Below are 40636 nucleotides of genomic sequence, written 5' to 3'. Positions count from 1 at the left end.
GTTACCCTTGCGCAGGTAAAAACGATCAAGGGTTTGGTTTCTGATGCTAAAGGTATGCCTTTACCTTCAGCAAATGTTACAGTGAAAGGAGAGTCAAAAAAAGGTACTACCACAGATTTTGATGGTAGCTTTACTATTGAGACTAAAACTGGTGCTATTTTGGAAATTTCATATTTAGGATATGAAACTAAGACTATAACAGTAGGAGAGTCTGATACTGTTAAGGTTCAATTAACCGAGTCTGGCAGTACAGCTTTGACAGAAGTGGTTGTAACTTCTTTAGGTATCAAAAAATCTAAAAAATCTTTGACTTATTCAGCCCAAGAATTAAAAGGAGAAGAATTAGTTAGAGCAAAAGATCCAAATCTTATTAATACAATTGCGGGTAAAATTGCCGGAGTTGCTGTTACTAAAAGTGCTGGAGGTTCAGGAGGTTCTACAAAAGTTACTATTCGTGGAAACTCATCAACAACTAACAATAACCCCCTATATGTTGTGGATGGTGTTCCAATGTTGAACATATCATCTATTCAGCCAAACGATACATTTGGTTCTACACAAGGTGGTAACCGTGATGGTGGCGATGTTATCGGATTATTAAATCCAGACGATTATGATGGAATGACAGTGCTTAAAGGTGCTTCTGCAGCGGCTTTGTACGGTAGCCAAGGTGCTAGAGGTGTAATTTTATTAACATCAAAAAAAGCAAAAGAAGGAGTTTCAACCTTTAAAGTATCTTCAAATACTACTGTAGAAACGGCAGCTTATTTGCCTAAATTCCAAACATCTTACATCGCAAAACCAGGTGCAGATGAATCATGGGGAGCAGCGCAAAGTAGTCCAGATCATACAAGAGACTTTTTTGATACAGGTGTAACTCAAATATCTTCCTTTGGTTTTTCAACTGCTTCTTCAAATTCTTCTACAAATGTATCTTATGCTAATACATCTGCTAATGGAGTTTTACCAACTAATAAGTTGAGCAAAAATAACTTTAGCCTTAGACAAACAGGTAAATTCTTCGGAGATAAATTAACTGTTAATGCTAATGCAAACTACACATCACAATATGTGACAAACAGACCAACTAGTGGTTTGTATTTTAATCCACTTACAGGTCTTTATTTAATGCCTAGAGGAAAAGATTTTGAATATTATAAAAATAATTTTGAAGTTTTTGATCCTACTAGAAATTTAATGGCTCAAAATTGGATGACAGATAGAGATATTGAGCAAAATCCATATTGGGGATTGAAACGTAATGAATCTAAAGATGGCAATCAATATTTTAATGGTGCTGTAGGATTGAATTACAAAGTGAATGATTGGCTTTCTATTGGATCTAGATATAATTACGATAGAGTTAATTCTCAATTTGAAAAAGAAATTTATGCTACTACTCAAGGTACTTTATCTCATGCTAACGGTAGATATATTGATATTAGCGATGTGAGTTCTCAAAATTATGGTGATTTAATTGCTACGATTAATACAAAAATAACTGAAGATCTTACTTTTTTTGCAAACGTAGGGACAAGTTTTACAAAGACTTCACTTAATGATGAAACAGTTTTGGATTCTGATCCAAAAGGTTTAGGAATTACAAACTGGTTCACGCTTCATAATTTTAATTCTAACTCTGGTAATTTTCAAAATTATGGTTTCCGCAGAGAGCAACAATCTGTTTTTGCTGCAGCAACTTTTGGTTACAAAAACATGTTATATTTAGATGTTACAGGTCGTAACGACTGGTCTTCTACATTGGCTAATACTGGGAATGTTTCATTCTTTTATCCATCTGTAGGTGTAACTGCACTTTTGAGCGAAATGTTTAAAATGCCAGAATCTATTTCGTTTGCTAAAGTTCGTGCTTCTTATGCACAAGTAGGTAATGATATTCCTCCGTTTTATACTTCACCAACTTATGGTTATAATGCTGTAAATCCACAGAACATTAATCCAACTGTTGGTCCAAGACCAGGTACAACATTAAAACCTGAAAATCAATCTTCATACGAATTAGGTACTGAATGGAGATTTGTAGATAATAGATTTGGAATAGAGTTGACATATTACAATAATGAGACAAAAGACCAATTGCTTACTATTCCTGCTCCAGCAACCAATCCTTATGGTTACCAAAATTATGCTTACAACGGCGGTGTAATTAAAAACCGTGGTATCGAAGTAGTTGCTTCTGCTAAAATTATTGATAACGATCAATTTAAATGGGATGCTAGTGTAAACTATTCTAAAAATACTAATGAGGTTTCTGGATTACCTGAAGAATTAGGTGGTACCGTTATTTTGACTCAACCAGGTGTGAATAGCTACAGATATTCATTAATCAATGGCCGTCCGTTTGGAGTTATTGAAGGAATTAATTTGAAGAGAGATGATCAAGGAAGAGTATTATTGAATGAAGATGGTTCAATTCAAAAAACTGATTTTGAAGAAGTAGGAAATGCAAATCCTGATTATATGTTAGGTTTTTCAAACTCTTTCAAATTTGGTAAAATATTCTTAAACTTTACAATTGACGGACGTTTTGGAGGAGATGTAATGAGTATGACAGAAGCTTTAAATGACAAATTTGGTGTTTCTCAAACAACTGGTGATGCTAGAGATGCTGGTGGAGTTGCAATCAATGCAGTTTATGCTCCTGGAACTACAAAAGCTGGACAAGCTTATGCAGGAAAATACCCAGCTGAAAGTTATTATAGCCAAGTTGGTGGTAGAGAAGGTGCAACAGGTGAGTATGTTTATAATGCTACAAATGTTAGTTTAAGAGAATTATCTTTAGGATATACTTTTGATTTTAAAAACAGTAAAATTTTCAAAGCAGCTAATTTATCTGTAGTGGGTAGAAACTTATTCTTTTTCTACAAAGATGCACCATTTGATCCAAATATTTCTTTGAGTACTGGTAATGGGCTTCAGGGGATTGATGTTTATGCAGCTCCATCTACAAGAAGTATCGGTCTTAATTTAAATGTAACTTTTTAATCATATATCATCATGATACTAAATAAAATAAAAACAACTGCTATTTGTGCAACATTACTTGCCGCAGTAAGTTGTACAAGTGATTTCAATGAAATTAATACGAACCCAACCGGAATCACTGCTGAAAATCTTGAACAAGATTTTAACCACGTAAAGGTTCCTTTTACTACTATGTTTACAGGTATTTTTAATACATTACATTGGAAATATCAATTGCAACAGAACTTAAGCGCTGACATATGGTCAGGTTATATGGCAACGCCAACGCCTTTTAAAGGAGCAGCAGGAGATAATTCAAATTATAACTTGGTTGATGGTTGGAACGGTTTCATATGGAGTTTACCATACACTGATGTAATGGCAAATGCGCTTAAAATTGAGCAAAGCACTAAAGGAAAATATGATCAGTTTTATGCAATTTCTTTGATTCTAAAGGTAGAAGGAATGCACAGAGTTACTGATGTATTTGGACCAATCGTATATTCTCAATTTGGAACTACTAATGCAACAATTCCTTATGATTCACAGGAAGAAGTGTATACTAAAATGTTTTCTGAACTAGATTTTGCGGTTGCAGAATTGACTAAACGAGTAAATGCTGGTGAAGCTACGTCTTTTGCAAAAATTGATATGACTGCTTATGCCGGTGATTACAAACAATGGATTAAATATGCAAATTCATTGCGTCTACGTTTAGCAATGAGAATTGTGAAAATTAAACCAGCATTGGCAAAAACTGAAGCTGAAAAAGCAATTAGCAACTCATTCGGAGTATTAACAACTAATGCTGATATTGCTAAAGTTATTATTCCAGATTATATTGATCCGATATTAACTATTTCTTCAGCTTGGGGAGATATTAGAATGTCTGCAGATATGGAATCTATTATGGTTGGGTATTCAGACCCAAGACTTAGTAAATTTTTTAAAGCTTCAGCTGATTTTCCTGGTCAATACAGAGGTATTCGCACTGGTATTAATATGATTGCTAAATCTGATCGTACTGGTATGTCTGAAATTGGTTCTGTTGTTGAGTCAAATCAAAAAGTGTTAATGACTACAGCCGAAGTATATTTCTTAAGAGCTGAAGGTGCATTAAGAGGATGGAATATGGGAGGATCGGCTCAATCTTTATACGAAGCGGGTGTTACGGCATCATTTACACAACATGGTGTTTCAGGAGCATCTTCTTATATAGCTGATAATGTTAAGACTGCAGTGAATTTTGTCGATGTTAAAGATGCTGCTAATAATGCTGTTGCCGTAAATAATGTAACAGTTGCATGGGATGATGCTGCCGGAAATGAAGTAAAATTGCAAAAAATTATTACTCAAAAATGGATTGCGAACTTCCCAGAAGGACAAGAAGCTTGGTCTGAATACAGAAGAACTGGCTATCCTAAATTATTTAGAGTAGTGCATAATACGAGCGGTGGATTAATCACTACTCAATATGGTGTACGTAGAGTAAATTTTGTTCAGTCTGAAAAAGACGGAAACCCTGGTGGTGTTGAAACAGGACTAGCAAAATTAGGAGGTCCAGACAATGGAGGAACCAGACTTTGGTGGGATACTACAGGATCAAATTTCTAAAAAAAGAATATAATAACTTATAATTTTTATTCCAGACAGGTGTTGTGCCTGTCTGGATATAAAAAAAGAATGAATTAAAAGATGCTGCAAGATTTTTTTAATTGAATAACAGTAAAGGCTATTTAGCCAATCGCTCTGATTCCTAAAGTGTTTTACTTTGTTTAAGAGCTTATTACTATCAAAATTTCTTTTATGTTTCAATAATAATAGTATCATTTTGTTAGTAAAACCACATTGTTGATTGAAAGATGTCGTTGGTTTAAAAAAAAAGTGTGTTGGTTTAATTTATTTTTTTGAAGAACATAGACCTCATAGCTTTGTATGAAAATCGACTAGAATTTAAAAGGTTATAAAACCAATCGCTCCGATTTGTAAGGTGTTTCACTTTGTTTTAAGAGCTTATTACTATCGAAATTTCTTTTTATTTTAATAGAATAAAATTTACATATACAAAACACACAATACAGTTTGTGTTAAATAGAAATTAAAGGATTAATTAAAAAATAGAAGTATGTGTACCTTTATCAAAATCAGTCGATTTTTTTAATAAAGTAATATAAACTTCTTATAGCAATGGAAAATATAATAGATAATAACATGAGAACTACAGTAAACTTAGGTAATGATATAAGCTTCAAAAAAGCAGGTCAGTTTGAAGACACCCGTTTTGAAAAAATCCATAACGTAATTTTTAAAAATGCTGCCGATGCTTCAATAATTGTTGCCCAAGAGATAGCAGATTTAATTCGTACCAAACAAGAAAAAGGCAAAAAATGTGTACTGGGCTTGGCAACTGGTTCATCTCCTATAAAAGTGTACCAAGAATTGGTTCGTATGCATAAAGAGGAAGGGTTGAGTTTTGATAATGTTATTACTTTCAACTTAGATGAGTATTATCCGATGCCAAAGGAAAGTAACCAAAGTTATCATTACTTCATGCATCAGCATCTTTTTAATCATGTTGATATTAGACCAGAAAATATAAATATTCCTGATGGAACTGTAGCTTTAGAAGACTTAAATCAGTTTTGTGTTGATTATGAAATGAATATTAAAAATGCTGGCGGACTAGATTTTCAATTGCTGGGAATTGGACGTACGGGTCACGTAGGTTTCAATGAGCCAGGATCACATATCAACTCAGGAACAAGAATTATTACTTTGGATCATATTACCAAAGTAGATGCTTCGGGAGATTTTAATGGAATTGGAAATGTACCGAAAAAAGCAATCACAATGGGAGTTTCAACAATTCTTAGATCCAAAAGAATTGTTTTGATGGCTTGGGGACAAAACAAAGCTTCAATAATAAAAAGGACTATTCAAGGTGATATTAGTTCAGAAGTTCCAGCGACATTTTTGCAAAATCATAACAATACCACATTTGTTTTAGATGAAGGAGCAGCTTCAGAGTTGACTCGTCTGGAAACTCCTTGGTTGGTAGGTGAGTGTATTTGGACTCCAGAACTAAAAAGTAAAGCAATTGTTTGGCTTTGTCAACATACGAATCAGTCGATTTTGAAATTAACTGACAGAGATTACAACAACAATGGTATGTCTGATTTATTGGCAGCAGGAAGTTCTGCTTATGATTTGAATATCAATATGTTTAATGTGCTTCAGCATACCATTACAGGATGGCCAGGCGGGAAACCAAATACCGATGATTCTTTCCGTCCGGAGAGAGCCACTCCTGCTCAGAAAAGAGTGATCCTTTTCAGTCCACATCCAGATGATGATGTGATCTCAATGGGTGGAACTTTTGCAAAATTAATTAAACAAGGTCATGATGTGCATGTGGTTTATCAAACTTCAGGTAACATTGCTGTAACTGATGATGAGGCTTTAAAATTTGCCGAAGTATGTAATGATTTTGTAGAAGGTGACAAATCTGGAATTAATTTTCAAGCAGTAATTGATTCAATCAACTCTAAAACAATTGGCCAAAGCGATACAGAGGAAGTTCGAAAATTAAAAGGCTTGATTAGACGTCGCGAATCTTATGCGGCGACTAGATATATTGGCTTGAAAGATGAAAATACACACTTTTTAGATATGCCATTTTATGAAACAGGAGTAATTCAAAAGAAACCTTTAGGACCTGAAGATATTGCTATTGTAAAAGATATTATCGAAAAAATCAAACCTCACCAAATATTTGCTGCTGGAGATCTTGCTGATCCACATGGTACGCATGAAGTGTGTCTGAACGCCATATTTGCTGCCTTAAAAGATTTAAAATCAAAACCATTTATGAACGACTGTTGGTTATGGTTATACAGAGGTGCTTGGCACGAATGGGATATTCATGAAATTGATATGGCAGTTCCATTGAGTCCAGACGAAGTGTTGTCGAAACGTCAGGCTATTTTATACCACCAATCGCAAAAAGACAGAGTAATGTTCCAAGGAAATGATTCCAGAGAATTTTGGGTTAGAGCTGAGGATCGAAATAAAAATACAGCTAGATTATATGATCAATTAGGTCTTGCCGAATATGAGGCTATCGAAGCTTTTAAACGTTTTGACTACTAAAATACCGCATGTTTGTTTTGTGTTAATTAAGTGCTGGATTTTACGTTTTAACTAACTGTAAATCAAAATTCAGCACTAATTTTTTTAATTTATTTCTTTATAAAATGAAATACATCTTTTTTTTCCTTTTTGCCTCAATTATTTCTTCCGCTCAAGTAACAAAAGAACAACTCAATCTTATGCCTTGGCCTCAAAATGTTTCTGTTAGTCAAGGTTCATTTGTATTGACAAAGAATTTCAAAGTAAATATTACAGGAGCTCCAAATTCTAGAATTTTTACGGGTGCAACTAACTTTTTGAGACGATTGGATGGAAGGACAGGAATGTTTTTTAACCAGGGATTTGTAACGGGACTAAATGAAGTTCCCAACGCTCAATTGCAAATTAATTGTGTTCGGGCAGCAGAAATTGAATTGTACGAGGACGAAAGTTATTTATTAGATGTAACTCCAAATAAAATTACCATTAGTGCAACTACAGACGTTGGTGCTTTACATGCGCTTGAAACTTTATTGCAATTATTGCAAAATAATAGTAATTCATTTTATTTTCCTGTTTCAAAAATTTCAGATTTTCCAAGGTTTACCTGGCGTGGTTTGATGATTGATGGTGCCAGACATTTTATGCCAGTTGATGTTATAAAACGTAATTTGGATGCAATGGCAGCTGTTAAAATGAATGTTTTTCACTGGCATTTGGTAGACGATCAAGGTTGGAGAATTGAAATGAAAAAAAATAAAAAACTAATCGAAAAAGCTTCGGATGGTTTGTATTATACACAAGAAGAAATTAAGAATATTGTAAAATATGCGGCGGATAGAGGAATTTTGGTTGTACCAGAAATAGATGTTCCAGGCCATGGCTCAGCTATTTTGACAGCTTATCCAGAAATTGGTAGCAAAGTAGTGAATTTAAATGTTGGTTCTACTGAAAAAGGACAGCAATTAAAACAAGAACAAACTTATACTGTTGAGAGAAATGCAGGGATTTTTTCGCCTACGCTCGATCCTTCAAATCCAAAAACCTATGAGATATTAAGCAGTATTTTTGATGAGGTTTGTCCGTTGTTTCCAGGTAAATTTTTCCATATTGGAGGGGACGAAAATGAAGGTAAAGATTGGGATGCTAATCCAAAAATTCAAGAATTCAAAAAGAAACATAATTTGGCTAATAACCATGAATTGCAAACATATTTCACTATGCAATTAGTTCCAATGCTTAAAAAACACAATAAGGAATTAATGGGGTGGGAAGAAATTATGACCAAGAATATGTCTAAAGACGCGATAATTCATTCCTGGAAAGGTGCTAATGAAGGACTAGCGGCAGGAAAATCATTAGTTGAAGCTGTAAAAGGTGGTTATAAAACCGTTTTGTCTAATGGATATTATATTGATTTAATGTATCCAATCGAAAGCCATTATTCAGTTGATCCAATGCCGAAAAATGTGGTTTTAACTGATGAGGAAAAAGCAAGAATATTGGGAGGTGAAGCAACTATGTGGAGCGAATTGGCGACTCCAGCTACAATTGATTCTAGAATTTGGCCACGAGCAGCTGCTATTGCTGAACGTTTTTGGTCTGATGAAAAGGTTACCGATATTAATAATTTGCGCAAAAGATTGAAAACAGTTTCGTTTAGATTAGAAGAATTAGGACTGTTGCATTTAAAAAGTAAAGAAGGTTTATTGCGAAACATTAGCAATAATCAAAAAAGTGATGCATTACTCGATCTATCGAATGTTTGTGAACCTTTAAAAGGATATACCAGAAACAATGAAGGGACTGAATATAAAATGTATTCTCCATTGACCTTATTTGCGGATGTCTGTACTCCTGATGCTTCAGATGCATTAGAATTTAATCAAGCCGTTTCTAATTTTTTAAATAATAAATCGACTGATAATCAGATAATAGTTATCTCTTTTTTAAACAAATGGATCAAAATGGATACTGATTTAAAAACGTTAAGTACTAATGCACCGCTTGTACAGCCAGTTTTGCCTTTGTCTAAAAATTTGAGTGATATTTCACAACAACTTTTACTAAAAATAGAAAAGAAACAAAATGTAGATGTTTCTCTGTTAAATGATTTACTTGAAAAATGTAATTCTAAAGAACATGCCGATGTAGAATTGGCAGTATATAATAGCTTGAAAAAATTAGTTCAAGCCTAAATTGAAATTCAAAAATTGAAGTTTGTAATTGCTAAGATTGAGTTTGGTTATTTGTATTTTGCATTGAAATCTTTATTTTGAATTGCTATTGTTTTTTCAATAAAACAATATAAGAACCTGGTAATTTGTTACCAGGTTTTTTTTGAAATATTTTGTTTTTTATAAGAATAAGCGTGTTATAATATTTAATCTGCTAATGATACATATCAAAAAAATAATTGCATTTAGCTTCATTTTACTAACCCAAATATCTTTTTCACAAGGAGATTGTGCTAGTGCTCTCACTATATGTGGTAATACAACTTTTAACGGTGTAATAAAAACGTATCCAGATGATTCACAGTTTGTAGGACATGTAAGTTGTGGAAATTATGTTCATTCTCCAATGATATGGTTAAAGGTGACTATTGTAACAGGAGGAAGTTTTGGTTTTGTTCTAACTCCAAAAAGTAATGATCCAAAAGCTGATTTGAATTTTTTTGTTTTTGGTCCAAACGTTAATTGTGGCAATATAGGACAATCTATTCGTTGTTCATATACCTCGCCAACCGAAATACATTCAGCGAAAAATGTAACAGGATTAATTCCAATTGCTTCCGGAGTTAGTAGAGAGTCTAATGAAGGGAATGGCTTTTTAGAAATGTTGGATGTAAAAGCTGGTGAAAGTTATTATATAGTTGTTATGGATGCAGGCGCGCCTTATGATAAGTTTTCAATTGATTTTAATGGAACAGCCACAATAGACGCTCCGCCTGAAATAAAAACCCCTAAAACATTCGGTAGTTATATTGCTAAAACCTGCGAATCGGATGGTGTAAATGATTTCATCACAAATTTTGATTTAAATGAAATTGCTGAAATTGCTGTTGGGAATCAAAACAATGTTGAAGCTTCTTTTTACCTGAGTAATTCGGATGCCATAAAGGATCTTCGAAGATTGCCGAATGGATTTCGAAACACAGAGAGTCCCCAAAAAGGTTACATTAGATTAACCAATACTGTTTCAAAATGTTTTGTTGTTGATGAAATCTTTTTCACGGTTGAGCAACTACAAACTCCGTATCCATTGAATATTGCGGGTTGTGATATAAATCAAACAGGTTTTGTTCATTTTAATTTGGGTAAAAATGATTTGTTGCTACAAGATAATAATCCAAATAGAGTTGTAACCTATCATCCGCAACCGAATGATATTGTTACCTTGCCTAAAGATTATATCAACAAAATCGCCTATCAGGAAGAAACAATTTATGCCAAAATAGTAGATACTAAATCGCTTTGTAGTGTTTATAAACCTTTCAAATTAATTATAAATAAAACACTGCCAAATGTAAAACCTGTGCAATTAACACAGTGCGATATTGATACACCACCTAGTGATTTTAGGATATTTAACCTTATGGAGGCATCTGATGCATTGACATTAAAAGATCCTTCATTTGCTGTGGAATTTTACGCTAACAATCCAGATGCTCAAAATGGTGTAAATCCTTTAAATGTTTTCTATACTAATACTTCAAATCCACAAACAATATTCGCTAAGGTGACAAATAAAACTACTGCTTGTTATGCTTTTACAACTGTAGATTTGAAAGTAAAAAAAGGTGTAACTTTAACGGAAACATTAGAAAAATGTGATAATGATGGAATAGCTGACGGAACCGTAAAGTTTAATCTGGCTGATGCGGGTTTCGAAACTAATGGTAACAGAGTTACTTATTATCAAACATTGGATAATGCATTATTATCTCAAAGCCCAATATCTTCAAGTTTTACAAATACACAAGCTTATCAGCAAAAGGTATATGCTAGAGTAGAAAATGAAAATGATTGTATAGGTATTAATACTATTGAGTTAAAAGTTAATCCTTTACCTAATCTTGGCGAAAATGAAACGCTGTTTTTATGTTTAAATAAAACAGACGATACAATAAAATTAAAAACGGGAATTCCACAAGCCGAATTAATTAATTACCAATACAAATGGTTTCCTAATGGAGAAACTACTTCTGAGATCGATGTTCATGAGTCTGGAATTTATAAAGTGGTGGTTAAAAATCAAAGCGAATGTACTAAAGAGCGCGTTTTTACAGTTAATAGTTCTGAGATTGCCAAAGTTTCAGAAGTTATAATAGACGATTTTGACGAAATAAAAAATGTTACTATTTCTGTACAAGGACTAGGAACTTATGAATATTCTCTGGACAATATTTCAGGAAATTATCAAACGTCTCCAGTTTTTGATGATGTTTCGACAGGGATACATGAGTTGTACATAAAAGACCTAAATGGCTGTGGCATTTTGCAGAAAACAATTTCTGTTTTGGGAGCACCAAAATATTTTACTCCAAACGGAGATGGATTTCATGATTATTGGAATATTTGGGATTTAAACACTTCGGCTAATTCAAATGCAATCATATCTATATTTGACCGGTTTGGTAAGCTTCTAAAACAACTTTCACCGAAAGAAGTAGGGTGGGATGGTACATTCAACAGACTTCCTTTGCCAGCTGATGATTATTGGTACACTTTACGGTTATTGGACGGAAGATTTACAAAAGGTCATTTTTCACTCCTACGATAATTATATTTAGATATTAATATTTTAAAAATTATAAAATGAAAAACTTTAAATTATATTTTTTACTACTTCTAATCCCTTTATTTGTTTCGGGGCAAAATAAAAATGAGTTGTCTGTTATTGCTTATTATATGGGTGATGATAAGCAAATAGATGAATATGATGCTTCAAAACTAACGCATATTATTTTTAGTTTTTGTCATCTAAAAGACGCAAAATTAAGTGTTGATAATGCCAAAGATTCAATAACGATTAAACATTTGGTTACGTTGAAAGATAAAAATCCTAAATTAAAAATCATGTTGTCTCTAGGCGGTTGGGGCGGATGTGAACCTTGCTCTGAGGTTTTTGCTTCTGCTGAAAAAAGATTGATTTTTGCAAAATCTGTAAAAGAGATCAACAATTATTTTAAATGTGATGGCTTGGATTTGGACTGGGAGTATCCAACAATAGAGGGACATCCTGGACATTTGTATCAAAAAGCCGACAAAGAGAATTTTACTGATCTTATTGTTTTGCTTAGAAAAGAATTAGGAACCAATAACGAGTTGAGTTTCGCAGCTGGCGGTTTCCAAAAATATTTAGATGAATCTGTTGAATGGAAAAAAATAATGCTATTGGTAGATCGTGTAAATATTATGAGTTATGATTTGGTAAATGGATATTCAAAAGTTACCGGTCATCATACACCTTTATTTAGTACCAGTGCTTTGGAAGAATCGACAAATCGCGCAGTAGAATTTTTACTAAACTTAGGAATCCCAGCAAATAAACTAGTAATCGGAGCAGCATTTTATACCAGAGTTTGGAAAGATGTCGCCAATGTTAACAATGGATTATATCAATCTGGTGTAGCTACTAATGGAGTTAATTTCAAGGATTATGAAACCACTTTTACCAAAGAAAATGGTTGGAATCATTACTGGGATGCAAAGGCGAAAGCTCCGTATTGGTACAATGAAAAAGAAAAATCATTTGCTACAGGAGATGATATTACTTCTGTAAAAGAAAAAACTAACTACGCTATAAAAAAGAAATTAGGCGGAATTATGTTTTGGGAACTTACTTTAGATAAAAGCCAAAACGGAATGGTTGATGCGATTGATAGCGTGAAAAAATCTAAATAAAATTAAAAGCCAAATGGATGATTTATGATTTGTAATTCATATATCTCATATCTTAGTTCGTAATTTTTTCATACTTTTGCGCAAAATTTTAATCAAGAAACATTCATGTTAACAGTCAATAATTTATCAGTACAGTTTGGTAAGCGAATTTTGTTCGACGAAGTAAATACAACTTTTACACACGGAAATATTTACGGAGTAATTGGAGCCAATGGTGCTGGAAAATCTACTTTTCTTAAAATAATTTCAGGAGATATCGATCCAACTTCGGGAAATGTTTTTTTAGAACCAGGAAAACGTATGTCGGTTTTAAATCAAAATCACAATATGTTTGATGAACATACGGTATTAGAAACTGTAATGATGGGGAATAAAGTTCTATATGCTGTCAAAACAGAGATGGATGCACTTTATCTTGATTACAATGATGCTAATGCTGATAGAATTGGAGAATTACAAGTTCAGTTTGAAGAAATGAACGGATGGAATGCGGATTCTGATGCAGCTGCGATGTTATCTAACTTGGGTATCACCGAAGAAAACCATTATACTTTGATGGGTGATATGGAAGGAAAAATGAAAGTTCGTGTGCTTTTGGCACAGGCGCTTTTTGGAAATCCTGATTTATTGATTATGGATGAGCCTACCAACGACTTGGATTTTGAAACAATTGGTTGGTTAGAAAACTTCTTGGCAAACTATGAAAATACGGTAATTGTGGTTTCTCACGACCGTCACTTTTTGGATGCGGTTTGTACACATATTTCGGATATTGATTTTGGTAAAATAAACCACTATTCCGGAAATTATACTTTTTGGTATGAGTCTAGCCAATTAGCGGCTAAACAACGAGCACAACAAAACAAAAAAGCTGAAGAAAAGAAACAAGAACTAGAGGAATTTATTCGTCGTTTTTCTGCGAACGTTGCCAAATCTAAACAGGCTACGTCCCGTAAAAAAATGATTTCTAAATTGAATATTGCCGAAATTAAGCCTTCTAGCCGTCGTTATCCAGCTATCATTTTTGATCAGGATCGAGAAGCTGGAGATCAAATCTTGAATGTGCAAAACCTTTCAGCTTCTGTAGATGGTGAGGTTTTATTTAAAGATGTGGATTTGAATATGGCTAAAGGTGATAAAATCGTTCTTTTCTCGAAAGATTCACGTGCTACAACTGCATTCTATGAAATTTTGAACGGAAATCAACCAGCAGATTCTGGAACTTTTGATTGGGGAATTACAACGAATCAAGCTTATTTACCGGCTGAAAATCATTCTTATTTTGAAAATGATTTGACATTGGTAGATTGGTTACGCCAATGGGCAAAAACAGAGGAAGAACGCGACGAAGTTTACATTAGAGGTTTTCTTGGGAAAATGATTTTTTCTGGTGAAGAAGCTTTAAAAACTAGTAGGGTTTTATCCGGAGGAGAAAAAGTCCGTTGTATGTTGTCAAGAATGATGATGGAACGCGCTAATATCTTAATGTTAGACGAACCTACCAATCACTTAGATTTGGAGTCTATCACTGCTTTCAATAATTCATTGAAAAACTATAAAGGTTCAGTGATTTTTACAACACATGATCACGAATTTGCACAAACTGTTGGTAACAGGGTTGTAGAGTTAACACCAAATGGAGTTATCGATCGTTATATGACATTTGATGAGTACTTGGATGATGAAAAAATTCAGGAACAAAGGAAAAAAATGTATAATTTGTAATTCAAATACTTAAACCCGTTATTAAAATACCGGGTTTTTTTATATTTTGTTAGAAATATTTTTTAAGATTTCCTTTGTAGTTTTTTTTGTATAATTGCAAAAAAAACATTATTATGAAAAAATCCCCCAATTTATTATTTTCAATTTTATTTGCTTTAATAATAATAAGTTGCTCCAGTGACCCTGAAGTTGAGCAAAAAAAAGTTGTAGAAACTCCTCCTCCTACTGTTCCAATTCCAGATCCAATACCCGAGATTGAAGCAAAAATAACAGCTTATAGTAGTAATTATGGAAAACCTTCTGAGCAAATAACTATTACAGGAGAAAATTTTTCAGATAAAATAGAAAACACTAAATTGTATTTTGATGGTATCGAAGCAACCATTATTTCCGCAACACCAACAGCAATAAAATTTACTTTGCCAGCAACTACTAATATGATCCCTCAGCTCAGATTAGTTATTACAAATACCAAAATAACTAATACGGTAAAAAATGCTTATAAAGGAAATATTGCTATTTTAAATGCAAATCCTGCCAGTTCATGGATTGTATCGAATAGTCCTACTACGAATTCGCGTATTATTAAAATTCAAATTTTAGATAATGGTTCGATATATTATAATTATGAAGTAACTACTGCTTTGTCAGGAGGATCTACAATTTCATTTAATTATGTAAAAAGATCATTAGATGGTGGGAAAACATGGGAAACATGGGCCGAAACGGCATCAAGTTTTGGTGGGAGTCTTTTTTTTGCAACAAATAACGATGAAGGTTGGTCAATTTATGGATCGGCTGATTTGTATAAAATTCCTATGGGCGGAGTTGACAAAACAAAGATTAGTAGTTCTGTAGGATGGATTGTATATATGAATGTTGATGAAACTTTAAAGAAAGGAACAATTGTTAATCTAAAAGGTGGTGTTTATACAACTGATGATGGAACAAATTTCACAAAAGCTTATAATTCTATCGAATCAACGAATATTGGTGTTAATGATGCTTATTATTTGGACAATGATCATATTTGGGCATATGGCTACAGAGGAGCTACTGTATCTGGCTCTTTTAATTATGTGCCATTTATAATGTATAAGAAAAGTAGCTCTGATAACTGGCAAGAAAAAATCTTTATGGATAAAGATGCACAAATTTCTACTATACAGTTTTTTAAAGATAATTCAGGATTGATTTTAATGTCAAGTTCTGTAGATGCTAAAATATTAAAATCAAATGATGGTGGAGATAACTGGAGTGAGATTTATAAAGGTGAAAAATTTACTAATATGACATTCATTGATCCAAATAACGGATGGGCAGTTTTAAAAGAAAAGATATATAAAACAACTGATGGCGGAGTTTCTTGGACTTTAGATTATACAAATGATGAGGAAATTTTGAAAATTGCATCAAAAGATAAATTTGTAATAGCCATTTCAAAAAGCAAAATAATTAAGCGTTATCTTTAATATATATAGAGTTTGAGTTGACTCTCATCTTAATATTAATAGATAATTATTCATAAATATTAGTTCGCTTATTGCAATTCAAAAAACTTCAAAAGCGGTAGTTATTTGGATTTTTAAAACTAAAACTCCTATGATTTTTAAAATTATAGGAGTTATTTTTTGCCTAGAAACTTACTAGCGACAAATATAATTAAGGCAATGACAGCGATAACTATAAAAATTCCAAAGCCCATTCCTGCTTTAAAAATATCACCAATAACTTCACAACTTGTAAATGAAAAGAGTACTAAGCTAAGGGCTAAAATTCTGTTTATTAAATTTTTCATAGTAATTGATTTAGTTTTATCTAAACCAAAAGTAATTTATTAGCGCACAAAGCCATTTATAGAATTAAGCAAAGTTCTTGTATCATTTCAATTTTTTAAAGACTATAAGTGAGCAAATCCTTAATCGAATTTGTATATTTGCTTTACCAAATTTACGGATGCTTTTAAATGCAATAATTACTTAAGATTTTAAAAGATACCAATCGCCGTAATTTTTTTAGAAACAAATAATTACTTGATATGAATCAAAAAGTGTTACTCAATTCAAAAGAAGTCAATATTATTTTGAACCGTTTGGCTTGTCAATTAATTGAAAAACATCTTGATTTTTCAGATACTGTTTTAATAGGAATCCAGCCTAGAGGTACTTTTTTGGCAGAACGATTAAAAGAATTATTAGAGAATCAATATCACATACCAAATGTTTCTTTAGGATATTTGGATATCACATTTTTTAGAGATGATTTTCGTAGGACTAATAAACCTTTGGAGGCTAACAAAACTCAAATTGATTTTTTGGTTGAAGATAAAAAAGTCATTTTTATAGATGATGTTTTATACACTGGACGTAGTATTCGTGCGGCTTTAACAGCCATTCAGTCATTCGGGAGACCTTCTGGAATAGAATTATTAGCATTGATAGATCGTCGTTTTAGTAGAGATTTGCCTATTCAGCCCGATTTTCGCGGTCGTCAGGTAGATGCAATTAATGGCGAAAAAGTAAAGGTTTGTTGGGCAGATCAAGATGGAGAAGATGGAGTGTATTTATTAACCAATTAGAGTAGGAAATAAGCATTCTGTAAAAATTATAAAATTGAAAATATAAATTATAATGAGCGAATTAAGTGTAAATCATTTATTAGGTATTAAATATATTAATGAAAATGATATCAATCTGATTTTTGAAACTGCCGATCATTTCAAGGAAGTTATTAATCGACCAATAAAAAAAGTACCTTCTTTACGTGATATTACAATTGCTAATATTTTTTTCGAAAATAGTACCCGAACAAAACTATCTTTTGAATTAGCTCAGAAAAGATTATCCGCTGATGTTATTAGTTTTTCTGCTGCTCAATCTTCGGTTAAAAAAGGAGAAACATTAATAGATACCGTAAACAACATTCTTTCGATGAAAGTAGACATGGTTGTCATGAGACATTCCAATCCAGGTGCTGCTTATTTTTTGTCTAAAAATGTTAAAGCAAGTATTGTAAATGCTGGTGATGGAGCTCATGAACACCCTACTCAAGCTTTGTTAGATAGTTATTCAATTAGAGAAAAATTAGGAGATGTAGCTGGAAAAAAAGTGGTTATTATTGGAGATATTTTGCACTCCAGAGTTGCTCTTTCAAATATATATGCTTTGCAAATGCAAGGCGCCGAAGTCAAAGTTTGTGGACCCAAAACACTTATTCCAAGACATATCGAATCTCTAGGTGTAAAAGTAGAACCAAACTTACGCAAAGCACTTGAGTGGTGTGATGTAGCCAATATGTTAAGAGTTCAGAATGAGAGAATGGATGTCAATTTCTTTCCTTCAACTAGAGAGTACGCACAGCAATATGGAGTTGATAAAGCGTTACTGGATTCATTAGATAAAGAAATTGTTATTATGCATCCCGGCCCTATAAATCGTGGCGTCGAAATTACCAGTGATGTAGCTGACTCACAACAATCGGTAATTTTAAATCAAGTAGAAAACGGAGTTGCGATTAGAATGGCCGTTATATATCTTTTAGCTTCAAAAATTCAATAAATTTACAAATGAAAGTCACATCAAAAGGACATACAATCACCATTAAAGATACTGAAGGAAATATTGTTGAATTTCTGGAAAAAATTGACAGTCAGTATAATAGTTTTAAAGATCATAATCTTATTTTGGATATTTCACAAGACGCGTCTGTTGATGTAAAGTCAATCAAAATTTTTTCAGATTTGATTAAAAAACATAAAAAAGCAAAAAAATCTATAGTCTTTGTTGTAGAGAATATTGATTTTAATAAAATCCCCCAATCTATTGTTGTTGTTCCTACCCAATTAGAAGCTCAAGATTTGATTGAAATGGATGAAATCGAAAGAGATTTAGGTTTTTAAAAGGTTTAAGAGTTTAAAGTTGTTTAATAGTTTAGGGCTCTATACCACAAAAAATAATTATCAGTTTTTAAACTAATTTAACAGAATAGATAAATTGAAACTCACTATTTTAGGTTGCTATGCCGCCACTCCGCGCACTTTAACTAATCCGACTTCTCAGGTTTTAGAAATTAAAAACAGACTTTTTTTAATAGATTGTGGCGAAGGAACTCAAGTACAATTGCGTAAAAACAAATTAAAATTTTCCAAAATTAATCATGTTTTTATTTCTCATTTGCATGGAGATCATTTTTTTGGATTGATAGGTTTGATTTCGACTTTCGCGCTTTTAGGACGAGTAAATGATTTACATATTTACGGACCAAAGGGTGTAAAAGAAATAATCGATTTGCAACTTAAATTGTCTAATTCATGGACCAATTATCAGTTGATTTTTCACGAATTGGATTCTAAGAAAAGTGAAATTATTTTTGAAGATGAAAAAGTAACTGTCAAAACAATCCCTTTAAAACATAGAGTTTATACTAATGGCTTTTTATTTCAAGAGAAATTAGGAGAAAGAAAACTTGATATGAATGCCGTCCAAAATTTTGAAATTGATAGCTGCTATTATCAAAATATAAAAAATGGTAGAGACATCACTTTGGAAGATGGTCGGGTTATCAAAAATGATAAATTAACATATGATCCGGATCCGACTTTGAGTTATGCTTTTTGTTCGGATACCAAGTACAATGAAGAAGTTATTCCTATAATTGAAAATGTTTCGGTATTATATCATGAATCTACATTTTTGAGTTCAGAAGAAGATTTGGCTGCAAAAACAATGCATTCTACTGCCAAAGAAGCTGCCAGAATCGCTTTGAAAGCCAATGCACAACAATTGATTTTAGGACATTATTCGACACGTTATTCAAGTCTGGATTTATTTAAAGAAGAAGCTGAAACTATTTTTAAAGAAGTTTTATTAGCGGATGATGGTAAAAGTTTTGAGTTTTAAAAAGATATAAAAAATGGAAAAAAACAATTTTGTAAAATCACATGGTTTAGGTAATGAGTATTTAGTATTAGATAGCGATACTATAACATTCAATTTATCTGAAAAAGCGATCAAAAGGATTTGCAATGTGAATTTCGGAATTGGTTCAGATGGAATTTTATTAAAAGTGAAATCTGATAAAGCAGATATAGGACTCAGAATTTATAATCCAGATGGTTCTGAAGCGGAAAAAAGTGGTAATGGTTTAAGGATCTTTTGTAAATACGTTTATGATTATGGACTAATTGATAAAAATGAATTTACTGTTGAAACAAAAGGAGGAATCGTAAAGGCGTGTATTAAAGAAATAAAAAATAATAAAGCAACTTTAATTGATGTCAATATGGGAAATGCGATTTTTAATTCATCGGAAATCCCAACCAATTTTGAAAAAGAAACAGTTGAAAATGAGTTAATAAAGATTGAAGATAAAGAATACATAATCAACTGTGTTTCCGTTGGTAATCCTCATTGTGTGATCCTCAAAGAAAATTTAGATATTGAAGAGATAAAAAAATATGGAACGTATATAGAAAACTATAAAATGTTTCCTAATAGAATAAATGTACAGTTTGCAAAGATCATAAATAGAAAAGAAGTCGAAATATTAATTTGGGAAAGAGGAGCAGGATTTACATTAGCTTCAGGAAGTTCATCGTGTGCTGTGGCTAGTGTATTAAGAAAAAAGGATTTAATTGACAGAGAAGTAACAATAAAAATGCTTGGCGGAACACTTAAAATTGATATTAATGATCAAATGGAGATAAGAATGACTGGCGAAGTCAGACAAATTTGCAAAGGAGTATTAAGTGAAGAATTGATCGAAGATTTGGAGAATTAAAATCTTTTGGTTTTTATATATCATTTTTATAAAAAAGTATTAAAATGAATGATTTAAGTAATTATAGAAAATCCTATGAAAAGAGTGAATTATTAGAATCTTCAATTCCTGAAGATCCAATTAACCTTTTCAATAGATGGTTTCATGAAGTTGAGGCTTTTGAAGGAAGCGGAGAAGTCAATGCGATGACTGTTTCAACAATTGGTTTGGATGGTTTCCCTAAAGCGCGTGTCGTTTTATTGAAGAAATTCAGTGAAGAAGGTTTTATTTTTTACACCAATTATAATTCTGAAAAGGGTAGGGCGATAGCTAATAATCCAAATGTTTGTCTTTCTTTTTTTTGGGAAAGTATGGAACGTCAGGTTATTATAAAAGGAATTGCTCAAAAAACTTCCGAAAATATTTCTGATGGTTATTTTGAATCAAGACCTGAGGGCAGTAAACTAGGGGCAATTGTTTCCAATCAAAGTGAAGTGATTCCTTCCAGGGATTATCTTGAAGATAATTTAAAACAATTAGAGAAAGATTTTGAAGGAAAAGAAATACTACGTCCTAAACATTGGGGTGGTTTTTTGGTAAATCCTTTAGAAGTTGAATTTTGGCAGGGGAGACCCAATCGTTTGCATGACCGCATCCGTTATAAATTAGAGGAAGATTATTCTTGGAAAATCTCTCGTTTATCACCATAATGTAAGAAAAAAACATTTTGTTTGTTATTTTTTGTGTAGTTCATCGGTTTTATTTTGCAGTTTAAAGTTTTGTAAGTTTATTTGAGTATAAATTTGTTAATACATTAATTTAAAGCAGTTTGTCCCCAATCTACTTTAGCAAAACTAACCGTTATTATGAATTTTTTTCGTCTCTCTTTTTTTGTAATTATTTTATGCACTGCCTTTTCTTGTACAACTGAAGATACAGCAACTGAAACTACTCAATCTTCAGCAATTGTTCTGAACTACGATTATTCTCCATTAGAATTAGAAACGATGACCTTAATCAACAATTACAGGGTTAGTATTGGATTAAATCCTTTAGAAAAAATCAATCATGTTTCGTTTAAATCTGAAGAGCATGATGAATATATGATTGCAAATAATGTTGTAAATCATGATGATTTTGATGCCCGTTCTACCAATATTATGAAAGTTTTAGGAGCAAAAAAGGTAAGCGAAAATATTGCTTACAATTATATTAGTGCAAAGGGAGCTTTTGATGCTTGGCTAAAAAGCGAAGCTCATAAACAAAATATAGAAGGAGATTTTACTCATTTTGGAATTTCAATCCGAGAGAATCCAGCAAATGGCAAAAAATATTATACTAATATATTTGTCAAAATTTAGAAGACACACCCTAATTATAAAACAAAAAACTACCGTTGAGGTAGTTTTTTGTTTTTTAGAATAAGTTTATAAAGCCGTTATTACAAATTCACTTCGCCTGTTTTGTTGGTGTTCTGCTTCTGTACATTTCACACCATCAGAACAACGGTTAACTAATTGAGTCTCTCCATAACCTTTTGCTGTTAATCTGTTTGGACTAATTCCATTTTTTATTAACCAATCTCTTGTTGATTTTGCTCTTCGTTGTGATAAACCTTGATTGTATTTGAAAGAAGCGCGACTATCAGTATGGGATCGAATATCAATTTTCATGTTTGGATATTCGGCCATTACATCTAATATTTTAGCTAAATCTAATGCTGCTTCTCTTCTAATATTTGATTTGTCTAAATCAAAGTAAATCCATTTTATACCAAAACATTTTCCTAAATCATCTCCAACAGCTACTTTACATATTGAATCTTCAAGCACTAAATTTAATTCTGTTTTACAATCCAAAGCGCCTATTGTCGTTGTTTTCTCATCTGACTTATAATCTTTTTTAGAAGCTCTAACACTATAAGTGATTTCCTTTTCTACAAAAAATGAATAATATCCTTTTTCATCTGATTGTGCAGTATTGATTTCTTTATGTTGGTCGTTGTAAAGCGTTATTTTTGCATTAGGAACTATTTGTCCAGATTTTAATTCGGTTACAACACCATTTAATTCGGGTTTACAAATAGGAGGTAGTCTTCTGGTTTCTAAAAACTGATAAATGTCGTCAAATCCTTTCCCGCCATCACGGTTTGAAGAAAAGAATCCAATTCGGTTTTTTGTATTAATCAAATAAGCAAAATCATCCTTATTAGAATTGACATCGACACCTACATTTCGAACCTCATCGAATGTTCCGTCAGGATTTATTTTGGAAACAAATATATCTAAACCGCCCAGACCTGGATGTGTGTCTGAGGCAAAATAAATTTCATTTTCATCAGTTACAAATGGAAAGGTTTCTTTTCCCGGAGTATTGATTACATTTCCTAAATTTTCTGGAATTCCATAAGTGCCATCATCATTGATGCTAACTTTGAAAATATCAGATTCTCCTATAGTTCCAGGCATATCAGAAACAAAATACAAGGTTTTTTCATCAGGGCTTAATGCTGGATGTGCAGTACTGAAATTGTTACTGTTAAATGGTAATTCAGTTACATTTCCCCAATCATCATTCACAAAACTTGCCTTATATATTTTTACTAAAGTAACTTTGTCTTCATTTTTACCTTTTTTTCCATCTAAATAATTATTTCTGGTAAAGTACATTGTTTTGCCATCTTTAGAAAAAATAGCACTAGATTCATGAAACTTTGATTTAACTTTTCTGGAAAATTTAGTTGGTTTTCCTGGAGTTAATGAGTCGGTACTTAATGGGGCTTCATATAGGTTTGTAAAATATTGGTTTGTCCAGGAATGTCTTCTTTGGCCTAAACTTCCTGTATCTCTTGCTGTTGTAAAAACTAATTTATTATCATTATAAAAAGAACTCCCATAATCAGTGTATTGAGTATTGATTCCTGCATCTTTTATTTTATATCTTCCTGAATTTTCTTTTATTTTATCTAAGTAATTAACCTCTTTAGCATAATAGGCTCCTTTTCCTTTGTTGCCAGTTTTTTCATTATAGATTTTCAAAATATCATTGGCTCTATCATTTTGTCCCATTGATCTTAAGCAATACGCATATCGATAGTAATATTCGGGATCAAGCTCTGTATCTAAAGCAAATAATTTTCCATACCATTTACCGGCTTCGTCTAACTGAGAATTAAAAAAATAAGAATTACCAATTTTTTCATATATTTCTGGTGATTCATACCCTTTTTGAACAACTCTTTCGTATGTTTTTATCGCGTCGATGTAGGCATATTTATCGTATTTTTTGTCTGCACTGGCGATTTTACCTTTTTGAGCATATATTGATACTACAAAAAGGTTGAGTATGGTTATATAAAGTATAATAAGGTTTTTCATAATATTTGTTTTATAAAAATCTATAATGTCTTTGGTCATTTACTGTCTCATAGAAAACAACAAGTTGATTTTGTTTTAGAAGAATCTTGGAGTTGTCATTTTGTTGTTTTTCTTGAAAATTTCATAGCGTAAGAAGAACTCATGAGATCCAGAATTATAATTCTCAAGTTCTGTAGTTTCAAAGTCATAAGAATAGCCTACGTAGAAAGCATCTGAAATTTGAAATCCAACCATGGCAGTCATCGCCGAACTCCATCTATAGGATATACCAGCCGTTAACTTATCAATCAACATAAAATTGGCAGAAACATCAACTTGCAACGGAGATCCTTCAACTAATTTGGTCATAAAAGCAGGTTTAAATTTTACAGATTGTGATAAGTCAAATACATAACCTCCAATCAAATAATAATTTATTTTTTCTTTATAAATGGCAACATCATTGTCATTATACTTATCGACCTCTAAGAAATTCGGAATGGAAAACCCTACATACGCTTTATCCGAATGCAAATAAAGACCAGCACCTATATTGGGTGAAAAATCGTTATCCACATTTTGAAATTGAGGATCTGTTTGATCTCCTGGATTTAATTTAGTCACATCAACATTGAAAATATTAGCAGTACCTTTTACTCCAAAAGATAGCCTGAACGATTCTGAAACTGGTATAGTATACGATATATCTGCCGATATTGAATTAGAAGTCGAAGGACCTATTTCATCATTTACGATTGAAAAACCAGCACCTAAATTGCTACTGTTAAAAGGGGTATTTACTGAGAACGCATTTGTAACAGGAGCACCATCAAGACCTACCCATTGTGTACGATGTAATGCAAAAACACTCAGTGCACCTCTAGAACCGGCATAAGCAGGGTTTACATTTATTGTATTGTACATATATTGGGTGTATTGAGCATCTTGTTGCCCAAAAGTTGCAATGGTTGTAAATATTATGATGATAGAAAATAGTTTTGTTTTCATAATTAGCTATTTGTCGGTTAAAAATGGCTATTTTATAGCGCTTAGTTTGAGGGTTTATATTTTGTGTTATGCATATTAAAGAAGAATATTTATATTACCTCACTAGATATAAATAACCATTTTTTTTAATATTTTGAGTTTGACCTACATTATCAACACTATCATAACTAATGATATAAAAGTAAGTTCCTGTTGGTAAACCTTCGCTTTTATTAATAGTTGTTCTACCCTCTGATCGACCTCTAAATGCATTAGCTTCATTGTCATAGTTTTCTTTTTCGAATACAAGAATTCCCCAACGATTAAAGATTTCGACTTTGAAATTTTTGTAGCAATCGTTATTTTCTAAATTTTCAATTTGGAAATAATCATTTTTACCATCCTCATTTGCTGAAATTGCATTGTGTACGATAATGTTTTTGCAAGGAAGCACTTTACAATCATCGTTGATATCCATTGTTAACAATATACTTCTAGGGCAGTTACCTTCAATTTTATACTCGTATTTGTATTGGTTAACTGGAATATCAATTGGGTTTAAAATGTTACCAATTAATCCTCCAGTGTTATCTTTATCAATCCACGTACCAGTAGTTGGAACGCCTTCAGGTAATAATTTTGATAAATCAATAGGAGTAGTGTCTGCATTACAAGCGGCACCTGAAATGTTAAGCGCTTCTATACCTGCAACGTTTATTGTTATTTTTGCTGTGCTACAATTTGTAGGATTTGCCGCCTCACAGACCTGGTAGTCAAATACATATTGTCCTGTGGCTAAACCTTCTTTGAACGTTGTATTTCCATTTGTGTCGATATCAATGTATTGATTCAAATTACTCAATAAATTGAATTTAAGATCAGCAATTTTTGCAGGAGCTCCATTTAGTAAATCATTACTTAGCGCATTTCGAATTTCATTAGCAATAGAACATTGAGTTACATTATAAGTATCATCGTTAGCTTGTATATCAGCTAACATTTTGCAGCTTATACCAAAATCCAAATCCAGATCAACCATATTTGTGGTGGTTATAGTTGTAAATTGTGGATTTTCATTTGTAGGGCTACATGCTTCTCTACTGGCTAGTTTAGCAGTTTTTTTTGAAGTTCCTTTGTGGGTAGTAGTTGGTAAGATTTTAACCAAACCTGTTGCACCTAATGCTGAAGATTGTGCTTCTAAGTTGTTGTCCATTTTTAGTTCAACTTTATAATCACCTAAATTACCTGCAGTAGGTCTGTTTCTCCAGTATCCCTGAATACCAATAATAACGCTGTCTGAATAATTATTAGGACCTGTTACAAAAATATTTGCGGATTTTGCATTACCAAAACCAGCTGCATTTAATTCTCCAACGTTTGTAGTTCCTTTATAACTTCCATCACCATTTAGGTCGACCCATTCCCATTTGCTGTAATCGATTGATCCGTTAGCGTCAGGAATGTTTTGAGTAACTAAATTGTCATTGTTAGCGTCAAACCATTCATCTTGAATACCATTATTATTTGCATCATACCAAACAAAATCCCCTAATACAGGCTCGATTGATTTATCGTATCCAAAGTCATGTTTTTGATATTTACATGTTTCTAAGGTAGTAAAGAACAAACTTGAATTTACTGGATACAATTGATAAGCGCTGTTTAAATTGGCATCTTGTACTTGTACCAAATAATCGCCAGCGATCATTCCTGTAAAGCTATAAGATCCATCGGCTCGAGTAATTACCATGAGAGTTGATCCAGGTGTTGCCCCTTGAGGAATTAAAGTTACTGGTACATTTGCTAAAGGAGTGTTAGTTCCTGCATTGTAAACAATACCAGAAACTTTTGTTTTGTCACTACAAATAACAGTTATAGTTACTGTAGCTGTATCGCAATTTCCATTATCTGCATTCTCACAAATTTGATATACCAAAGTATATGTTCCTGCTGGAGTGCCATTTTTTAAATCTATTGAGCCATTTGGATTCATTGTCATATAACCAGTTGCATCTGGTGTAACTAGAGTCAAAGTGACATCTGCAGGATTAACAGCTACGGTATTCAAAGTGTCATTATTGAATACATTAAGAATATTAGTTGCACCATTTACGCCATCTATTGGTCCAGCTGTGTCGTCTACAGCATCAATTTTGAATGTCGGTCTTGAAGTACAATAAGGATCTGCCGGCGGATAATTGACAGTGATCGTTTCACTTGGATTTAAAGTATAAGTTACAGTTGCTACAGGTCTAATGTTTTCAAATCCATCAGGTCCTTGTGTCCATTTACCATTTTCTAAAATCCAACCTGGCCAATCGATTCCATTACCGTTATCATCAACAACTGCACCTGGCCATAATACTCTTCCGCTCAACGGTAAGTTGGTCATAGTAGCAACGACTTTATTAGTGCTGTCTGTCCAAACTAATGTCAACCCATTTACAGGATTGAAATTATTTGCTTTTGCTGTGTAATTGAAATATGGAACGTCATTGATACAAATCGCTTCTCCAGTAATTGTCATACTTGGACCTTCAATAATTACTGTAACTGTAGCAGTATCGCAATTTGTGTTATTTAGTTTTTCACATATTTGATATGTCATAGTTTGTGTACCAGTAGGCGCATTTGGTAATACATCAACTGAGCCATCAGAATTCAATTGTAAAAAAGGATTTGATGTTATTGTTGTCAAAATTACATCTGACGGATTTACAGGCGATGCATTCAAAGTGTCATTAGTGAAAACATTAATTACATTTGACGTAGTTTGATTCACACCTACAATTTTACCTGCATTATCATCGACAGCATCAATTAGATTTATTTTTTTGTTTACTATTGCGTCATCTGTAGCGCTAATTGGTTTATTGCTTGGAGTAAGTCCATCAGCAGTCGCGACATTAATTATCGAACCTTTGTTCAAATCCTCTTGGGTTACTATATAATCTTGTGAATATTTAGAACTTGTACCTGGTTCTAAAATAGCTATAATTGTATTCAATCCTGTGAGCGGATCTTTCACAATTATTTGATGTAAAGTTTGATTACCTGTATTTTTAACTATTATAGAAAAATTAATGACTTCACCCACTTTGCTATAGGTTTCGACTGCCGCGGTTTTTATTACTTCCAAGCCTGGAGTTTGATTTAAAGGTGTGATAGTACAGTCTTGACAATTAGGATCTATTGGACAAATTGTACAAGGCGTAGGATCCGAAGAAGTGTCTGTTACAGAAATGTCATTTGGGTCTTTAGAATTTGCTATTGCTAAATTATAAACAAAGCCCAAATTGATATCTGATTGAGTAATGGTATGCGTAGCAGAAAAAGTTGTTGAATCTGTTGCTCCAGCAGCTAATGTTGCAATTGGTCCGCCTGTGATAACAGCATTATTATCTGTAAGTGTAACATTTGTCAGTGTCACAGTTCCAGTATTTTTGATAACAAAATTATAGGCAACTATATCGCCAGCATTTGTAATACCATCTTGATTGCTATCAACATAAGTGTCCTCTTTAGTAATATTAATACTTGATTCTGAAATTGTGAAAGTATAATTTGCTATACAGCCTTTTTTATCTTTAATTTCAACACTATATGAACCATTTGCTAAGTTTGCGATATCTTCGGTTGTAGCACCATTTGACCATACAAAAGTATAAGGTTCTGTTCCGCCTATAACTGTAAGGTTAATTGAACCGTTACTGCAATTAGTGCAGTTATTATTACTATTAATTACAGCGGTAGCAGTTATAGGGTTTTGTGGTTGTATAATGATTTGTTCATTCAACACTTTGAAACAGCTAATATTTGCCTTATCTCTAATCTGCACACTATAAGTTCCGGCTGCAAGTGCTGTAAAGCTTGGACTTACTTGCCAATCTCCAGAATTCAGGCGATATTCAAATGTTCCCGATCCTCCTGTTGGTGAACTAACAGTTATAGTTCCGTCATTACCTTCGTTACAACTCACATCTGTTTTAGCAATCGAAGCATTTAAAACTGTTGGTTCTGTGATTGTAATTACTAATGGGGCTGCACTACATCCGGTATTGTCTTTTGCAATTACGGTATAAGTTCCTGCTTTAAGTCCAGTTCTGTTTTTTGGTTCTGGAGAAGTTGCTATATCAGACCAATCATATGTATATGGGCTATTACCTCCAGTGGCATCATTTAATGTTATGGTTCCATCTGTTCCGCCAAAACAATTTATATCAGTTTTAGATGCTAACGTGAGTTTTGGACAAGGAATATTTACTGAGGCTGTTGTTATTGCTTTTGATTCTGGTTTACAACTTGAGTTAGTATATTCCAGCGATGAAGTACTAACAATCTGGCTTCCACAAATTGTACTTGATGGAGCTAACTTATAATTTAAAGTAATCTTCTCTGAATTTAATATATCTATATTCCAATTAATTTGTTGTCCTGATTGAGTGGCTACACCTTTTGATGCCGTGATATCGCTTATAGTATATCCACTAGGAACAGTCTCTTTTTCAACTAAATTTTGTGCAACCCAAGTCAATTGTGTTGCGATATTGTTATAGATATTTGTTAAATCAGACCCTTGATAAGTTATTGTAGCCTGATTTGTACCACCCTGAATCATATCGAGAGTATATTTTGCAATATTTCTTTGGCTTCCATTCGTATCAATATTTCCAGTGATACCTCCCAATAAACCAATTGCAAATATTTGATTATTATAGTCGACAGATGATATTGTAGTTTTTCTGGCAATATTTGCAGCTTCTATAGCTGTTGTGACACAGGTACTAGTTTTACTTGGAACACTACAAGGAATACTAGCTGTAGGTCCAGTTCTGTTAGTGATCCCATCAGTGAGAAAAACAATGCTTCTAGCTGTAGCACAATCAAATCGGCCATGACTGTTTAATTCAGTGCTTGCTTTTACAATTCCATCTTGCATGTTAGTATAATCTGTAGATGTCAGATTGTTTATTTTTGTAAAAAGAGCTGCTATTCCAGCACTATCCAAATAAGTAAGACCAATTTCTAATTTTCCTAAAGTACCATAAGATACGATTGCAACTCTATTATTTGGGTTTGATGATGCAGCATTAATAAATGATTTTGCAGCATCTTTTGCATATTGCATCGGTTTTTTGGTATCATTAGGAATTGTATAATTCATACTTTCCGATACATCTATCACTAGAATAACATCTGAGTTTCTGCTACCGGGGTTTGTACCGGTAATATCAAGTTTAACATCTATTATACCACAGTTTGTAGCACTATTTGTTACTGTTTTTAAAGGGGTTATTGTTTGTCCGAATGAAAAATTACTGAATAATATTGATAGTATTATTAAGCACCATTTTCCTTTATTTCCCATACAATTTTCAAGACAGTGTATAGTTTTTTTCATATAAAAATATTTAGAATGGAAAGAAAAAAAATCAAATAAATACTAATCGTTATTTGGTTTTAAAACGTAGGTATGCAAAATGATTTCAACCTTGTATGAGTTACATTTTGTTGAGGTCGCAATTATTTTATTGTTTGACCATTTAGCGAGGACTGTACCAACTGGAATCGTTAGTTTAGAATAAAAAGTCACTGATTCACCGGGATTAACAGTGATCTCTGTGATGACATTTTTCTGGGAATCCAGAAAAGCTGTATTCAAAAGTACATTGTTATTTGTTTCACTATCATCAGGATTTTTAGAAGTCGAATTAACATTTACAGACGACAAAGTATAGGTATCTGTAGATGAGCCGTTATTGGTAATTATCATGTTGTATAATACACCGCTGGCTGCTGCGCTGTCTACATATCCATCGTCTTCGACAATCAATTTTGCAGAACAATTGTTTGATTGTCCAAACGAAGAAAATGTAATAATAAATAAGATTAATGCAAAGTAAATAGTTTTCCCAAATGATTTAAATGTCGATGATTTATATTGTAAATTGGGGAAAATAAAATTGCAATCTGTGTTTTTTAAAGTAATGTTCAATTTCATAAATTTTTTTTAATGTTAATGTTAACTAATCAAAAAGGCATAAAATCTCATAATTCAGATTTAGCATTAGTCATATAATTTGATTTAGATTTGGGATTTAAAATCAAAAAATAAACTTTGAAAATTCAATTAGTAAATAGGTTTGCTATTTTCTGATTCAGATTTGGGATTTAAATCAAAAAAATGTACTCTAAAATGTAACTGGTTTGAAACCAATAGGTTTAATATCGCTTGGTTTTTGGTAAAAATTCAAACGTATATTCTTGAATCGTATCCAGTATAAAAATGAGTAGGTTTTTATTTTTATTTTGATTTCAATTTGGGATTAAATCAAAATGTTTGCTTATTAATTTGATTCAGATTTGGGAAGTAAATCAAAAAAATCTCATATTAAAATTTAACTTAAGTAGGTTTTAAATATTAGTGCTTATTTGGGTAAAAATCTAATATCTAACTTATCGTCAAATCAAATTTAGAAAGAATGTAATGAATTCAATATGTTTGTCCTTGAAAAGCCTAAATACTCGTTGAAGAGGTTTCGATGTAGGAATTTTTTTTGGAAAGAAACAAATTTTTTGTTAATTTTTTTGCTCGATATTAAAAATTTAACTTCTAGAAAACTGTTAATTATTTAAAAATTGATATAGTAAAATATATTTAACGTTGATAATAATGTAATAACATCGTATTTTTCTAGGTAAATACTTAATAATCAGCAGTATCCTAAAAAATTAATTTGTAATAATGTACTGTAATTTTTTAACCGCTATTTTAACAATAATATTGTAAAATAATAAATTATTTTTTGTATGTTGTTGGTTGTCAATTTATTGCGTAGTGGCTAATTAAGGGTTTAAATTCGTGATTTGAAATTAATAATGCACACATCAACGGAAAATTAAATCAAGTTTTCTAATCTTTTTTTGTAAATTGTATGTCTTAAACATTTTGAAGTGGATTTTCTACGAAAGAAGCACTATAGATTTCCCCCGTATTGATTAAGTGAGGTAATAATATAAAGTAACGATATATGAAAAATCTAATTTTAATTAGGCATGCAAAATCCAGTTGGGAAGCACCTTTGCATGATAAGGACAGACCGTTAACTTCACAAGGAATGCAAAGTGCTCATTTGGTATCTTCAAATATTAGTAATGATCTTCCAAAAACATATACAATTTGGAGTAGCACTGCTGAAAGAGCAATGGAAACGGCCTTGATATTTGCCCAGAATATAAATTATCCCCTAGAAAGCATCGGATATAAAGATGAGCTTTACACTTTTGATGAAAGAAAATTAGAAAAGGTTATTAAATTATATAGTAATGGTTATGATAACATAATTATTTTTGGACATAACGAGGCTATTACGAATTTTGTCAATAAATTTGGGGATATTTACATTGATAATGTGCCAACAGCTGGATTCGTTCATATAGAATTTGGCACTGATAGTTGGGAATCTATTAGTAATGGCAAAACAAAAAAAGTACTATTCCCTAGAGATTTAAAATAATTAAAAAGTGTTTGAACAAAAATATATTGACAGAGAGAAAAGCTGGTTAGCTTTTAATGCTCGGGTACTACAAGAAGCAGCAGACGATACTGTTCCTATATTAGATAGATTGCGTTTTATAGGGATTTTTTCAAATAATTTAGATGAATTTTTTAGAGTTAGATTCGCTGCAATCAGACGATTAAGTTTGAGTGGTATATCTGGGGAAAAATATTTTGGTGGAGTAACTGCACAACAATTAATTAAAGATATTACTAAGATTGTAATTCAACAACAATCAGAGAGTCTTAGGATTCTTAATAATATTGAAGAACGATTAGCGACCGAAAATATTTTTATTATCCATGAAAATGAAATTACTAAAGATCATGAGATTTTTTTAAAGGAATTTTTTATTCAAAAGCTAAGTCCCGAACTCGTTACTATCATTTTAAATGATTTAGCAGAATTCCCTGTTTTAAAGGATTCATTAGGATATCTTGCCGTAAAACTTGTGATGAAAAAGAATCAGGAAGTTCGGTACGCAATCATTGAAATTCCTAAAATGATTAATCGTTTTGTTGTTTTGCCTTCAAAAAATGAGAAACAATACGTTATGCTCATTGACGATGTAATCAGATTGCATCTCAGTAGTATTTTTAATATTTTTAATTATGAAAGCGTTTCGGCTCACATGATTAAAATCACAAGAGATGCACAACTTGATATCGATAGCGATTTGAGTAAAAGTATGCTCGAAAAAATATCTTCAAGTGTGAAAGACAGGAGAATAGGGGAGCCGGTACGTTTTATCTATGATCAGGAAATCGAAAAAGATACACTTAAGTTTTTTCTCGACAAGATGCATATCGATTCAACCGATAGTATTATTCCTGGTGGAAGATACCACAACAGGAGAGATTATATGGAATTTCCAAATCTTGGTAGATTTGATTTATTGTATAAAAAAAATGATCCACTTCCAATTCCAGGCTTGAGTTTGGAAGGAAGTATTCTAGAAAAAATCGCCAAAAAAGATTATTTATTAAATGCTCCCTATCAATCATTTTCTTATCTAATCAAATTTTTGCGCGAAGCAGCTTTAGATCCAAAAGTTACAACTATCAAAATTACATTATATCGATTGGCTAAAAATTCGCAAATTATTAGTTCATTGGTTAATGCCGCCAAAAACGGAAAGAAAGTGACTGTCCAAATTGAGTTGCAGGCTCGTTTTGATGAAGCTTCTAATATTTCCTATGCAGAGCAAATGCAAACCGAAGGGATTGAACTTATTTTTGGCGTTAAAGGATTAAAAGTACACAGTAAAATCTGTGTAATTGAAAGAAACGAGAAAAATAAAATCAAACGATATGGTTTTATTTCAACAGGTAATTTTAATGAATCTACAGCAAAAATTTATACAGACGTTACACTTTTCACCTGCCATCCACAAATTTTAAAAGACATTACCAAAGTTTTTGAATTTTTTGATATTAACTATAAAGTACAACGTTATAAGCATCTTATCGTTTCACCTCAATATACCAGAAGTCGTTTTATTAAATTAATTGATAGAGAAATACTTCATGCTTTAGCGGGTAGAAAGACCTATATGAAATTAAAAATGAACAGTTTGTCGGATCTACCTATGATTGACAAATTGTACGAAGCCAGTATGGCAGGGGTGAAAATCCAATTGCAAGTAAGAGGAATTTGTTCTTTAATTCCCGGAGTCAAGGGATTGAGCGAAAACATCGAAGCAATAAGTATTGTCGATAATTACTTGGAACATTCCAGAGTTTATATTTTTGGGAATGCAGGATTTACAGAAGTTTATATTTCTTCGGCAGATATAATGACTCGAAATATTGATGCCAGAGTTGAGGTTACCTGCCCAATTTATGATGAAGAGATTAAAAATGAATTGATAGACAATTTTGATATCGCCTGGAAAGGAAATGTAAAAGTAAGATATCATTCTTTTAAATTGGATAATAAATATAAAGTCAGAAATGATAGTCCAATTTTTAGAGCACAATTGGAAACCTATAAATACTATCAACGAAAAGTTGAGTTGATTGAAGAGTTGAAAGAAGATTAATAATAACATTAATAGAATTAAATTCTAAAAATATAAAATCGCATCCTAGAGAAATGATTAGACTTAAAAAATATGCCGCTATTGATATTGGATCGAATGCCATGCGTTTATTAATAACTAATATTGTAGAAGAAGATGATAAAGAACCACAATTCAATAAGAGTTCATTAGTTCGTGTTCCTATTCGTTTAGGACAAGATGCTTTTACGGTAGGAGAAATTTCTCCCGAGAACATTGAGCGTATGGTTGATGCTATGAAGGCTTTTAATTTGTTAATGAAAGTACATAAAGTCGAACGATACATGGCATTTGCAACATCAGCAATGCGTGAAGCTTATAATGCCAAAGAAGTCGTAGCATTAATAAGAAAAAAAGCTGATATTAAAATTGAAATTATTGATGGCAAAAAAGAAGCAGCCATTATCGCTTCAACAGATTTGCATCATTTATTAAAAACTGACGAAACCTATTTGTTTGTAGATGTAGGTGGTGGTAGTACTGAATTTACTTTATTTTCTAATGGTAAAATGGTTGCTTCCAGATCGTTTAAAGCCGGTACTGTTCGATTGTTGAATGAAATGGTTCATGATGTAGTTTGGGCCGAAATTGAAAAATGGATCAAACAAAACACTGCCGAATATGATGAGGTAACTTTGATCGGATCTGGTGGAAATATCAATAAATTGTTTAAAATGTCGGGTAAATTACAGGAAAAACCTTTGTCATACATCTATATCAATTCTCAATATTCTTATTTGAATTCTCTTACCTATGAGCAAAGAATTTCTCAATTAGGATTGAATCCCGACCGTGCCGACGTTATCGTACCTGCAACGAGAATTTATCTTAACGCCATGAAATGGAGTGGTGCCAGACAGATTTATGTCCCAAAAATTGGACTCTCCGATGGTATTGTGAAGGCAATGTATTACGGGAAGATTTAGATTTTGAGTTGCTGAGGTTCTAAGTTCTAAGTTTCTATGTTTTTTATATTAGAATTTTTTGAAATTATAAAAAGAGGTTATCTGAATGGAAAAGGATAACCTCTTTTTTTTAAATATGATGTTAGCTGGCCATGTTTTGTTTTAATATGTCAATCTAAATAAGATAAGATTTTGATTCTCCTCATTGATATTCTCCAATTTTTTAAAATTTAATTTTTGAACAAGTTTGATTGAATTTCGATTTTCTTTATGTATTAATGCATCAATTGTTTTTACTCCAAGTATTTGATTGGCATATTCAATGACTTTTTTAATAGCTTCTAACATAATTCCGTTTCCTTGATATTCTGTCAAAAGCTCATATCCAATTTCACAATTTTTTTTATCTTTTGAAAAGTCAAATAAACAAATTGTACCAATGAGTTTTTCTTTTCCAGTCATTAAAATTGCCCAATAATAGGATTCGTTATTTTTGATATTTTCGTTTATATTATTGATGAAGTTTAAAGCATCACCTAATGTTTTGCTTGGCTTTCTGTCAAGGTATTTATTAATTTGTGGATCAGTACGCAATTGAAATACTTCTTCAGCATCTTCTTTTGAAAGTTGTCGAAGCGTTAATCTTTCAGTTATTAATGTCGGGAAAATTCCAGTGTCCTTTAGCATTTTTTTTATAATGTTTCGTTACAATGTCTTCAGAACAAATATAATACAAATGTAAATATACTTCTCGCAGTCTCCATTTTAGCAATATCTTGTTAGCCGTTCGTTATTTCTTTTTTTAATAAATATTATTATCACCAAGGAACTTCGCCTGTTTCTGGATTATTTTCTTCACTAAAAAATTTGCCTGTTGGTCCATCTTTGTCAATCAAAGCATATTTTACTATTCGCTTTCCGGCATCTTCTAAAGTTCCAGTTCCTCGATGTCCGTTGAAATCTGTTTTAGTATATCCTGGGCAAACTGCATTAACTTTGAAAGCAGTATCCTTCAATTCGTAAGCCAATACGACTGTGTACATATTTAAAGCAGCTTTTGATGAAAGATAAACAGCACCTTTGTAATCATAATATTTATAGGCAGGATCACTATGCAAAGTAATTGAGCCTTGGCTTGATGTTACATTGACTATTCGTGGCTCGGGAGATTTTTTTAATAAATCAATAAATGCTTGCGTTAATCTGACAGCGCTGTAAACATTTGCATCATAAGTTTCTTTGAATTGGTCAATAGTGGCATCCAGAGCTGTTTGTGGATAACCACCATAAATTCCGGCATTATTAATGAGAATGTCCAATGTCTTCGTTTTCTTTCCAATTTCGGTACGAGCCTTTTTTACAGATTCGTCATTTGTTACATCGAGTTGAATAACTTCTACATTTGTTATTCCCTCTTCTTTTAGTTTCTCAATCGCTTGTTTTCCTTTTTCTAAATCACGGGAACCTAAATAAACATAAACTCCTGTTTGGGCAAGTTGTCTTGCAACTTCTAAGCCAATGCTTTTATTGGCACCTGTTACTAATGCTGACTTCATACTTTTTTTATTTTAAATTAATGGAGTAGTAAAAGTAGCGTGCTAAAAAACAGTTGAAATGGACAAATCACTTTATTTACCTGACAAATCTTGACTGTGCATAAATTCACTTATGCTTTTTCCTGTGCTTTTTTTAAAAAACCTTGAAAAATAATCAGGGTCGTTAAACCCTAATTCATAGGCTAATTCTTTAACAGAAAGATCAGAATAACGCAGTTTCTTTTGGGCTTCCAATATCAAACGATTAGTAAAAAAATCCTTTGGTGAAATACCGGAATGGTCTTTTACAAGCCGATACAAACTGTTTGGAGTTAAACATAATTTGTCAGCAATCGTATTTATAGATGGTTGCTCAGTAAGGTTTGATTCTACTACCAATTTGAATTCAATAAACTTTGATAGATTTGTGTTTATAGTAGTAGTTGATTCATTTTGCTTGAAATAAGCACTGTTCAATTCTGATAATAGCAAATTTAGATAAGCCAATATTATTTCTGTGTCCGTAGGATGTTTATCTACGTGAATTAACTGATTTAGAATTTCAAAAACTTTTCTTATCCTTTCTCTCACAGAATTATCAAATTTTATAGTTTGTGAGTTTAAAGGATTAACTAAAAAAGGAAAACTTTGAGGTAGCAAGGCTAATGTGTTTTCATCGAATAGTACTTTGAAATATTTAAGATTGTCCGTTTTTGAAGGAGGAACAAAAATTTGATTAGGTACTGCAAAAAGCAAATCTCCATCAGCAATTGTAATGTCCTGTAAGTCTAAATTATAAGTTATAGAGCCTTTTTCTATTAATACAAAAAAGTAAGAAGTCAATCTGCGGGGTTGAAGCTTTTTTTGTTCAATATCAGACGAAACGTAAGGATTATCGTTTGAGTTAATCTTTACTTTCAACTTCTCGTTCTGTAAACTCTCAGACTTCTTTTGTGCTTTTTGCATGTGACTTAAAGTTTGTATTTTTTATTTGAGTATCAATTTTTCTGTATTTTCTTTCTCTTACTTTTGAATCTTTTATTATTTGTAAAGATGTTAATGGAGTACATCATTCCATTATTATCAAGACTAAAATTATGAAAATTATTATTTGTATTAACGTTAAAAACAGCAATTTACGTATGCCAATTAAAGATGTTTTTTTTCAGATGGTTATTTAACAATTGTTGCTTCTAGTTCAACTTTTAGCGTCTCAAAAAGACTTTTGACTTCCAATACTGTGGAAGATTGTTTTATCTCATTCTTGGTTATCCAATTTTGGATAATGTCAAAATTTTCAAAAAGTTCGGAGTTTGAGGTGGTATAAATATTTAGACGAACAATATTTTTTAGTTCAAAATTAGCTTCCAGAATCACTTTTTCTAAATTTTTAATTGTATCGACCAATTGTGAGCGCATATCTTTGTCGCTTGAAATGCCTTCGTCATTTATTGCTGTTTGTCCGGAAACAAATAGAGTACTTTCAGCATTTTTTACTTCTACTGCCTGAACGTAATTTCTTGAGTCTTGCCAACCCCAAGGATTGATGATTCTTTTTTCCATTTTTAAAATTGTTTGAATTGTTGCATAATTATTTAATGCAAAATTCAGACTACTTTGTGGAATATGATAGTGACTGAGATCACTTTTATTTTTTGGTGGCTCTGTATAATCTGCTCAATGTTTCTCTTGAAACTCCCAAATAAAGAGATAATACTGATTTTGGAATTCTTTGAATAAGAGAAGGGTAGAGTTGTATGAATTCTTCATATCGTTTTCTGGGTGATAAAGTAAGAAGTGATAAAATTCTTCGTTGATTGGCAATATGTCCTTTTATTGATTTGTCAAGGAAATAATTTGATAAATGGTATTTTTCTAAAACGCTCAAATAGTTATCATAACTTAAACTATAAATTTCGGTATCTTCAAGACATTGGAGTGTCAATGTTGCTTTTGTTTGGTTATAAAATGCGGAAAAATCGGTTTCCCACCAGTTTTCAAAAGCAAAAGATAAAATAAACTCCCTGGCTTCATTATCAAAATAGGAAAGCTTGACTAATCCAGAAAATATGAAATAAACATCCTGAACCGTATCATTTTCTTTGATGATAAAATCTCTTTTGCTATATTTTTTATAGTGAAAGTAGCTCTTTAATTCAACGAATTCTTCATCTGCTAAATTATTAAATAGGTCAATATCTGTTTTTAAAAAGTTGCTCATATTTTAGTGTAGTAGCTAGTCTAATTAAAATTTTCTCGAAATTGTAACGGTGAAATTTTAGTTTTTACCTTGAAAAGTTTACTAAATGATTGTGGATGTTCAAACCCCAATTCGTAGGCAATCTCACTTACCGTCAGGTCGGTTGTTGATAATTTTTCTTTTGCTTTTTCAATTAACTTTTCGTGAAGATGTTGTTGCGTAGTTTGTCCTGTTAATGTTTTAAGCAAACTGCCTAAATAGTTGGGCGATACGTTTAGTAGGCCTGCAATGTATTGAGCCGTGGGTAAACCTTTGTTTACCAAACTATCATTATTAAAATAGTCGTTAAGGACATTTTCTAATCTTTCAAGTATCTGATGACTACTTTTCTTTCGGGTTATGAATTGGCGTTGGTAAAACCGTTCGCAATAATTAAGAAGCAGTTCTATTTGTGCAATGATGATGTTTTGGCTGAATGTATCAATGTTGGAATGATATTCTCTTTGGATATTCAGGAAGATGTCTGTAATAACAGTTTCTTCTTTTTCTGAAAGGAAAAGAGCTTCATTTACAGCATAGCCAAAAAAATCGTATTGTTTTATGTTTTTTGCCAAAGACGTTTTCCAAATAAAATCGGGGTGAATGAACAATAGGAACCCTGTCGGTTTTACTTTGGGTTTTTCAACTGTAAGATGTACCAACTGCCCCGATGCCACAAACGACAGCAAGCCTTCATCAAAATCGTACTGTTGCTGTCCGTAACGAAATTTACCTTGAATGTTACGCTTTAGTCCAATAGTATAAAAATTTTGTACCCAACTGATTTCCTTTTCTTCGGTCTGATATTCCACCAAACCATAATCAACCAAACTAACCAATGGGTGCTCGGGTTTCGGTAAGCCACTCCTTTTGTGAAACTCACTAATAGTATTGAATGTATGTATGTTTTTACTTTTCATTTCTTGTTCAAATTTAGAAAAAAGAGATAGACGATTATCGTCCTATCTCTTTTTTTAGTTGAAGAATTTAGAAGTCAGTTGATTTGCTTAATGTTTCGTTCGCACTCAATTCATTTTGTAAAATTCCGATTTTGTTATTTGCCATTCCGAAAGAGTCGCTACCCATAAAGAAGTGCAAAGGCGGATTTTCGCTTTCTGCTAATTGAATAAAAGCAAGTGCCGCTTTTTCAGGGTCGCCCGGTTGGTTGCCGATAATTTGGGTATCGTGTATTACTTCCAAATCTCTTGCTTCTTTGTATTCCACAATCGGATTTTCGGCAAGGCGAAGTGAACCTTGTAATAGAAAATTTGTTTTGAAATACCCCGGGTAAACAATCGTTGCTTTAATTCCTAAAGATGTTGCTTCTGCCGAAAATGCTTCGGTTAAACCTGCAACGGCAAATTTTGTGGCGTTGTAAATTCCCCAACCCGGGAATGCACCCAAAAATCCTGCAATGGAAGAAATGTTGATGATGTGTCCTGATTTTTTGTTGCGTAAATGAGGCATTACATTTCTCATCACATTCAGCAAA

Annotated in this window: 30 protein-coding genes; 18 read left to right on the top strand and 12 right to left on the bottom strand. The window is 32.3% G+C overall.

Annotation, left to right across the window (positions count from 1 at the left end; genetic code table 11):
• From VLC96_RS15665 to VLC96_RS15630, 8 genes are all read left to right on the top strand, one after another.
• Nucleotides 1-3006: SusC/RagA family TonB-linked outer membrane protein (locus VLC96_RS15665; protein ID WP_325264410.1), on the top strand; the 3006-nt coding region annotated here is incomplete at its 5' end.
• A gap of 12 nt (nucleotides 3007-3018) precedes the next feature.
• The gene (locus VLC96_RS15660) at nucleotides 3019-4599 is read left to right on the top strand and encodes a RagB/SusD family nutrient uptake outer membrane protein (RefSeq protein WP_325264409.1); all 1581 of its coding nucleotides are present in this window, start codon (nucleotides 3019-3021) and stop codon (nucleotides 4597-4599) included.
• 597 nt (nucleotides 4600-5196) lie between these two features.
• On the top strand, nucleotides 5197-7134 hold the full coding sequence (gene nagB, locus VLC96_RS15655; protein ID WP_325264413.1) for a glucosamine-6-phosphate deaminase: 1938 nt from the start codon (nucleotides 5197-5199) through the stop codon (nucleotides 7132-7134).
• Between the two features lie 104 nt (nucleotides 7135-7238).
• Entirely contained in the window at nucleotides 7239-9311 is a 2073-nt protein-coding gene (locus VLC96_RS15650) for a beta-N-acetylhexosaminidase (protein WP_325264407.1), read from the top strand.
• 196 nt (nucleotides 9312-9507) lie between these two features.
• On the top strand, nucleotides 9508-11898 hold the full coding sequence (locus VLC96_RS15645; RefSeq protein ID WP_325264405.1) for a T9SS type B sorting domain-containing protein: 2391 nt from the start codon (nucleotides 9508-9510) through the stop codon (nucleotides 11896-11898).
• 35 nt (nucleotides 11899-11933) lie between these two features.
• Nucleotides 11934-13022 (top strand): glycoside hydrolase family 18 protein, encoded by a 1089-nt coding sequence (locus tag VLC96_RS15640; protein ID WP_325264403.1) that lies wholly within the window; start codon nucleotides 11934-11936, stop codon nucleotides 13020-13022.
• A gap of 105 nt (nucleotides 13023-13127) precedes the next feature.
• Complete coding sequence (locus VLC96_RS15635; protein ID WP_325264402.1) at nucleotides 13128-14747, top strand: ABC-F family ATP-binding cassette domain-containing protein; 1620 nt, start codon at nucleotides 13128-13130, stop codon at nucleotides 14745-14747.
• 113 nt (nucleotides 14748-14860) lie between these two features.
• A complete protein-coding gene (locus tag VLC96_RS15630; RefSeq protein WP_325264401.1) occupies nucleotides 14861-16219 on the top strand; it encodes an IPT/TIG domain-containing protein in 1359 nt (452 codons plus the stop codon).
• A gap of 152 nt (nucleotides 16220-16371) precedes the next feature.
• On the opposite strand, the gene VLC96_RS15625 is transcribed toward VLC96_RS15630, so the two are convergent.
• A complete protein-coding gene (locus tag VLC96_RS15625; RefSeq protein ID WP_325264400.1) occupies nucleotides 16372-16545 on the bottom strand; it encodes a hypothetical protein in 174 nt (57 codons plus the stop codon).
• Between the two features lie 240 nt (nucleotides 16546-16785).
• Here VLC96_RS15625 and pyrR point away from each other — a divergent pair, with 240 nt between their 5' ends.
• The 7 genes from pyrR to VLC96_RS15590 all read left to right on the top strand — a co-directional run bounded on the left by pyrR (nucleotide 16786) and on the right by VLC96_RS15590 (nucleotide 21865).
• Complete coding sequence (gene pyrR, locus VLC96_RS15620) at nucleotides 16786-17325, top strand: bifunctional pyr operon transcriptional regulator/uracil phosphoribosyltransferase PyrR (protein WP_325264398.1); 540 nt, start codon at nucleotides 16786-16788, stop codon at nucleotides 17323-17325.
• A gap of 52 nt (nucleotides 17326-17377) precedes the next feature.
• Nucleotides 17378-18304, top strand: coding sequence for an aspartate carbamoyltransferase catalytic subunit (locus tag VLC96_RS15615; RefSeq protein ID WP_325264397.1), 927 nt, complete (start codon nucleotides 17378-17380; stop codon nucleotides 18302-18304).
• A gap of 8 nt (nucleotides 18305-18312) precedes the next feature.
• Complete coding sequence (locus VLC96_RS15610; RefSeq protein ID WP_325264394.1) at nucleotides 18313-18645, top strand: ribonuclease Z; 333 nt, start codon at nucleotides 18313-18315, stop codon at nucleotides 18643-18645.
• Nucleotides 18646-18739: 94 nt separating this feature from the next.
• Entirely contained in the window at nucleotides 18740-19645 is a 906-nt protein-coding gene (locus tag VLC96_RS15605; protein WP_325264392.1) for a ribonuclease Z, read from the top strand.
• A gap of 13 nt (nucleotides 19646-19658) precedes the next feature.
• Complete coding sequence (gene dapF, locus VLC96_RS15600; RefSeq protein ID WP_325264391.1) at nucleotides 19659-20525, top strand: diaminopimelate epimerase; 867 nt, start codon at nucleotides 19659-19661, stop codon at nucleotides 20523-20525.
• Nucleotides 20526-20569: 44 nt separating this feature from the next.
• The gene (gene pdxH / locus VLC96_RS15595; protein ID WP_325264390.1) at nucleotides 20570-21214 is read left to right on the top strand and encodes a pyridoxamine 5'-phosphate oxidase; all 645 of its coding nucleotides are present in this window, start codon (nucleotides 20570-20572) and stop codon (nucleotides 21212-21214) included.
• 156 nt (nucleotides 21215-21370) lie between these two features.
• Nucleotides 21371-21865, top strand: a complete 495-nt coding sequence (locus VLC96_RS15590) for a CAP domain-containing protein (protein WP_325264389.1) — start codon at nucleotides 21371-21373, stop codon at nucleotides 21863-21865.
• A gap of 66 nt (nucleotides 21866-21931) precedes the next feature.
• Here VLC96_RS15590 and VLC96_RS15585 read toward each other — a convergent pair whose 3' ends face one another.
• The 4 genes from VLC96_RS15585 to VLC96_RS15570 all read right to left on the bottom strand — a co-directional run bounded on the left by VLC96_RS15585 (nucleotide 21932) and on the right by VLC96_RS15570 (nucleotide 30848).
• Nucleotides 21932-23881: an OmpA family protein gene (locus VLC96_RS15585; protein WP_325264387.1), complete on the bottom strand. Its 1950-nt coding sequence runs from the start codon at nucleotides 23879-23881 to the stop codon at nucleotides 21932-21934.
• A 75-nt stretch (nucleotides 23882-23956) separates the two neighbouring features.
• Nucleotides 23957-24868 carry a PorP/SprF family type IX secretion system membrane protein gene (locus VLC96_RS15580; protein WP_325264385.1) on the bottom strand — a complete coding sequence of 304 codons (912 nt, stop codon included), beginning with the start codon at nucleotides 24866-24868 and terminating at the stop codon, nucleotides 23957-23959.
• 94 nt (nucleotides 24869-24962) lie between these two features.
• Entirely contained in the window at nucleotides 24963-30248 is a 5286-nt protein-coding gene (locus VLC96_RS15575; RefSeq protein ID WP_325264383.1) for a DUF7507 domain-containing protein, read from the bottom strand.
• Between the two features lie 42 nt (nucleotides 30249-30290).
• On the bottom strand, nucleotides 30291-30848 hold the full coding sequence (locus VLC96_RS15570; RefSeq protein ID WP_325264382.1) for a hypothetical protein: 558 nt from the start codon (nucleotides 30846-30848) through the stop codon (nucleotides 30291-30293).
• Nucleotides 30849-31878: 1030 nt separating this feature from the next.
• Between VLC96_RS15570 and VLC96_RS15565 the strand changes: the two genes are divergently transcribed.
• From VLC96_RS15565 to VLC96_RS15555, 3 genes are read left to right on the top strand one after another with little or no spacing between them, the layout of a single operon-like run.
• Entirely contained in the window at nucleotides 31879-32364 is a 486-nt protein-coding gene (locus VLC96_RS15565; RefSeq protein ID WP_325264380.1) for a SixA phosphatase family protein, read from the top strand.
• Nucleotides 32365-32371: 7 nt separating this feature from the next.
• On the top strand, nucleotides 32372-34447 hold the full coding sequence (ppk1, locus tag VLC96_RS15560; protein WP_325264379.1) for a polyphosphate kinase 1: 2076 nt from the start codon (nucleotides 32372-32374) through the stop codon (nucleotides 34445-34447).
• A 53-nt stretch (nucleotides 34448-34500) separates the two neighbouring features.
• The gene (locus VLC96_RS15555) at nucleotides 34501-35391 is read left to right on the top strand and encodes a Ppx/GppA phosphatase family protein (protein ID WP_325264377.1); all 891 of its coding nucleotides are present in this window, start codon (nucleotides 34501-34503) and stop codon (nucleotides 35389-35391) included.
• A 141-nt stretch (nucleotides 35392-35532) separates the two neighbouring features.
• On the opposite strand, the gene VLC96_RS15550 is transcribed toward VLC96_RS15555, so the two are convergent.
• From VLC96_RS15550 to VLC96_RS15520, 7 genes are all read right to left on the bottom strand, one after another.
• Nucleotides 35533-36057: a GNAT family N-acetyltransferase gene (locus VLC96_RS15550; protein ID WP_325264375.1), complete on the bottom strand. Its 525-nt coding sequence runs from the start codon at nucleotides 36055-36057 to the stop codon at nucleotides 35533-35535.
• A gap of 131 nt (nucleotides 36058-36188) precedes the next feature.
• A complete protein-coding gene (locus VLC96_RS15545) occupies nucleotides 36189-36926 on the bottom strand; it encodes an SDR family oxidoreductase (protein WP_325264373.1) in 738 nt (245 codons plus the stop codon).
• 72 nt (nucleotides 36927-36998) lie between these two features.
• Nucleotides 36999-37871, bottom strand: a complete 873-nt coding sequence (locus VLC96_RS15540) for a helix-turn-helix domain-containing protein (protein WP_325264371.1) — start codon at nucleotides 37869-37871, stop codon at nucleotides 36999-37001.
• A 207-nt stretch (nucleotides 37872-38078) separates the two neighbouring features.
• Complete coding sequence (locus VLC96_RS15535) at nucleotides 38079-38468, bottom strand: RidA family protein (RefSeq protein ID WP_325264369.1); 390 nt, start codon at nucleotides 38466-38468, stop codon at nucleotides 38079-38081.
• A gap of 85 nt (nucleotides 38469-38553) precedes the next feature.
• On the bottom strand, nucleotides 38554-39126 hold the full coding sequence (locus tag VLC96_RS15530) for a Crp/Fnr family transcriptional regulator (RefSeq protein ID WP_325264367.1): 573 nt from the start codon (nucleotides 39124-39126) through the stop codon (nucleotides 38554-38556).
• A gap of 20 nt (nucleotides 39127-39146) precedes the next feature.
• Complete coding sequence (locus tag VLC96_RS15525; RefSeq protein WP_325264366.1) at nucleotides 39147-40064, bottom strand: helix-turn-helix domain-containing protein; 918 nt, start codon at nucleotides 40062-40064, stop codon at nucleotides 39147-39149.
• Between the two features lie 67 nt (nucleotides 40065-40131).
• Nucleotides 40132-40636: SDR family NAD(P)-dependent oxidoreductase (locus VLC96_RS15520; RefSeq protein ID WP_325264365.1), on the bottom strand; the 505-nt coding region annotated here is incomplete at its 5' end.

The organism is Flavobacterium sp. (genome assembly GCF_035456085.1).
In the GTDB taxonomy this organism is placed as follows: domain Bacteria; phylum Bacteroidota; class Bacteroidia; order Flavobacteriales; family Flavobacteriaceae; genus Flavobacterium.
Note: the sequence above shows the minus strand (reverse complement) of the source record. Positions and strands in the feature narration are given on the sequence as shown.

Excerpts from the sequence above, each read along its gene's own strand:
- VLC96_RS15660 (WP_325264409.1), top strand. The coding sequence starts at position 3,019 with ATGATACTAAATAAAATAAAAACAACTGCTATTTGTGCAACATTACTT.
- nagB (WP_325264413.1), top strand. The coding sequence starts at position 5,197 with ATGAGAACTACAGTAAACTTAGGTAATGATATAAGCTTCAAAAAAGCA.
- VLC96_RS15650 (WP_325264407.1), top strand. The coding sequence starts at position 7,239 with ATGAAATACATCTTTTTTTTCCTTTTTGCCTCAATTATTTCTTCCGCT.
- VLC96_RS15645 (WP_325264405.1), top strand. The coding sequence starts at position 9,508 with ATGATACATATCAAAAAAATAATTGCATTTAGCTTCATTTTACTAACC.
- VLC96_RS15640 (WP_325264403.1), top strand. The coding sequence starts at position 11,934 with ATGAAAAACTTTAAATTATATTTTTTACTACTTCTAATCCCTTTATTT.
- VLC96_RS15635 (WP_325264402.1), top strand. The coding sequence starts at position 13,128 with ATGTTAACAGTCAATAATTTATCAGTACAGTTTGGTAAGCGAATTTTG.
- VLC96_RS15630 (WP_325264401.1), top strand. The coding sequence starts at position 14,861 with ATGAAAAAATCCCCCAATTTATTATTTTCAATTTTATTTGCTTTAATA.
- VLC96_RS15625 (WP_325264400.1), bottom strand. The coding sequence starts at position 16,545 with ATGAAAAATTTAATAAACAGAATTTTAGCCCTTAGCTTAGTACTCTTT.
- pyrR (WP_325264398.1), top strand. The coding sequence starts at position 16,786 with ATGAATCAAAAAGTGTTACTCAATTCAAAAGAAGTCAATATTATTTTG.
- VLC96_RS15615 (WP_325264397.1), top strand. The coding sequence starts at position 17,378 with ATGAGCGAATTAAGTGTAAATCATTTATTAGGTATTAAATATATTAAT.
- VLC96_RS15610 (WP_325264394.1), top strand. The coding sequence starts at position 18,313 with ATGAAAGTCACATCAAAAGGACATACAATCACCATTAAAGATACTGAA.
- dapF (WP_325264391.1), top strand. The coding sequence starts at position 19,659 with ATGGAAAAAAACAATTTTGTAAAATCACATGGTTTAGGTAATGAGTAT.
- pdxH (WP_325264390.1), top strand. The coding sequence starts at position 20,570 with ATGAATGATTTAAGTAATTATAGAAAATCCTATGAAAAGAGTGAATTA.
- VLC96_RS15590 (WP_325264389.1), top strand. The coding sequence starts at position 21,371 with ATGAATTTTTTTCGTCTCTCTTTTTTTGTAATTATTTTATGCACTGCC.
- VLC96_RS15585 (WP_325264387.1), bottom strand. The coding sequence starts at position 23,881 with ATGAAAAACCTTATTATACTTTATATAACCATACTCAACCTTTTTGTA.
- VLC96_RS15580 (WP_325264385.1), bottom strand. The coding sequence starts at position 24,868 with ATGAAAACAAAACTATTTTCTATCATCATAATATTTACAACCATTGCA.
- VLC96_RS15575 (WP_325264383.1), bottom strand. The coding sequence starts at position 30,248 with ATGAAAAAAACTATACACTGTCTTGAAAATTGTATGGGAAATAAAGGA.
- VLC96_RS15570 (WP_325264382.1), bottom strand. The coding sequence starts at position 30,848 with ATGAAATTGAACATTACTTTAAAAAACACAGATTGCAATTTTATTTTC.
- VLC96_RS15565 (WP_325264380.1), top strand. The coding sequence starts at position 31,879 with ATGAAAAATCTAATTTTAATTAGGCATGCAAAATCCAGTTGGGAAGCA.
- VLC96_RS15555 (WP_325264377.1), top strand. The coding sequence starts at position 34,501 with ATGATTAGACTTAAAAAATATGCCGCTATTGATATTGGATCGAATGCC.
- VLC96_RS15550 (WP_325264375.1), bottom strand. The coding sequence starts at position 36,057 with ATGCTAAAGGACACTGGAATTTTCCCGACATTAATAACTGAAAGATTA.
- VLC96_RS15545 (WP_325264373.1), bottom strand. The coding sequence starts at position 36,926 with ATGAAGTCAGCATTAGTAACAGGTGCCAATAAAAGCATTGGCTTAGAA.
- VLC96_RS15540 (WP_325264371.1), bottom strand. The coding sequence starts at position 37,871 with ATGCAAAAAGCACAAAAGAAGTCTGAGAGTTTACAGAACGAGAAGTTG.
- VLC96_RS15535 (WP_325264369.1), bottom strand. The coding sequence starts at position 38,468 with ATGGAAAAAAGAATCATCAATCCTTGGGGTTGGCAAGACTCAAGAAAT.
- VLC96_RS15530 (WP_325264367.1), bottom strand. The coding sequence starts at position 39,126 with ATGAGCAACTTTTTAAAAACAGATATTGACCTATTTAATAATTTAGCA.
- VLC96_RS15525 (WP_325264366.1), bottom strand. The coding sequence starts at position 40,064 with ATGAAAAGTAAAAACATACATACATTCAATACTATTAGTGAGTTTCAC.